The sequence below is a fragment of the Streptomyces sp. NPDC004031 genome (assembly GCF_053604375.1).
In genome coordinates this window covers 1-51,566 of record NZ_JBSGHL010000062.1, presented here as the reverse complement: position 1 = coordinate 51,566, position 51,566 = coordinate 1, and the positions used below count along the sequence as shown (strand labels likewise).

Below are 51,566 nucleotides of genomic sequence, written 5' to 3'. Positions count from 1 at the left end.
GTTCTGGGAGCTGTTGCTGCCGGTCTCGGCGAGGTTGCCGGTGCCGTTGCTGCTGCCGGTGGCCGGGGGCACGGACGGGGTGCCGGTCGGCGCGGCGGTGCTGGTCGGGCCGGTCGCGGTCGGGGAGGGCGAGGAGGTGTCACCCACGCTCGGCGACGGGCTCGGGCTGTCCGTGGTCTCGGTCGGCGAGGGGCTCGGCGAGTCCGTGGTCTCGGTCGGGGACGGGCTCGGGGAGTCCGTGGTCTCGGTGGGGGACGGCGACGGCGAGGTCTCGCACTTGTGCCCGCCGTTCCAGGCGGTGATCAGGTCGGTCGGGGTGGCCGAGTCCGGGAAGTGCGGCAGGGCGCCGTGGCCCTCACCCGTACCGCCGTCGTACTGGGTGCCGTTGCCGTAGAGGTCGACCTGGCCGAAGCAGTCCGGGGCGTGCCCGCTGACGTCCAGCGTCGCGGAGTTGTGCTTGCTGTCCAGGGTGGCGGTGTCCCAGCCGAGGAAGTCCTGGTGGCCGGAGTTCTCCCAGGCCGGGCCCTCGGCGCTGTAGGAGGCCAGCGACACCGTGTAGGAGCAGTTCTTGCCCGGGGAGGACGTCAGCTTGACGGTGATCTTCCCCGGCGCGGTGTCCCCGCCGATCCGCCCGGCCGTCGTCCAGCGGCCGCCGTCCACCTTGTACGTCACGCCGAGCGGGGCGCAGTTGCTGTGCCCGCCGCCGTTGTTCCCGCCGTTGTTGCCGCCGCCGTTGTGGCCGCCGTTGGCGGAGGCGGTACCGATCCCGCCGACCGTCAGGGCGATCGTCGCCCCGGCGACAGCGGCAACGGCTCGTCTGGATATGGCATGCACTGTGAGGATGCTCCCTGAATGCTGGTCGGGCAGCCAGGTGCAGGCAGACAGGGGCCGCTGCTCGACACCGGAACGGCGGGAGACGAACCCGATGGCCTGCGAGGCGTCTCGCCGCCGAAAGTCTTCTGATCTGTAGCCAGTTGGCTCAGGCGGCCGATTATGCCCCGCAAACCCGCTTTCTGTACAGTCGCAAAAGTCCACTGTGCACGCTGTGGATGTTTACGCCGTGAATGACCTGGGCACCGCCTCATTCACCCGTAATACACGGGCCGTCAGCAAGCCCCGCCCAGCCCGCCCGCCACCTCCCCCACCAGCACGGGATTGCCCGCGGCGGCCGCCACCACATACGGATCCGGGTCCGCGAGCAGATCCACGACGACCCGCGGCGGCAGCGCGGGATGCCCGGCGGCCTCGCGCCGCGCCCGGTCGTCCCCCACGCACACGAGCAGCGCGCCCACCGGTGCCGCCGGGTGCCGGGCGACCTCTCGCAGCGCCTTGCGGGCGGCGGGCACGGCCCGCCGGACGATCTCGTCGAGCACCGCGGGGGTCGCGTCCGGGTTGGCCGCCACCTTCGCGAGGACGCGGACGTGGTGACGGCCGATCATGTCGAGCAGCCGCGCCTCGGAAAGTCCCGGATGCGGGGCGACGGCCTTGGCCACGCGCGCGTCGCCGTCGCCCGCCAGCAGGTCCCGCAGCGCGGGCGGCAGGTCACGGCGGAAGGCCACGAGCATGCGGGCCGCGGGATCGGCGGAGGTGGCCAACTCCTCGGTCTCCGCCGCCGAACACGCGGCGATCCGGGGCAGCAGGGCCGCGCCGACCCGGGCGCGCCCGGCCAGCCCCACGAGGACGCCGAGCGGTATGCGCGGATTGTCGGCGGCGGCGCGCCGCACGTACGGATCCGGGTCGTCCGCCAGGGTGCGGATCAGGTCCGCGCCGAGCGCGGGGTTGGCGGCGAGGGTGGCGCGGACTCCCGGCAGCGGGTCGCGGGCCAGCAGTGCGCACACTTCCGGTGGCAGGCCGGGCCGACCGGCGAGCAGCATGCGCAGCTCGCCCGAGGGGTGACCGGCGAAGCCCGCGGCGGCTTCCGCGGGGGTGGCGGGGTTGCCCAGCGCGCCTGCCTGCGCGCGGTGGACGGCGGACCGGTGGGTCCCGTCGCAGGCGTCACCGCCCGGCAGGCCGCCGCCGGGGTCCGGGCGCGCGGGGTCGTGGACGCAGATCCGGCAGTGCCGCGGCAGGGCCCACGCCTCCCCGTCCGGCCCCGCACCCGTGAGCAGCGCGGCGAGCACAGCGGGCGGTGTCGCCTCGTTGTGCGCCGCCGCGACGCGGACCTCGGCGTGCGGGTGCGCGGCGAGCCGGGCGGCCAGCTCCGTGGATCCGGTCCACAGGGCGAGTTCGGCGACGACCCCGGCGTCCGGGTCCGCCGCGAGCGCCGCCACCACGTCGGGCGGCAGGCCGGGGCAGGCCGCGAGCTTCTCCCGCCGCGCGCGGTCCGGGTCGGCGGCCAGCGCGCGCGCCCACGCCGGATCCCCCGCGCCCTCGTCGAGCAGCGCGAGCGCGGCGTCCGGCCATCGCGCGGGATCGACGTCCGCGGCCGCGAGCCGCCCCTGATGGGCGAGCGTCACCGCGCTGTCCGGGACGCGTCCGGCCAGCGCGACGGCCTGGGCGCGGGTGAGGTCGTCGCGGTGGGCCAGCTCGGTGGCGATGACGTCGTCCGCGACGCGGATGAGCCGGTCGACGAACTCGCCCGGCAGCGCGGGGTTTCCGGCGAGCCCGGCGAGGATGTCCTGCATCCCCTCATCGTCCCCGCCCGGCGGCCGCGGGGCCTGCGGTTTTTCACGCGCGGCGGGGCGCTGACGCCCGTACCCCGGTGGCGCCCGACCGGCGGCCGCGGCGCGCGGGACCGGCACCGTCCCGCGGGGTGTTGCCCGAGTGGTGCCGGGGGAGGTGTTGCGGGCGGCAACGGTGTTGCGGGGGGACAGGCTTGGGGGGTCGGGCCGGTCGGCGCGGCGGTCGTTGCGGTGGGGGTCGGCGCGGGTGTCTCGGGGCGCGGCCCGCTGTCGCGGGAAGAGGTCGGCAGTGCGTACTCCGTTGTTGTCCGTCAGGGCGGCGCTCGTTCTCACGCTGGCGCTGCTCACGGGGCTGGGCGCCGCGGTGGTGTCGGCGGTGGGCGGGACCGCGGCGCCGCAGTGCGTCCTGTGCGGGGCCGGGGCCTTCGGGCTGGCGGTGCCGTTCTTCGACCGGCTCATCGGCGGAAGCGGGTCCGGGTGAGTCCCGGCAGCCCCATGCTTGACCCCGGGCGCGGGCCGTACCGGCGAGCGCCCCGACCGACCGGAGGACACAGCCCGATGGGCGAATTGCGGCCGCTGGCCGACGAGTTGAACGACGACTGCCGGGCGTTCGCACAGGCGCTGCGCACCCTGTTCGCGGGGCTCGGCGTGTCGGTGCGCCGGTACGCGGCCCGGCGCTACCGGGACGCCGGGACGGTCTCCCGCTATCTCGGCGGTACCCGGGTGCCGCCGTGGGAGTTCGTCGTCGACCTCTTCGCGGACCTCGCCGCCGACCACGGAGCGGCGGCCACCCCGCTGGCCCTGGACCATGTGCGCGAGCTGCACCGCCGGGCGCTCCAGGCCGCCTCCCCCACGGCGGACGGGGTGCACCTGCTCCAGCAGCAGCTGGCCGACGCCGACCGCGAGGCGCGCCGCGCCACCGCCCAGGAGGATCTGATCGGCGACGCGCTGCTGGACCGGCAGCACCGGCTGGCCGACCTGGAAGTGCGCTTCGGCCTGCTGGAGGCCCGCTGGACGGCCGAGCGCGCCGCCACCACGGCCGCCACCACCGGTGTGCCGCCGGACGCGCCGGCCGGGGCCGGTGACCTGCTCGCCGAGCGCGGCCGGCTGGAGGACCAGGTCAAGGCGCTGGAGGCGGAGCTGGAGGAGACCCGGTTACGGGTGATGCTCGCCGAATCCCGGTGCGAGGTGCTGGAGCGGCAGCTCGCCATCGCGGAGGGCCCGCTGCCCGCCCTCCAGCCGCCCGGCCCGGAGCCGGCCGCGGGGGCGGCGCTGTGCGGTCCGGCCCGCATCCTGGCCGTCGACGACAAGCAGCCCAACCTGCTCGCGCTGACGGCGGTCCTCGCGGGCCTCGGCCACGAGGTCGTCACGGCCGACTCGGGGCAGGCCGCCCTCAAGGCGCTGCTGGACGGCACGGGTTTCGCCGTCATCCTGCTCGACGTGCAGATGCCGGACATGGACGGCTACGAGACCGCCCTGCACATCAAGCGCCGCGCCCGTACCCGCAACATCCCGATCATCTTCCTCACGGCGATGGACCACGACCCCTCCCACATGTTCCGCGGCTACACCGCGGGCGCGGTCGACTACCTGGTCAAGCCGTACGACCCGTGGATCATCCGGGCCAAGGTCGAGGCCTTCGTGCAGATGCACCTGGAGGCACGCGCCGGGCAGTGACGGTCGGACAGTGACAGCCGGGCGGTGACAGCCAGGCGGTGACAGGGGCATGACCGACATGGGGGGAGTACGCTCATGGGAGCTGCTTCGTGCTCCTTCGTCCCGTTTGCGGTCGGGCCCGGCCCCCACCGCCACCGGGGCCCCGGCGGCGGTTGGGACGCCCGCGCGCGGGCAGGAGCGCGGGCACGGATCGGAACGGCAGTCACCCGCGTCGGTGGCGCGACGGAGGTGACGTCAAGCGTGCGAGTCAGCGACCGCGCCCGCACGTGGCTGCGCCGCGCCCGCCGGGCGCTGGTGGCCGTCGTCGCGCTCGTCCTCCTCAGCGGTGTGTCGATCTGGCTCGCCGTCCAGCTCACCCCCATGCAGTCGGTGTCGGCGGCCGGGCAGACGGTGTCGGTGGGCGCCGCGCAGCCGGGCCGGAGCATGTCGGGGCCGGGGGAGCTGGATCTGTTCGGCGAGGCCATCGCCACCCGGCCCCACTTCGACGGGCCGATCCGGCCGCGCCTGAAGCTCACCCACATCGACCTCGGCTCGGAGGTCGGCGACGCGGGCACGCTGCTGCCCGACCTGAGCCGCGAGCTGGGCTCGGGGTGGCTGCGGTACTGCCTGTGGGAGTCGCTCGTCGCCGCCGGGTGCGCCGCGGTCATCGCGGTGGCCGTCGCGGGGGTCCGGCGGGCGTCGCGGCGGACCATGCTCACGATGGTGGCGGCGGGCGTGGTGTCCGTGTGCGCGGTCAACGCGGTGGGGATCTACCTGCTGGCGTCCGGCACGCCCCGCGTGCTGCGCGAGGTCCGCTCGCTGGACGACCTGGTGGGCCGTACGCCCGCGCAGCCGGTGCCCGCGGCCAAGGGCCCCGCGCTGCCGGACGTCAACGCCGTCGTGCTCGGCGACTCCACGGCGGCGGGCATCGGCAACCGGCTGGTCGACAACCCCAGCGCCGCCGACAAGGCGTGCGGCCGCAGCGCCGACTCCTTCGCCGCCGACCTCGCCTCCGCCAACGGCTGGAACGTGCTCAACCTCGCCTGCCAGGGCGCCACCGTCACCGACGGCGTCCTCGGCGTGCAGACCCGCGGCGACGTCGTCGTCCCGCCCCAGCTCGCCGTCGCCCAGCGGGCCACCAGCGCGTCCACCGTCATCGTCAGCATCGGCGCCAACGACATGAACTGGTCCGCGCTGACCGCGCTGTGCGCCAAGTCACCGGTGTGCGACGACAAGGCCTCCACCGCGTACTTCACCGAGCGGCTCGCCGCCTTCACGCAGAACTACCTCGACCTGCTCCAGCAGCTCGCCGCCCTGCCGCACCACCCGCACGTGCTGATCAACGCGTACTACGACCCCTTCGGGCCCGACACCACATGCCTGGAGAAGGACGGCCTGACCGCGCAGAAGATCCAGGTCCTGGACTCCCGCCTGGCCGACATCAACGACGTGCTGGAGAGCGGCGCGCAGACCCTGCACTTCACCAGCGTGCGCCCGGACTTCTCCGGCCACACGCTGTGCACCGACCAGCCCTTCGTCCAGGGCACCGCGGACAAGGCCCCGCTGCACCCGACGGCGGCCGGCGAGCTGGCCGTCGCGCTCGCCGACCAGCAGGCCCTGACCACGCTCCAGCGCGCGACCCCGACCCCCTGACGGGCGCCGGTCAGGCCTGCCCGCGCATCACCGCGGCGATCTTGGCGGCCAGGTCCGGGCCCAGTTCGCCCCAGCCGTCCTTGTAGCCGTAGACCCCGGCCAGGGTGCGGGCGTCGTAGTCGCCGTTCATGATCTCGATGTCGGTGGCGGAGATGAGGCCCGGGTGCGCGACGCCGAGCGCCCCGGAGATCTTCGTCAGCTCCTTGCGCAGGGTGCGCAGGTACGCGGCCGCGCGCTCCGCCTTCGAGGCGGGGTCCACACCGCGCGACAGCCACGGGTTCTGGGTGGCGATACCGGTGGGGCAGCGGTCGGTGTGGCACTTCTGCGACTGGATGCAGCCGATCGACAGCATCGCCTCACGCGCCACGTTGACCATGTCCGCGCCGAGCGCGAAGGCCACCGCGGCGTTCTCCGGCAGGCCCAGCTTGCCGGAGCCGATGAAGGTCAGCTCGTCGGTCAGACCCTGCTCGGCGAAGGTGCCGTAGACCCGGGAGAAGCCCATCCGGAAGGGCAGCGACACCGAGTCGGTGAAGGTCAGCGGCGCCGCGCCGGTGCCGCCCTCGCCGCCGTCCACGGTCACGAAGTCGACCCCGCGGTCGCCGCGCGCCATGAGCGCGGCCAGCTCCTGCCAGAAGTCCCGCTCGCCCACCGCGCTCTTGATGCCGACCGGCAGACCGGTCTCGGCGGCGACCAGTTCGACGAAGTCCAGCATCGAGTCGACGTCCCCGAAGGCGCTGTGCCGGGAGGGCGAGGCGCAGTCCCGGCCGACCGGGATACCGCGGATCTCCGCGATCTCCGGGGTCACCTTGGCGCCCGGCAGCATCCCGCCCAGCCCCGGCTTCGCGCCCTGCGAGAGCTTGATCTCGATCGCCCGGACCGGTCCGGAGGCGACGACGTCCTTGAGCCGGGCGAGGTCGAAGCGGCCCTCGGCGTCGCGGCAGCCGAAGTAGGCGGTGCCGATCTGGAGCACGAGGTCACCGCCGCCGCGGTGGTAGGGGGAGAGGCCGCCCTCGCCCGTGTTGTGCATCGCGCCCGCGAGCGCGGCGCCCTTGTTGAGCGCGGTGACGGCCGCGCCGGACAGCGACCCGAAGCTCATCGCCGATATGTTCACCACGCTCGCCGGGCGGAAGGCCTTCGCCCGTCCGCGCGGCCCGCCCAGCACCTTGGCCGAGGGCAGCGGCGCCTGCGGGTCCTGCGAGGTGGGCAGGCCGGGGGCGAAGGTGCGCTGCTTGAGGTAGGCGTGTCCCTGCATGTGCTCGACGTCGGCGTCGGTGCCGAAGCCGAAGTAGTTGTTCTCGCCCTTCGACGAGGCGTAGACCCAGGTGCGCTGGTCGCGCGTGAAGGGCCGCTCCTCCTCGTTGGAGGTCACGATGTACTGCCGCAGCTCCGGCCCGAGCCGCTCCAGCAGATACCGCGCGTGCCCGACCACCGGGTAGTTCCGCAGCAGGGCGTGCTTCTTCTGCACGAGGTCTCGCGCGGCCACCAGCGCCAGTGCTGCTGCGGTGGCCGCGCCGGCTGTCCGGGCGCGCATGAACGTTCCTCTCCTCGCGGGCCGGCTCCGTCGCGGGCCCGGGTCCGACCCTAGAGGACGGCCCCCCGCGCCCGGCCCGCCCCCCGCGGCGCCGTCGCGGGCGGTGCGGTCACGGCAGTACGGGCGCGGCGGCGCTGTTCGGCGGCCCGGGACCGTCGTCGTCGAGGAAGCCGCCCGACTGGTGGTGCCACAGCTTCGCGTAGGCGCCCTCGCGGTCCAGCAGCTCCTGGTGGGTGCCCTGCTCGACGATCCGGCCGCGGTCGAGGACGACGAGCCGGTCCATGCCGGCCACCGTGCTCAGCCGGTGCGCCACCACCAGCGCGGTGCGGCCCTCCATCAGCCGCCACAGCGCCTCCTGGACGAGGATCTCGCTCTCCGAGTCCAGCGCGCTGGTCGCCTCGTCCAGCAGCAGGATCGGGGCGTCCCGCAGGATCGCCCGAGCCAGCGCGACCCGCTGCCGCTGCCCGCCGGACAGCTTCACCCCGCGCTCGCCGACCATCGTGCCGAAGCCGTCCGGCAGCGCGTCGGCGAACTCCGTGACGTGCGCGGCCTCGGCGGCCCGCCGGATCTCCGCGTCGGTGGCGTCCGGCCGCGCAAAGGCGATGTTGTCGCGCAGCGTGCGGTGGAACATCGCCGGGTCCTGCGGCACGTACGAGATCAGGCCGCGCAGGTCGCGCTGCCCGATCCGGCTGATGTCCTGGCCGCCGACGGTGATCCGCCCGCCGTCGATGTCCGTCATCCGCAGCAGCAGCCGGGCGAGCGTCGTCTTCCCGCCGCCCGACCGTCCGACCAGCCCGACGCGCGCACCGCCGGGCACGGCCAGGTCGAGCTTCTCGAACAGCGGTGCCGCGCCCCCGCGGGGCCCGCCGTGCGTGAAGGTCACGTGCTCGAAGCGGACGGCGGCGTCGCGGTTGGCCAGCGGCTCCGGCTCGGCCGGGTCGAGCACGGTGGGGTCGGCCAGCAGCAGCTCGGTGAACTGCGCGGCCTCCGTCATCGAGCTCTCCAGCCGCCGGTAGATCTGGTTGAACTCGAACATGATCCGGGTGGCGTTGCTGAAGTACGTGAACGCCACCACGACCGCCTCCACCCCGTGCCGCCCGCCGCCGAGCGTCACGGCGAGCAGCAGGCCGAGCGCGTTGGTGAGCACCGACAGCGGCGCGACGACCGTGTCGATGCGCAGGTTGCCGTAGTCCCACGAGCGCAGCGACAGCCGCCGCGAGTACGCCACGCGTGACCGGTGCTCGGCCGCCTCGCGCTCCTCGGCGCCGAACGCCCGGACGGTGTCCATGTTCATCAGGACGTCGGAGACATGCCCCGACACCCGCGCGATGGCCGCCTCCCGCTCGTCGACGAGCCTTTGCCGGCGCCGGATGAGCGGCGTCACGGCCACCGCCGTCAGCACGATGAGCGACAGCAGCGCGACGACGAGCAGCGGCTCGTACCGCCACAGCACGACCGAGCCGAACAGCAGCGGTACGAAGCTGCCCACGACCGAGAACGTCAGCGTGTCCGCGAACTCCTCGAAGCGGGCGGCGAAACTGAGGACGCGCTTGGTCAGCGCACCGGCGAAGTTGTCGTGGAAGAAGACCGCGTCCTTCGCGAACAGCTCGTCCATGCCCGTGACGTACAGGTGCTCGATGCCGCCCGCGTCCAGCCGGTTGAGGCAGTGCACCCCGATGCGCCAGCACCCCTCCGAGGCCAGCAGCACCCCGGCGAACGCCAGCACGTACGGCACCGCGGGCCCGACCGCCCCGCCCGCGTCGGCGGAGATGTTCCCCACCAGCACGGCCACGACCAGCGGCGCCACGTAGTTGATCCCGATGTTCCCCACCGCGGGCAGCAGCATCGCCGGCACGGTCAGCCACCGCAGCCGCACCAGCTCCCGCCCGTAGTACCGCAGCGCCAGCCGCACCGAGCCCCGCCCCGGCGTGCCGTCCTCACGTGTGTCAGGCGTTTCCATGACCGCCCCGCGTCGTCGTCCTGCGCCGACCGGCCGCCCCGGCAGCCCACCTGCCCGGCCGCGGCCGCTCCTCCCGGCAGACCGCCGGAGAGCCGGACCGCCGACGGCCCGAACCGGCAGTCTGCCGAGTCCCGTTCCCCGCAGTCCAAGCGTTTTCCGCCCGCCGCACCCCCCGCCGAAAGGATCCGGACACGGCGGCCCCCGGCTCCCGCGCGGCTGCTGGCAGACTGCCGGGAGGTGTCCGTACGAGCACGGTCACGGTAAGGAAAGCCATGCGTATCGGCATCGTCGGCACCGAGAGCAGTCACGTCGACCAGTTCGTCGACCTTCTCAACATCAAGGGCGCGGGCGGGGGCGCCCGGGTGGTGGCGCTGAGCGGTGGGGCCTCGGAGCGCAACGAAGTGCTGCGTGCCAGGGGGGCGGTGGAGCACGTCGTGGGCGGGCCCGGCGAGATGGTGGGGCTGGTCGACGCGGTGGTCGTCGCCGACCGGGACGGGGGGCTGCACCGCGAGCACGCCGTGCCGTTCCTCGCGGCGGGGCTGCCGGTGCTGGTGGACAAGCCGCTGGCCCGCACGGTCGCGGACGCCGAGGCGATCGTCGCGGCCGCCCGCGCGTACGGCGCCCCGCTCACCTCGTACTCGGCCCTGCGCCTGCTGCCGGCCACCGACGCCCTCGCAGCCGAGGCGGCGGGTCTCGGCGCGGCCCAGGTCGTCGTCGCCTCGGGTCCGGCCGACCCCGAAGGCCCGTACGGCGGGGTCTTCTTCTACGGCATCCACCCGGTGGACGTGGCCCTGCGGCTGGCGCCGGGCCCGCTCGGCGACGTCCGGGTGGAGCGCTGCGCCGACACCGTCACGGCGACCGCCGTGGCGGGCGCCACCCGCGTGGTGGTCAACCTGGTGCGGCCCACCGAGACGGGCCAGATCCCCTTCCACGCCCTGGTCGTCGCCCGGGAGGGCGTCGCGCAGCGCACCCTGGATCCCGGCGCGGACTACCTCCTCCCGGCCCTCACCGCCTTCCTCGGCATGGCCCGCACCGGCCGCCCGCCCGTGCCGTACGAGGACCTGCTCCGTCCGGTGCGCCTGCTCCAGGAGATCGACGCGGCGCTGCGCGGCTGAATCCGGCCCGGCGTCTCGTCCCGCACGGCAGCCTCTTGCGCAACACGGCCACCTGGCCGCACACTTCGGGTCTGTTCCTGATGTGACATGCACACGTCAGGAACAACCGGCGGCGACGGGCCGGCGCCCGCCGGGGTCGAAACCCCCGATCGACCACTACCCAAGGAGAGTCCTATGCAACTGCGCTCCCGCGCACGGCTGCTGCGTACGGGCATCGCGGCCCTGGCGGCGATCCCGCTCACCGTCCTCGGCCCCGCCGTGGCCTCGGACGCGGCATCCGGCTCCGCCCACGCGACGGCGCGCTCGTGCGCCACCGCCGTGGCGGGGCACGCCTCGTGCCAGGCCCTCGTCCGCACCGACATGGTCGCCGCGCAGCGCGTCGCACCCGACGCCACACCGTCCGGCTTCGGCCCGTCGAGCCTCCAGTCCGCGTACAACCTGCCGTCGGCGACGGCGGGTTCCGGCCGTACCGTCGCGATCGTCGACGCGTACGACGACCCGACGGCCGAGGCCGATCTCGGCGTCTACCGCGCCCAGTTCGGGCTTCCCGCCTGCACGACGGCCAACGGCTGCTTCAAGAAGATCGACCAGAACGGCGGCACCAGCTACCCGAGCAAGGACGGCGGCTGGGCGCAGGAGATCTCGCTCGACATCGACATGGTCTCGGCCATATGTCCCAACTGCCACATCCTGCTGGTCGAGGCGAAGAGCTCCAGCTTCGCCAACCTCGGCGCCGCGGTGAACCGCGCCGCGGCCACCGCCGGTGTCGTCGCGATCAGCAACAGCTACGGCGGCTCCGACGCCTCCGACGCCAGCTACGGCTCGTACTACAACCACCCGGGCATCGCGGTGACCGCCAGCTCCGGCGACTCCGGCTACGGCGCGAGCTACCCGGCGTCCTCGCACTACGTCACCGCCGTCGGCGGCACCTCGCTGAGCACCGCGTCCAACAGCCGTGGCTGGAGCGAGACCGCGTGGAGCGGCGCCGGCAGCGGCTGCTCCGCGTACAACACCGCGCTCAGCGGCGCCGCGTCCTTCGCCACCGGCTGCTCCAAGCGGGCCGAGGCCGACGTCTCCGCGGTCGCCAACCCCTCCACCGGTGTCGCGGTCTACGACAGCACCGCCTACCAGGGCTCCTCCGGCTGGATGGTCTTCGGGGGCACCAGCGTGTCCTCCCCGATCATCGCGTCGGTCTACGGGCTGGCCGGCAACACCGGCTCGATCGACAACAACTACCCGTACGCGCACGCCTCGTCGCTGAACGACGTCACGTCCGGCAGCAACGGCAGCTGCTCCACGTCGCAGTGGTGCAAGGCCCGCACCGGCTGGGACGGCCCCACCGGGCTCGGCACGCCGAACGGCATCGGCGCCTTCTGACCGGAAAGGGCCCGCGGGCCGGGAGGGGCTCTCCCCCTCCCGGCCCGCGGGCCGCCGGGGTTACGGGCGTCCGATCGCGCCGAGCCACTCCTCGACGGTGAGGACGTCGCCCCACAGCGGGAAGAGGTTCCCGGTGAGGACGCGGTGCAGTTCCGGGTCGGTGTCGAGGCAGGCGTCCGACAGGACGGTGAGGCCGAGGTCGAGGTCGATGGCGCGGCACGCGGTGGACAGCACGACGGCGCTGGTGGCGATGCCGGCCAGGACGAGGCTGTCGATGTCGCGGGCCCGCAGTACCAGATCCAGGTCGCTGCCCGAGAACGCGCTCGCCCGGCGCTTGGCCACCACGACGTCGTCCGGTCCGGGCGCCACGTCGGGGTGGATCTCCGTACCGCGGGCCCCCTCGGCGAACAGCCCGGCCCGCAGCACGGTGGCCATCACCTTGCTGCGGCCGCTCGCCCGCGGTTCGTCCGCGGGCAGCCGCATGACCACGTAGATCACCGGGACGCCCGCCGCGCGGGCACCCTCGATCGCCCGCCGCAGCCGCCCGAGGTACCCGGATCCGTCGTCGGCGATGTCCACGACGTCCCGCTGGACGTCCATCACGAGCAGCGCGCTGCCGGCCATGTCCGAGACCCCTCCCCCGGGGAAGCCCTGAAGTCCTCGCGTCCTGCGATTCGTTGCCCAGTATGGACCGGCGCCCGCGTGCCCGCGCGGGCGTTTCGTGCCGCCTACGGGCGGACCATCGCCTGTTCCAGCAGGCCTTGCAGGGTCCGCTGCTGCTCGGGGCTGAGCCCGGCGAGCGGCGAGTCCTGGACGAGCAGGTCGAGCAGCCGCTCGCGCAGGCCGGTGCCCTCGGGGGTGAGGACCAGCAGCTTGGCGCGGCGGTCGGTGGGGTGCGGGCGGCGCTCGACCAGGCCCTGCTTCTCCAGCTTGTCGATGACGAACGTGGCGTTGGACGGCTCGCAGCTCATGCGCTCGGCGAGCTCGCGCATCGTCATCGGCCCCGTCATCTCGCGCAGCGCCGTCGCCTGGGCGGCCGTGAGGCCCAGCGGGACGGCGCGCTCGCGCACGTGCTGGGCGATCTGCTGCGCCATGCCGTTGAGCAGACCGCACAACTCCCGCTCGGCGATGGCGTGCGGCTGCGAGGACGTCGTCATGGGTCCCATCCTAGCAAGTCCATCAAGTAAGAATATTTCAAGCTTGCATGATTCTAGCTTGACTCATATTGTGGCGCCGTCGCCGCCGAACCGCGCGGCGACGGCGACCCCGGCCCGCCCGGTGACCACGAGCGGCCCGCAGGAAGGCGATGAGGACCATGGCGTACCCCACCACCGCACAGCCGCCCCGGCCGACCGGCGTGCGCTCGCTGCTGCTGGGCGACACGAAGGTGTCCTACGTACCGGACGGGGAGGTACGGCTCAGGCCGCGCGAGATGTTCCCCGACGCCACCGACGCGGCATGGGCCGCCCACCCCGGTCTCCTGGACGCCTCCGGCAGCCTGGTGGCGAGCATCGGCGGCCTGCTGGTGGAGAAGGACGGCCGCGCGCTGCTGATCGACGCGGGCTTCGGGCCGCGGTCGCTGCCGCCCGCCCCGGACGGACCCCGCGGCGCGATCCACGGCGGCGCCCTCCTCGATCACCTCGCCCGGCTCGGCCGCAGGCCCGAGGACATCGAGGCGGTGGCCATCACCCACCTGCACCCCGACCACACCGGCTGGGCCTGGCACCCGGCCCCGGGCCTCGGCCGCCCCGCGTTCGCACACGCCGACCACCTCGTGTCCGAGCCGGAATGGGCCGCGCACCGCACACAGACGGAGCCGCCCGAGGCCACGGGCCCGGAGCCGCGCGTGCGCACCGTCACCGACGGGCAGGAGGTCTTCCCCGGCGTCCGGGTGCGGGTCGCCGCCGGACACACGCTCGGGCACACCGAGTTCGTCGTCAGCGCGGGCGGCAGGCGGCTGATCGCCTTCGGTGACGCGCTGCACTCGCCGATCCAGGTCGCCCACCCGGAATGGTCCTCGGCCTTCGACCACGACCCCGTGCGGGCGGCCGCCCACCGCCGCCGTCTCGTCGCCGAACTCGCGGAGCCCGGCACGGTCGGTTTCGGCATCCACTTCGCCGACGCGGTGTTCGGCCGCGCCGTGCCCGACGGCGACCACCTCACCTGGCGCCCGACGGCCGCCTGACACCGCGGTACCGCCGGAGCGGCGGCTCCACCGACAAGGGGGAACGAACCCATGGACATTGCTTCACCCGCGCTGCCTGCGCCAGCCCCCGTATCCCGCCCCGCGCCCCGCACCGGGCGCCGCAACGCCGTGGTCCTGGTCGGCTTCACCGCCGCGACCAACCTCGCCGACGGCGTGACGAAGATGGCGCTCCCGGTCCTCGCCGCCCGGCTCACCGGCTCACCGGTCCAGGTCACCGCGGTGTCCCTGACCCTCACGCTGCCCTGGCTGCTCGTCGCCCTGCACGTCGGCGTGCTCGTCGACCGCTTCGACCGCCGGCGGCTGCTGTGGGCCGCCAACGGGGCACGGCTTCCGGCCATGGGCGTACTCACCGTCTCCGCCGCGACCGGCGGCCTCGGCCTCGGCCTGCTCTGCGCGACCGGCGCGGTCCTCGGTGTCGCCGACGTCCTCGCGTCCACCTCCGCGTCCGCCCTGGTCCCGGCCGCGGTGCCGCCCGCGGGGCGGGAGAGGGTGAACACCTGGATGGTGGGGGCCGAGACCGTGGGCCAGGAGTTCGCCGGCCCCTTCGTCGGCGGCGTGCTGCTGGCCGCCGGGACGGCGTTCGCGCTGGGCGTCGTCGGCGCCTCCTACGCGGCCGCGGCGCTCGTCCTGCTGCTGCTGATGGGCCGCTTCCGCGCCGAGCAGCCCGCGCCCGGCGCCGCGGCCGCCCCGCCCGTCTCCGTCAACAGCCGGATCGCCGAGGGAGTGCGCTTCCTCTGGCAGGAACGGGTGCTGCGGACCCTGTCGTTGGTGGTCGCCGTGCTCTCCGCCGCATGGGGCGCCTGGCTGGCCCTGATGCCGCTCTACGCCGAGCAGGTCATGCGGCTCGGGCCGCGTCGGTACGGCATCGTGCTCAGCGCCCTCGGCATCGGGGGCCTGGTCGGCGCGGTCGCCGTGACCTGGGTCAACCGCGTGCTCGGCGCGCGCCGGGCGATGCTCGCCGACCTCATCGGCACCGGAGCGATGGTGGCCCTCCCCGCCCTGACCACCAGCGTCCACGCGGTGGCGGCGGGCGCCTTCCTCGGCGGCATGGGCGGCACCCTCTGGTCGGTCAACGCCCGCACCCTCACCCAGCACCTGGTCCCGGACGAGATGCTCGGCCGCTACGGCGCCGCGGCCCGCCTGTTCACCTTCGGCGCCATGCCCCTGGGCGCGGCCCTGGTGGGCCTGCTGGCCGAACTGTGCGGCATGCGCCTCGCCTTCGCGGCGTTCGCCCTCGCCACCGCCGCGACCCCGTTCCTCTTCCTCCGCACGGTGCCCGCGTCGTCCCTGCGCCCGCCCCCCTGACACCGCCCCGGCCGGGCGGGGGCGGTACGGGGCGGCGGATGCCCTGCGACTGTCGGTGCGGGCTGTTAGCGTCGACCGCACAGAGGTTCGAAGACCTGGGGGTGGGGATCGTGAAGCTCAGACATGTGCGGCCGTGCGGCAGACCCGGAGCGCGGTTCAGGGCGTGGTCCGCCGCGGTGGCCGCGGGCCTGCTGCTCGCGGCGCTGCCGATGACGGCGGCGAGCGCGCAGGCCGCGGGGAAGCCGGACGTCCCGAAACCGACGGTGCCGACCGCGCAGGGCTTCGCGTCGTCGTCGACCCCGGCCTGCTCGACGGACAAGGCCGCGCCGACCCTGCTCGGCGACACCACACCGCAGCTCACCGCGGTGGTGCACATCGCCGCGGGGAGCACCCGGCCCGACTACCTGCGCGGGCACTTCGACATCCAGGCACGCCAGGCCCCGCGGACGTGGACGGAGGCGGCGAGCGAGTCGGCCCCCTCCGCCTCCGGCACGGTGCGGGACGGCACACCGGTGACGACGTCGGTCAAGGAACCGCTGTCCGTGGGCACCCTCTACCGCATGGCCGCCTCCACCTGGTCGTACACCGGTGACGACACCCAGTACCTCGCCTCGCCCCGCACCGCCTGGTGCTACTTCACGATCGACCCGACGGCCCCGCTCGCGCCGACGGTGACCTTCGGCGGCCCGTACACCGAGTGCCTGCCCAACGACTGCGCTGCGCACGGCGGTCCCGACGTCCCCGGCACCTTCACCTTCGCCCCCGGCGCGGGCGACACGGGCGTGGTGGCGTACGAGTACCAGCTCACCGACAGCACCTGGGCCGTCGTCCAGGGCTCGCCCGCGACCGTGACGCTCACGACGCAGCGGTCCGGCACGGCCGTGCTCACGGTACGGGCGCAGGACCGGGCGGGCCGCTGGGGCTCGGCGACCCAGGTGCTGTATAACGTCGCGCCGCCCGCCGCCTCGGTCGGCCGGTGGCACTTCGACGACGCACCGCCCGGCGACATCACGGCGCCCGCCGCCGACACGGCCACGGGCGCGGGCGACCGGCACCCGGCGGCGCTGTCCGCGACGGGCGCGGACCGGGCGGCGACGGGCCGCCGCGGCGCGGGCGACGGCGCCCTCGCCCTGGACGGCGACACCGGCTACGCCGCCACCGGCGGCCAGGTCCTCGACCCGGCCTCCTCCTTCGCCGTGTCCGCGCACGTCTTCGCCGCCGACCTGGCCCAGGACCGCACCGCCTTGTCCCAGACCGGCGCCGACGGCTCGGGCTTCGCCCTGCGGTACGACGCCGGGGACGAGGCGTGGCAGTTCTCCTACGCCTGGAACGACGGCGGCTCGCGGCACGTCGCGTACGCCGAGGCGCCCGCGGGCGCGGAACGCGTGTGGACGCAGCTCGCCGGATCCTACGACGCCGCCGCGCACACCCTGACGCTGTACGTCGACGGCCGTCAGCAGGGCGCGCCCGTCACCCTCCCCGCCACGGCGTCCGCCGCAGCCGCCTCCGGTGACCTGGAGTTCGGCCGGGACGCGGTCGCCGGCGCCCCCGGGAGCTACGGCGCCTACTGGGACGGCCTCCTGGACGAGGCGCAGGCCTGGCCGCGGAAGCTGTCGGCCGGCGACGCGGCGCTGGAAGCCGAGCTGACGGACCAGAACGGGTGGCCCGCCCTCGCGGAGGTCGCCGCGTGGAACGCGTCCGGCGCGAGCGGCACAGCCCTGACCGACACCACGACCGGCTACGGACGCACCCTCACCACCGAGAACGGCGCCCAGCTGGACGGCACCGCGCTCGTCCTCGACGGCGTCGACGACGCGGCCACCACGCCCGGCCCCGTCGTCGACGAGAACGGGTCCTTCACCGTCAGCGCGGTGGTCCAGCCCGACATGTCGGTGATCAGCGGCAAGCCCGCCGGGTGGACGGGCCAGGTCGTCGGGAGGCGCGCGGCGGACGGCTCGGCGTGGGGCATCGCGTACACCCTCGTCGGGTACGACGAGATCCCCGACCCGGACTCCGACGGCTATCTCCCCGTGCCCGTCACCCAGTGGACCTTCGGGCGCTTCGCCGCCGACGGGACGTTCAGCGGCGTGGCCGCCGCGGACATCACGGAGTGGCTGCCCGGGACCGCGAACGACCCCGTCCGGGTGACCGGTGTCGTCGACGCGCAGAGCGGCACCGCCACGCTCTTCCTCGGCTCGACCGAGGAGGGGACCGCCCCCTTCACCCCCGCTTCCGGCGCCGGTGAGCTGACAATCGGCAGGGCCTGGGCCGACGGTGGGTGGACCGACTGCTTCCCGGGCCGCGTCACCTCGCTGAGCGTGTGGGCGGGCGCCGTGATCGGACCCCAGCTCGGCACCGTGACCGCAGGCTGACCGACCGCACCGGCACGGGCGGCCCGGAGCACCGGGCCGCCCGTCACCCGCGGCGGGCGGCCCCGTCAGCCCGTGCTCACCGTGATCCGCACGGCGTAGGCGCGTTCGCCCGTCAGGACGAGGGTGCCGTCGTGGTAGCCGATCGCCGTGGGGAGCGGGCAGGGGAAGTGCGTGGCGTCAGTCGGCGCCGTGGCCTTGCAGCCCGTGGGGCCGGAGTCCTCCTCGGTCGCGCCGGAGGCGATCAGTTCGGCTTTTCCGCCGTGCAGGTGGAGGACGTAGTCGCCGACCGGTGAGCCGGGGGTCACGCGCAGCGCGTGCACGTAGACGCCTCCCGTGTTGTCGGACACCGTCCACGCGGGGGACAGGGTGGCCAACGGGCCCGTCACGCCGGGCAGTGTCGCCGGGAGGCTCAGCGTCGTCGCGCTGCCCGACGGCGACACCACCTGGACGTGGGCCAGGTCGAAGCCCGTGCTGCCGCTGGGGGGCAGCAGGTACACCGTGCCGTCCGGCGCCACCGCCGCCCCGGCGGCGGAGATGATGGCCTGCCGTCCTGCGGCGGCGGCCGGGCGCTGGAAGAGCCGGGTCAGCCGGCCCGCGGACAGCGACCACAGCGTCCGGCCGTCCGCGATCACCACCGCGCCCGCGCGGGTCACCCCGACCGGTCCCGCCTGCTGCGTCAGCCGCGCGGTGGCGGCGGGCTCGGCGGGGTCGGTGGGCGCGCCGTCCGCGCGTCCGGCGCCGCCGCGTCCCGCCACGACCACCGTTCCGCGCCGGTCGTCGTAGCGCTTGATCGCGCCGTCGTGGCCCCAGTACACCGAGCCGTCCGGACCCACGGCGAGGCCGGTGGGTTCGGCACCCTCGAAGTCGGCCGCGGCGGCGGCGATCTCCGAGACCTTCCCCGCGGTCGTCACCCGGGCCAGCGTGGGGTGTTCGAGCACGTAGCCGGAGCCGTCGGGTCCGGTCGCGAAGCCCACGGGTCCGCCGACGCCCTCGCGCAGTGCCCGCTGCGCCGGGGCGCCGCCGGTGAAGTCGCCGAAGGCGGCGGCCTGTCCGGCCTTGGGGGCGGCCGGTGCCCCGTGGCCGCCGCACGCGGCCGGCGCGGCCAGCGCGAGCAGCACGCAGCAGGCCGCCCACCCGCGCCGGTGCCCGCGTCCGCGTCCTCGTCCGCGTCCTCGCCCGCCCCCGGGTCCGTGTCCTGCGGTCATGTCCGACCAGCCCTTCGCCTCTGCTCGCCTCCGGGCGTCGCCGACGGCGTCCCGCGGTCCGGTGTCATTCGACGGCGGCCGTGCTCGGCGTCCGCCACATGGTCCCGTCGTCGTAGCCCGCGCTCGAATCGGAGGTGAGGTTCCGCAGGAGGGAGCGCTGCTGGTCGGTGAGGGTGCTCTTGGTCCACATGTCGAACTGGGTCCAGTCCTCGCTGGTCCGCAGGGTCACCTTGCCGTCGTGGTACCAGGAGTAGCCTTCCGGCTTCTCCTTGATCTGCCCGGACGCCAGCAGCCCGTTGACCACGGGCACCGACAGGTACTTGTCCTCGGCGAGGTCCCGCTTCTGCGTCGCGTCCGCGACGTCCGAGGCGTGGGTGGTCGAGAACTGGTACGAGAGCCAGGCGCTGCCACCTCCGTTGACCACGCTGAGGCCCTTGTAGACGCCCGCCACCAGGGCCCCCGCCCCGTCCGGTGCGGCGATGAACGGACTCATCACGCCGCCCGCGATCCACGCGTACATGGCGTCGTGGTTGGCCTGCTCGTCGGCCTTCTGCGCCGGCTTGTACTTCAGGTCGCTCGTGGTGTTGTCGATGGCGCCGTCGAGCCAGCCGAGGTTCGTCAGATAGGCCTTGGCCCGGGGGTCGTCGACGGCGTCGGGCCCGGCGCCGTGGTAGATGCGCACGACGTTGGTCATGTTGGCGTGGACGGCCGCCTTGAAGCTGCCCGCCGCCTCGGGGTTGTCGTTCATGAAGCTGTGGAAGAGCAGGTTCATCGCCGACGGGTCGGTCTCGATCTCCGGCTGCCCGTCGTGGTTGACGAAGACGTTGAACCCCGGGTCGGTCGTCGTCGAGCCGTTGGGGGCCGAGTCCGCGAAATCCGGCACATAGGCGCCGGCGACGTCGGCGAGGGCGACCCCGAGCGTCTTCGGCAGCGGCTTCTTGCCGTGCGCGTACTCGTTGGCACCCGCCTGGAAGACGTTCGACGCGGCTGTCGCGGCGGCCGTGTCGACGGCCTTGTCGCCGCTGCCGCGCTGGGTGGCCTGCAAGATGACCCGGCTGGGGAACATCGAGTCGTCGCCGATGCCGGGCGTCGTCCAGTTGCTGTTGACGAGCTGCTCGGCGACGAACCGGTTCTCCTTCGCGTCCGGGCCGGCGAGCAGGTCGCGGCTGGCCTGCTGGTTGTCCGCGAGCCTGGACAGCACCGCGAGGCTGGGGTCGTTGGCGGCGATGCCCTGCGCGATGGCCGTCTGCTGGTCGATGTTCTGGTTGGCGTTGTGCTCGCTCAGGCCGAGTTCCCCGTACCAGGGGTCCTTCGGGTCGACCCAGCTGTCGACGAGGCCGAGGCTCATGTCCCCCGAGGAGAAGCCCGGCCGCAGGTTGTCCTTCTGCCCGGCCCGCCAGTGCAGGGCGGCGTCGCCCATGGACGTCAGGAACGTGTGGTCCCACTGGCTGCCGGGCGGGCCGTACTTGAGGAGCATGCTCGCCGCCCACATGTCCTGGGGGGAGGTGAAGGCGGTGGCGCCGAACTGCGGGAGGTCGCCCTTGGCGTTGAGGGTGGTCGCCGCCGCGAGGTTGTCGCCGAACTTGCCGAGGATCCTGGTGGAGTCGGGGCTGAGGACGGTGCCGCCGTGGGTGCCGTCCATGGCGTGCAGCTCCAGGGCGAGCTGCGCTTCGAGGTCGGCGCCGCCGTTGCCGTAGTAGCCCTGCATGAAGCCGGTGTCGTTCTTGCCCGCCTCGGCCTGGTCGGCGACGGAGGCGATGGCGGGGCGGGTGGCGGGCCACGAGGGGTCGGCGTTCTCGGCGAGCCGCAGCAGCGAGGCGGCCTGGTCGCCGGTCTGCTGCGGGGTGGCGCCGGCGGGGGCGCCGAAGGTGGTGAAGGTGGTGGTGATGAAGTCCTGGTAGTCGCTCTGCTTGGCGTGGGTGCCGGTGAGGGCGCTGATCGCGGCGGTGGCGAAGGTGGTCTCGGCGCCGGTGTGCAGGACGGGGGCGTAGTACGAGCCGTAGGGGCCCTGCGTGGAGCGGTTGCCCGCACCGGCGTTGAGGGTGGTCTGGAAGGCGGCGGTCAGCCGCGGGTCGTGCCGGTCGGCGGCGTAGCCGGCCAGGGACTTGAGGTTGCCGTTCAGGTCGGTCTTGCCGGGGCCCTGGCCCATGGTCGCGAAGGCCTGCTGGGTGGCGTCCTCGTTGGAGCCCAGCGCCTGGAGGTCGAGGGTCACGGTGTCCTGCGGCAGTCCGAGGGCCTGGGCGGTGAAGGAGTCGCCGAGCGGCGGCCGCTGCGGGTTCTCGGCGAAGCGGTCGAGGCCGTTGGCCTTGGTCGCCTTGGCCAGGAAGTCCGACGGGAAGGTGCCGTACTGGAGCATCGCGGCCCGGTTCCAGGCGGCGCCGTCGGGGGCGTTCGGCTGGGGCTCGGTGTAGTACGAGACAACCTTGTCGAAGCCCGGCGCGGGGTAGGTGGCGTCGGTCGCGGTGGCGAGCGCGTGGCTGAAGACCACCAGGTCGCTGCCCGCGGTGCTGCTGTTGGTCACGGCGAGCAGCGAGGGGAGCGTCGAGGCCTCGGACGGGGTGAGGTTGGCGTAGAAGGCCGAGCAGAAGTCCGGGTCGTCCTGGTGCGCCAGCAACTCCTGGGCGAGGGCGTGGTACTGGTCGCCCGCCTTGCTGTCGCCGCCGTGGTTCGCGTTGAACTCCAGGGCCAGCTTCTTGCCGTCCGCCTGGGCCTGCGCGGACGTCTCGGCGACCGGTTCGGGGATCTGCACCATGTGCGTCCCCGGCCCTGCCCCGGCGTCCATCGCGGCCGCCAGGTTCTCCCGCCGCTTGAGCTTGGGCGACTCGTCGTCCAGCCACCCGCAGATGCCCAGCAGTTCGCCGAACGGCTGGGTGTCCATCCCCCACTGGGCGAACTGCCCCTTCCAGTACGAGACGCGGTCCCGTAAATGCGTCCGGTCGCCGTCGAAGGAGGCGATCATCTTCTTCAGCGCGGCCGGGTCGATACCCGAGAAATCCCCCATGACGTCCCCCCGAACCTCCTCGGCCGCCGGTCGGCGCCCCCGCCCACTCTTGCGCCCACCCCCCTCGAGCACCCGTTTCATGGGCGAAGCTTGACGTCTTCTGTACGCTCCCCGGCCTGCGGGACTGGGGTCTTTCCACGGTTCGAGCGGGCGGGTCCCGGTGGTGTGCTGCTGGACGTGCGTCCGCCGCGTCCGCTCCCGAGAAAGGCCCGCCGCCATGACCAGCCCGACCCCCGTCCTCTTCGTCCACGGCCTGTGGCTGCACAGCACCTCCTGGCAGCCGTGGATCGACCTCTTCCGCGCTGAGGGCTACGACCCGTCCGCGCCCGGCTGGCCCGGCGACCCCGACACCGTGGAGGAGGCGCGGCAGAACCCGGAGAGCATCGCCGACCACGGCATCGACGACGTCGTCGAGCACTACGCGGCGATCATCCGCGGCATGCGGACGCCGCCGGTCCTCGTCGGCCACTCCTTCGGCGGCATGATCGCCCAGAAGCTCCTGGGCCAGGACCTGGGCGCGGCGGCCGTGGCGATCGACGCTGCCCAGATCAAGGGGGTGCTGCCGCTGCCGCTGTCCGCGCTGCGCTCGACGCTCCCGGTGTTCAGGAACCCGGCGAACCGGCACCGGGCGGTGTCGCTGACCGCCGAGCAGTTCCGCTTCGCGTTCGGCAACGCCCTGACCGAGGAGGAGTCCGACGCGCTGTACGAGCGGTGGACCATCCCCGCGCCGGGCAAGCCGCTGTTCGAGGCCGCGGCGGCGAACTTCAACCCCCACTCGCCCGCGAAGGTCGACACCGCGAACTCCGGGCGCGGCCCGATGCTGCTGATGTCCGGCGGCAAGGACCACACCGTCCCCGAGGCCGTCACCCTCGCCACGCTCAAGCAGTACCGGCACTCCGAGGCCGTCACCGACTTCCTGTCCTTCCCCGGGCGCGGGCACTCGCTGACGATCGACGGCGGCTGGCGCGAGGTCGCGGACGAGGCACTGGCCTGGCTGCGGCGGCAGGACCTCGGGGCGTCGCAGTGACCGGGCCCGTCTTCGACCACGGCCTGGCCGGTCAGCGGGCCGTGGTCACCGGCGCCGGCCGGGGTATCGGCCTGGCGGTCACCGAAGCCCTGCTGGCACAGGGCGCGCGTGTCGTGGCCGGGACCAGGAGCCGTACCGGCGCACTGGACGGCCTGGCCGCGCGGTGCCCCGAACTGACCGTCGTCGAGGTCGATCTGGCCACCGCCGACGGACCCGGCGCGCTCGTGACCGCGGCGGTCGAGGCGCACGGCGGGCTCGACGTCCTGGTCAACAACGTCGGCGCCGTACGGCCGAGGACCGACGGCTTCCTGGCGGTGACCGACGCGGACTGGGAGTGGACGCTCACGGCCAACCTCATGGCCGCCGTCCGGGCCACCCGCAGCGCGCTGCCCCATCTGATCGCCGCCGGTGACGGCCGGATCGTCACCGTCTCCTCGGTCAACGCCCGGCTCCCCGATCCGCTGGTCATCGACTACGGCGCCGCCAAGGCGGCCCTGTCCAACTTCTGCAAGGCGCTGTCCAAGCAGGTGGGTCCGCAGGGTGTGCGCGTCAACTGCGTGAGCCCCGGCCCGGTCGAGACCCCGCTGTGGAGGGGCCCGGACGGGGTCGCCGCGACCGTCGGCGCGAGCCTGGGCGTCGAGCCGGGAGCCGTCGCCGAGTCCGCGGCGGCGCAGGCGGCCACCGGCCGCTTCACCCTGCCCTCCGAAGTGGCCGACCTGGTCGTCTTCCTGGCCGGCCGGCGTTCGGGCAACGTCACGGGCGCCGACTTCCTCATCGACGGCGGCATGACCGACACCCTCTGCCCCCGGGCGCCCGGCCCCCGGGCGCCCCCGGGTTCGACCGGCGTCCCGTCACCCCCTCCCCCCTCCCCGTCCTGGAGACCCCAGTGAGACTTCCCCTGCCCGGAAACCGCCGCCTCCTCGGCGCGGCCCTCGCGGTGGCCGTCGCCGTGGGCGCGACCACGCTCACGGCCGCCGCGGCCCCCGCGCCCGGCACGTCGGCCTCGCCCGCCTCGTCGCCCTCGTCCGCCGGCGAGCGGATGCCCGCCGGATTCAGCGAGCACAAGACCCGCGCCGCCGGTATCGGCCTGCACTACGTGATCGGCGGCCACGGACCGACGCTGCTGCTCATCCACGGCTATCCGCAGACCTGGTACGAGTGGCACGGCATCATGCCGGCCCTCGCCGCCCACTACACGGTCATCGCCCCCGACCTACCCGGCGCCGGACAGAGCGACGCCCCGCCGTCCGGGTACGACAAGAAGACGATGGCCGTCGAACTGCACGGCCTGCTGTCGTCCCTCGGCAAGGACCACGACGTGCGGATCGTCGGCCACGACATCGGCACGATGGTCGCCTACGCCTACGCCGCCCAGTACCCGGCCACCGTCACCAAGCTGGTCCTGAGCGAGGCGCCCATCCCCGACATGGGCATCTACGAGATCCCCGCGCTGAACCGGCAGGGTCCCGGCGTGTGGAACTTCGGGTTCTTCAACCTGACCGACGGCCTGCCCGAGGACATGATCAGGGGCCGCGAGGTCGCCTGGACCGCGGGCTTCATCGGCGGGTTCGAGGGCGTGCCGGGCGCGGTCGGCCCGGCCGACATCCGGGTGTTCGCCCACTACCTGCGCGACCCCGCCCATCTGGCGGCCAGCCTCGCCTGGTTCCGGGTGTTCCCGCAGGACATCCACGACAACGAGCAGTTCGCGAAGACCCCGCTGCCGATGCCGGTGCTGGCCATCGGCGCCTCGGGCAGCCTCGGCACGAGCGAGGGCGACCAGGTGCGGAAGTACGCCTCGCACGTCACCGGCGTGGTCGTCCCGAACTCCGGCCACTGGATCTACGAGGAGCACCCCGAGGAGCTGACCGCCATGCTGCTGCGCTTCCTCGGCCGCCCCTGAGACCCCGGTGGCCCGCGCGGGAGCCGTCGCCGGTCCGGGCGACGGCGACGCGCGCGGGCCACCGCCCGGCCACCGGGCCGCCCCCCGCGGGGTGTTCAGGCCTCGGCGCTCAGCACCGAGCGCAACTGCCGCCGGGAGGTGAGGTCCAGCTTCCGGAAGATCTTGTTGAGGTGGTACTCGACGGTCGAGCGGGTGATGAACAGCCCGGCCGCGATCTCGGCGTTCGTCGCGCCGTCGGCGGCCAGCCGGGCGATCCGCCGTTCCTGCGGCGTCAGATCGTGCTCGGTGGAGACGGTCCGCTTCCGCACGCGCTCGCCGGTGGCCAGCAGCTCGAGCCGTGCGCGTTCGGCGAAGGCGGCCGCCCCCATCCCCGCGAACATCTCGTGCGCGGTACGCAGTTGGGCCGCGGCGTCGGCCCGGCGCCGGCACCGGCGCAGCCACTCCCCGTAGAGCAGGTGCGTCCGCGCCAGATCCGTCCGCACCCGCGTGCGGCCGAGCAGGGCGACCGACTCGGCGAAGCAGGCCTCCGCCCGGCCGGGGCCAGCCGTCAGCGCGCGGCAGCGGGCCAGCAGCCCCAGCGCCCACGGCGTTCCGGCCAGCGGCGCCCGCTCCTCCAGGCGGCGCAGCGCCTCCTTCGCCGTGCCGTGGTCGCCGCAGCGCACCGAGGCCTCCACCAGGTCCGGCAGCACCCGGGCGACGGCTCCGGGGTTGTCGTCGGCGAAGGCCGGCCGCGCGCAGGCGGCGGCCTGCGCGTAGCGGCCGAGGCTGAGTTCCAGCACCGCCAGGCAGTTGCGCGCCCAGTCGCCGAGGCCGCCGTGCGCGTGCCGGGTCGCCAGGTCGCGGACCAGGACGTCCGCGGCCTCCCGGGCCCGCGCCTCCTGGCCGCTCCACGCCAGCAGTTCGACCCGGAAGGGCGGGCCCGCCGGCTGCCCGATGACGGCCGCGAGGTTCTCGGCCTCGTCCAGGCAGGCCGTGGCCTCGGTGAACCGCCCGGCCCGTATGTCCCAGGTGGACCGGACCACCAGCGTCGAGGGCAGCGCCCCCAGCGCGCCGATACGGCGTTCGTGCGCCTCGACGAGCCGGGCGGCCTCAGCGCCGCGGACGTCGTCCCAGACCTCGTCGGCGGCGTAGAGGGCGAGCGTCGCCCGGCGCACGCCGTGCTCGAACGTCTCCCCGTCCCGGTGCACGGCCGCGAGCGCCGCCCGCAGCACGGGCACCGCCGCCACGTGGTCGCCGCCCATCCGCAGGGCGAAGCCGCGCAGGAAGAGGTCGGCGCAGGCCGGCCGCACCGACCGCACGGCGGGGGAGGCCAGGACCGCCGCGCCGAACTCCTGGCGTGGCACGCTGCCGCCGCCGCAGAACAGTGCCGCGACGAGTCCTTCCTCCAGCATCGACCGGGCCAGGGCCGGATCCGTTCCCGCGACCGTGCCGGCGGCGCCCAGCAACTGCTTGAGCACCCCGCCGAACCGCTCGAAGTAGATGTCGGTCGTCGCCCTGGTGTGCAGGGCGCGGGCCCGCAGCACCGGGTCGCCGGAGGCGAGCAGCGGCTCGGCCTGCTCCAGCATGGCCCGGGTCGTGGCCGGGTCCCCGAGGACCAGATGCGCCCTGGCCGCCTCGACGAGCCGGACCGCCCGCCCGGTCACCGACAGTTGCGCCGCACGTGCCAGGAACGCGGCCTGCGCGGCGTAGCCGCCCCGCGCCCCGGCCAGTTCCGAGGCCGCCTCGACCTCGTCGGCCACCTCGTCGTCGAGCCCGACGGTCGCCTCCGCGCGGTGCCAGGCCCGGCGTTCGAGGTGGTGGACCGGATCGCTGACGGCGGCGAGCGCCGCGTGCGCCCGGCGCCGCTGCGCCGCATCGGCGCCGCGGTACACCGCCGAGCGGATGAGCGGGTGCCGGAACGCGAAGCCGTGGCCGGGGGTGAGCACGCCCGCCGCCACCGCCGCGTCCGCCGCCGTGGCGGGCATCCCCAGTTCCCCGGCGGCGCGCCACAGGAGCAGCGCGTCCTCCGGCGGCGCGGCCGACAGCAGCACCAGGAAGGCGCGCGTCTCGTCGGGCAGGCCCCGGACCAGCTGCCCGAAGTGGTTCTCCAGCCGCGCCCCGACCGGGAGCGGCTCGCGCAGCAGGGCGGTCCCCGCCAGCTGGGCCGGGCTGAGCGCGTCGGCGCTCTCGATCAGTGCCAGGGGATTCCCGCCGGTACCGGCGACGATGCGCGCCGCCACCCCCGCGTTGAGCCGTCCGGTGACGTTCTGCCCGAGCAGCGTGTGCGCGTCGGCGTCGGCCAGGCCGCGGACCGGCAGCGCGGCGAACCCGTCGTCGAACCCACCGGATCCGGCGAGTTCGTCGCGGGCGGCGGCGACGAGACCGACGGCCTCGGCGCCGAGCCGGCGGCCGACGAACGCCAGGGCGTCGCGCGACTCGCGGTCCAGCCACTGCACATCGTCGATCAGGCACAGCAGCGGCCGCTCCGTGGCGGCGTCGGCCAGCAGCGACAGGGCCGCCATGCCGACGAGGTACCGGTCGGCGGGCGGCCCGGCGAGCAGGCCGAACGCCGAGGCGAGGGCCAGGTGCTGCGGTGCCGGCAGCGCGTCGAGCCGGCCCAGCAGTGGGCGCAGCAGGCGGTGCAGGGCGGCGAAGCCGAGCCGGGACTCCGCCTCGGCCCCGGCGGTGCGGACGACCCGCAGGTCCGCCGACGTCTCGGCCAGGTGGTCGAGCAGCCTGGTCTTGCCGATCCCGGCCTCGCCGACGAGGACCAGCGCCGCGCTCATGCCGTCGCGGACCCCGGCCGTCAGGTCGCCGAGGACCCGCAGCTCTTCGTGCCGCCCGGTGAGCGGGATCCGGCGGGTGCCGGTTCCGCCGGGGGAAGACGGGGAGGTCCGGGGATGCGCGGAGGCCGGGGGGTGCGGGGAGTGCGGTGGGTGTGAGGAGACCGCGGGGTACGGGGGGTGTGCCGCCATCTCCCCAGGCAAACACCCGTGCGCCCGGGGGTCCCTGGGGTCGGACCCTAGTCCCTGACCGGCGCGGCTACGGCTGCCGGTCCCCCAGCGCCCCCCTCAGCCGGCGGCGCGACGATATGCCCAGCTTGGCGTAGATGTTCGACAGGTGGTATTCCACGGTCTTCTGGGTGACGTAGAGCTCCGCCGCCGCCTCCCTGTTCGTCCGGCCGCCCGCGATGAGGTGCGCCACCGACAGCTCCCGTTCGGTGAGGTCCAGCACCCGGCTGCGGGCCCGCGCGGGAGCGGTGAGCCCGATCGCCGCCAGGTCGGCGTCGCAGCGCTCCACGAACGGTACGGCCCGCAGCGCGCCGAACCGGTCGTGGGCCGACTTGAACCACCGCGCGGCCTCGCGCCGGGAGCCGGAACTCGTCGCGACGAGGAGCCTGCCGTAGCCGTGCTCCAGCATCGCGCGGAACAGCGGCGCGGCGTCGGCGCCCTCGTCCGGCAGTTCCGCGACCGCCCGCGCGTAGATCGCCAGTGCGTCGCGCGGACGGCCCTGGGCCTGGGCGAGTTGCGCGTCGAGCCGGGCCAGGACGACCCGCAGGTAGCCCGTCCCGTCGTACTCCCGCCGGAAGTCGGCCAGCGCGAGGGCGGCGGCCGCCGGCTGCCCGGTCCCGGTCAGCGCCTCCACCAGCAGCGACTGCTGCCACAGCCAGAAGGGCTTGAACCGCAGGCGGATCCGCCCGTCACCGCTGCCGCCCGCGCGGTCGATCAGCGGCTCCAGCGACCGCAGCACACCGGCGTGGTCGGCGCGGGCGTGCGCCAGCATCGCCTGGGCCAGCGCCGCGTAGACGGTCTCGGTCGGCGGCGACCCCAGCGCCTCGGTGATCCGCAGCATGCCGTCGATGTGCTCCTGGGCGGTGTCCCACTGCCCCCGCCCGGCGTTCACGCACACCGCCGCGAACCAGGCGGCGGCGTCGCCGAGCACATGGTCCTGGGCCGCGGCGATCGCCAGCGCCCGGTCCGTCGCCGACTCCCCGGCGTTCCAGTCGCCCGACAGGTATTCCGCGATCGCCAGCAGCGAGAGCGACTGGTGGCTGAGCTTCGACCCGGCGCCCTGCTGGTCGCGACGCGCCACCGTCGCCAGATCGGCGTGCGCCGCGGGGAGCCTGCCCAGGAACAGGTGCAGCACCCCGCGCGTGGCCAGCGTCGCGAGCTGGTGGTCGGCCGCCGCGTCGGCCTCGGCGGGAAGGTGCGCCACGTCCGGCAGCGCGGCCCGCGGCCCCTGGTCCCACATCCGGCCGGTCGCCAGCATCGCGCGGGTGAGATCGGACGTGGCGGGGTCGAGATCGCCCGCGGCCAGCGTCTTCCCGGCGACGTCCACCGCCTCCGCGCCACGGGAGTGCCGGATCATGATGACGGCCAGGAACGTCCCCGCCAGGACCGCGACCCAGCCCGCCTCCGGGTCGTGCAGGGCCTCCTGCCAGGCCTCGCGGAGCCGGGCCTCGGCCGCGGCGAACCGGCCGTCCAGCAGGTCCATGACGCCGAGGACACAACTGCGCGGGGTGCTCGGCGCGCAGTCCTCGACCTGCGCCCGCAGCCTCACGGCCGCGACCGGTTGCAGGGTGAGCAGCGACTGGGCGCAGGCCGCCACCAGGCGCCGCTCCCTGTCCGCGCGGCCGTCGGACAGCGACGAGGCCCACAGCAGACGCGTGGCCGCCAGCGCGTTGCGGCCCGCGGCCGCCTCGGCGTGCGCGGACCGCTCCAGCTCGGCGGCCAGCGCGGGATCGGCGCCCGCGGCCGCGGCGACCCGGTGCGCCCAGGCCGCGCCCGTCCCGGCCACACCCGCGGCGGCGGCATGCAGGGCGCGGCGGCGTTCGGGGTCCATCGCGTCGTGGACGGCGTCCCGCTGGAGGCCGTGCACCAGGGCGACCGGGGTCTGGGACTCGGCCGGCCACCACCGCGCCAGGCCCGCCGCCAGCGCCGGTCTGAGCGCGAGGGCCGGGTCGGGCAGCGCGGCGACCTGCGCGACGGTCGCGAGCGGAAGCCGGGCGTCCAGCACCGCCATCGCCTCGACCAGGGCCACGGAATCCGGCGGCAGCCGGTCCAGCAGGGCCGTGATCCCCACCCGGAGCGTGCGCGGCACCGGCCACCGCTCCGCCGTCTCGTCCCGCAGCGTCCGGGCCGGCACCTCGGCCAGGACCGTCCGCAGGTAGAGCGGGTGGCCCTTCGTGTAGCCGTGCAGCCGCCCGACCAGGCCCGGCGTCGGACCCGCACCGAGCATCCGGCGGACCATCCGCTCCACGTCGTCCTCGCCGAGTCCGCCGAGGCCGATCCGCACCGCCCGGTCCAGGGACCGGACCAGCCGGTCGAGCGTCCCGACGGTGTCCTCCGCGTCCCGCCGGGTCAGCAGCACGGTCAGCACCCGGTCCGCCCAGAGCCTGCGCAGGACGAACCCCAGCACCTGCAAGGACAGCGGATCGGCCCAGTGGACGTCGTCCACGACGACCGCCACCGGACCACGGGACTCCTGCAACGCGCCGAGCAGCAGCAGCAACTGACCGCCGAGGGCGTGGGCCGACACCCCGGGCGCGCTCGCCCCGGCCAGCAGCGGGAACTGCGACGCCGCCTCAGGCCCCGCCCGCCGCAGGAGTTGGCCGAGAACACCGCCGGGAAGGTCGGTCTCCGACGGATCGCCCGTCGCCCACAGCACCGTGAAGTCCCCCAGCGGGGCCACCACGTGGCGTACGAGAGCGGTCTTGCCGATCCCCGCCTCGCCCTCGACGACCGCCAGCCACGCCTCGCCCCCGCGCACCTCGGCCACGCACGCCGCGAGCCGCCCCGACTCCCCGCCGCGCCCGACGAACAGCCCGTCCGCCGCCCGGTCCGCCGCGCTGCCTGCCACGCTCATGGTCGAGTCTCCCGGTACGGCGTATCGATGCAGGTGGCGCCCGGTGCGAGCACGCCAACTCTACTGGCGACCGCCCCCACCGGACCGCGCTGACGGCGCGTGGGCGGCCGCGCGGAGCGGAACCGCCGCGTCCGCCGCCGGGGTGTACGGTCACCGGCCCTCCCGGTGTCCTGTTGCAGGGCCGGGGCGGCGAGTGGAGGCTGTCGGACTATGGACACAGCACGTGGGGCGCTGCACGGCCGGACCGCGATCGTGACCGGGGCGAGCAAGGGCATCGGGCTCGCCGTCACCACCGCCCTGGCGGGGGCCGGGGCGCGGGTGGTGGCCGGGTCGCGTACCCGGACGGCCGAGCTGGGCGCGCTGGTCGAGACGGGCGGCGTGACCTGGGTGGAGGCCGACCTCGGCAGGCCGCAGGACGCGGTGCGGCTCGCCGAGGCGGCGGGCGACGAGGTGTACGCCCTGGTCAACAACGTGGGGGTGGCGCCGGTACGCACCGGGGGCTTCCTGTCCGTGACGGACGAGGACTGGCAGCGCTCGCTCGACCTCAACCTGCTGAGCGCCGTACGGGTCACCCGGGCGGTGCTGCCCGCGATGCTGCGGGCGGGCGACGGGGCCGTCGTCACCGTGGCGTCCGTCAACGCGCGGCTCCCCGACCCGCTGGTCATCGACTACAGCGCGGGCAAGGCCGCGCTCGCCGCCTTCAGCAAGGCGCTCTCCAAGGAGGTCGGCCCGCGCGGCGTCCGGGTGAACACGGTGAGCCCGGGACCGGTGGAGACCGACCTGTGGCTGGGCAAGGGCGGTGTCGCCGCCACCGTCTCGCACACCGCCGGCGGCTCGCCCGACGACGTGGTCGCCGAGGCCACCGCGGCGATCCCCTCGGGCCGCTTCACCCGCCCGGAGGAGGTCGCCGCCCTGGTGCTCCACCTGCTCGGGGACCAGGCGCGGAACATCACCGGCAGCGACCTCACGATCGACGGCGGCTTCGTCCCCACCTGGTGACCGGCGGGCGGTGACCCGCGAACCCGCGACCGGAGGGGCCCGGCACCCGGACACCCCTTTCCGGAACGGATTCGTGCGGGGCGATGCATGGCATGTGCAAAGCAGGGAAGCCGGTTCCTTGGAGGTTGATAATCATGGGACCGTTGCTCGTTGTTCTTCTGCTGGCGCTTCTTCTGTTCGGTGGGGGATTCGCCCTGCATCTTCTGTGGTGGGTCGCGGTGGTCGTCCTCGTCGTGTGGGCGCTCGGTTTCGTCATGCGGGGCACGCACTCCGGCGGAGGCCGGAACCGCTGGTACCGCTGGTAGGCGAAGCAGCAGGTCGCACTACGGGCGCGGGCGCCATCCGATGACGGATGGCGCCCGCCCGCGTGCGTGCCCGAGCCCGTCCGGTGTAGTGAAACCGGTCCGGCCGAAGAGGGATGACGGGGCATTTCCGGGACAGGAGTTCACTGCCGGGAGGTTTCCTCCCGGCGATCGGAATCACCAGCTGTTTCCGCGGAATCCGGCCGCTTTTCCGCACGGTCGGCCCCCGGAAACGGCCGGAGAATCGAATCGAGTCAAGGAGCCTTCGATGGACGCCGGCGACAAGTTCGAAGCCAGGACCGACCAGGCCAAGGGTGAGGTCAAGGAGACCGTCGGCAGGGCGGTCGGCAACGAGAGCCTGGAAGCCGAAGGCCGTGGTGACCAGGCCAAGGGTGACGCGCGTGAGGGCGTGGAGAAGATCAAGGACGCCGTGAAGGACGTCTTCCACCGCAAGCACTGACTGCGGCACCGTGGGGCCGTGCGGCCAGGTGGCCGCGGGGCCGTGTGGCCGCGGGGCCCGGGACCGCACGGTCCCGGGCCCCGCACCCTCGGGCGGCGGGGCCGCCGCCCGGGTGCGACGTGCGGGAGACGGGGAGGCGGAGGACACGGTGAAGATCGGATTCGCACTGCCGCAGTTCCACCGGCAGGCCTTCGAGGTCGCGCGGGTGGCGCAGTTCGCGCGGGAGATCGAGTCGAGGGGCGGCGCCAGCCTGTGGGTGGGCGACCGCAACCTCGCCGCGGTCCACCCGCGGATCGGCTACGGGGGCCGGGGGAACACCATTCCCGCGGAGCTGAACCCGGCGGCCGACCCCTTCGTGCTGCTGGGCGTGGCGGCGAGCGCCACCCGCCATGTCGCCCTCGGCACGCATGTGCTGGTGGCTCCGCTCTACCCGCCGGTCCAGCTGGCCCGTTCGCTGACGACGGTCGACCTGATCAGCGGCGGCCGCCTGCTGCCGGGCTTCGGCGTGGGCTGGTCACCGGAGGAGTACGAGGCCGCCGGCCTGGACTTCACCCGGCGCGGCGCCCGGCTCGACGAACTCCTCGACGCCCTCGAAGCGATCTGGACGAAGGACCCCGCCGCCTACGAGGGAACCCTGCTGTCCGTCCCCCTGCACCATGCGCCGCTCAAGCCCGCCCGCGCGCCCCGCCCGCCCCTCTACCTGGGCGGCAGTTCGGAGCGTGCGCTGCGGCGCGTCGGCGAACGCGCCGACGGATGGCTGCCGTTCTGCGTCGTCCCGAGCCGGCTCGACATCGACGGCCTCAACCGTCAGCGGGCCGTCGTCGACGCAGCGGCACGCGAGGCGGGGCGCGCCCCCGCGGCCGTGGACAGCATCCTGCGCGTCAACATCGCCGCCGGCACGTCCTCGGACGAGGTGTCCACGGCCATCAAGAGCGTGCGGGAGGGCACCGGCATCGACCACGTGATGGTCGACACGACCTACAGCGACGAGAGCGTGGACCAGGCGCTCCGGCGCGCGTCCGAGATCCTCGACAGCTTCCACGAGAGCTGACGGCCGTGGTGACGGCGACGGCCACGGCCACGGCCACGTCTGCGCCCACGGCCATGACCAGAGCTTGACGCAGCGGGCGGGCGTGCGGACGCGTTCCGCGGACAGGCGCCTGAGGTGACGAGATTCGGTGCGGTGGTCCTGACCCTTCTCCTGGCTGCGACGGCGGTCGTCGCGGCCCTGGGCACCTCGGCCTGGTGGTGGGCGGCCGCGGTGCCGCTCGCCCTCCTCGGGCTGCTGGGCACGTACGACCTGCTCCAACGGCGCCACTCGGTGCTGCGCAACTACCCGGTGATCGGCCACGCCCGCTTCCTGCTGGAGAAGATCCGTCCGGAGCTTCAGCAGTACTTCGTGGAGCGCAACTTCGACGGCCGGCCGTTCGACCGCGACACCCGGAGCATCGTCTACGAGCGCGCCAAGGGCACCGACGCCGAGGAGCCCTACGGCACCGAACGCGACGTCTACCGTCCGGGCCACGAGTTCCTCGTCCCGTCGATGGCGCCGCGGCCGGTGCCCGACACGCCGCCGCGGGTGCGCATCGGCGGCGCGGAGTGCACCCAGCCGTACGACATGGCGCTGCTCAACGTGTCCGCGATGAGCTTCGGCTCGCTGTCCGCGCAGGCGGTCCTGGCCCTGAACAAGGGCGCCGCGGGTGGCGGCTTCGCGCACGACACCGGGGAGGGCGGCCTGTCGGAGTACCACCTGCGGCACGGCGGCGACATCGTCTGGGAGATCGGCACCGGCTACTTCGGCTGCCGTACCGGCGACGGGGACTTCGACCCCGGCGAGTTCGCGGACAAGGCCGCGCACGACAGCGTCAAATGCGTCTCGCTGAAGCTGTCGCAGGGCGCCAAGCCCGGTATCGGCGGGGTGCTGCCCGGCCCGAAGGTGAACGCGGAGATCGCCCGCGTACGGGACGTCCCGCAGGGGCGGACCGTCGTGTCGCCGCCCTACCACCGGGTGTTCGGCACACCCCGCGAACTGGTGCGCTTCATCGCCCGGATGCGGGAGCTGGCGGGCGGGAAGCCGGCCGGCTTCAAGCTGTGCGTCGGCTCGCGCAGCCAGTTCCTGGCGGTCTGCAAGGCGATGATCGAGGAGGACACCACACCCGACTTCATCATCGTCGACGGCGCCGAGGGCGGTACGGGCGCGGCGCCGCTGGAGTTCGCCGACCATGTCGGCACGCCCCTCACCGAGGGCCTGATCACCGTGCACAACGCCCTCGTCGGCGCGGGTCTGCGCGACCGCGTCCGGATCGGCGCGAGCGGCAAGATCGCCACCGGCAGCGACCTCGTCAAGCGCATGGTCCAGGGCGCGGACTACGGGAACGCCGCGCGCGCGATGATGTTCGCCGTCGGCTGCATCCAGGCGCAGCGGTGCCACACCAACACGTGCCCGACCGGCGTCACCACCCAGGATCCGCGCCGCGCCCGAGCCCTCGACGTCGGCGACAAGTCCGCCCGCGTGCAGCGGCTCCAGGAGGCGACGGTGGCCAGCGCCCTCCAGATCATGGCGTCCATGGGTGTGACCGACCCGGCGCAGTTGCGCCCGCACATGCTGCGGCGGCGGATCGACCCGTACACGGTCCGCTCCTACGACGAACTGTACGAGTGGCTGTCGCCGGGCCAGTTGCGGGCCGAGCCGCCCGCCTCGTGGGCGGCCGACTGGTCCGCCGCCGATCCCGACCGCTTCACCGTCTAGCCCGCCTGAGCCCGCTGAGATCGCTGAGACCCGTACGTCCTGCCCCTGAGCTGGAGGAACCGTGACCCGTACCGTTGCCCGTGTCATCGTGGACGCCCTGGCCGAACTCGGCGTCGGCCAGGTCTTCGGGGTGGTCGGCGACGCCCTGAACCCGCTGACCGACGCGATCCGCACCACCGACGGCGTGGAGTGGGTGGGCTGCCGGCACGAGGAGGCGGCGGCGTTCGCCGCGAGCGCGCAGTCCCAGCTCACCGGGGGACTCGGGGTCTGCATGGGGACGGTCGGTCCCGGCTCGGTGCACCTGCTCAACGGCCTCTACGACGCGGCCAAGAGCCGCACTCCGGTGCTGGCCATCGCGGGCCAGGTGCCGCTGCCCGAGCTGGGCAGCGACTACTTCCAGGAGGTCGACAACGACGCCCTGTTCGCCGACGTCGCCGTCTTCCGCGCCACCGTGACCTCCCCGGAGCAGCTGCCGCAACTGCTGGAGACCGCGGTCCGCACCGCGCTCGGGCGCAAGGGCGTCGCCGTGCTCTCCGTCCCCGGCGACCTCGGGGACAAGGAACTGGAGGCGGACCGGCGGACCCGGTTCTCGCTCACCACGCCCACGACCCGCCCCGACGCCGACGCCGTCCGCGCCGCGGCCGCCCTGCTCGACCGGTCCGAGCGCGTCACCCTGCTCGTCGGCCGCGGCGCCCGGGACGCCCGCGACCAGGTCCTGGCCCTCGCCGAACGGCTCGCGGCGCCCATGGTCCTCACCCTGAAGGCCAAGGAGGGCTTCGAGGGCGACAACCCCTTCCAGATCGGCCAGACCGGCCTGATCGGCAACCCCGCCGCCGCGGCCGGCCTCCAGGAGGCCGACACCCTGCTGCTGCTCGGCACCGACTTCCCCTACCGCGACTGGTACCCCGAGGACACGACCGTCGTCCAGGTGGACACCGAACCGACCCACATCGGCCGCCGGGTCCCCGTCGAGATCGGCCTGGTCGGAGACGTCGGCGCGACCGTCCGGGATCTGCTGGCCGAGCTGTCCGCGACGCCGCCCGGTGACGGGCAGGGCCGTGACCGCGGGCACCTGGAGAAGGCGGTCGCGCACTTCGCGTCCTGGCGCGAGGGGCAGGCCAGACTGGCCGCCCCCGACCACGACAAGGGCCTCATCGGCCGGGTCCGCTCCGCGCTGGACAACCACGAGCACGGCATCCGCCCCGAGGCCCTGGCCGCCGCGGTCGACCGGCACGCCGCCGAGGACGCCGTCTTCACCTCCGACACCGGCATGGCGACCGTCTGGCTGTCCCGCTTCGTCGAGATGCGCGGCACCCGCCGGCTACTCGGCTCGTACAACCTCGGCTCCATGGCCAACGCCATGCCGCACGCCCTGGGCGCGCAGATGCTGGACCGTGACCGCCAGGTCGTGGCCTTCTGCGGCGACGGTGGCCTGAGCATGCTGCTCGGTGACCTGATGACGCTCAGGACGTACGACCTGCCGGTCACGCTGGTCGTCTTCGACAACCGCAGGCTGGGCATGGTCAAGCTGGAACAGGAGCAGTCGGGCCTCCCGGAGTTCGGCACCGTGCTGGACAACCCCGACTTCGCCGCCGTCGCGACAGCCCTCGGCCTCACCGGCATCCGCGTCACCGACCCCGCCGACCTCGACGACGCCGTCCGCACCGCCCTGACCACCCCCGGCCCCGTCCTCCTCGACGTCCTCACCAACCCCGACGAGATCGCCGTCCCCGCCAAGCCCACCGTCCAGCAGGGCTGGGGCTTCGCCGTCGCCAAGCTGAAGGAGATCGTCCGCAGCCACGGCGACGACTCCTCACCGGCCTGAGCCCCCGCCCCCCGAGACGGCCCCGCCTTGCCGCGGGGCCGTCGTCGTACGCCGCGGGAACCGCGTCACCTCGCACCGCTCCCGGGCGCACGGGGCGATCAGTGCAGCGCCCCCACCGGCTGACGCTCCCGCACGGGCGGTCTCCGGGACTCCCACCACGTACGCAGCCGTCGCTCCATCGGGCGTTCCACGCCGTAGTGCAGCGCCGCGGCACCGGCCAGCGAGACGACGAGAAGGACCGGGTACCACGTCAGGTTGGACCAACTCACCGCCTTCCTCCCGAACGTGTCACAGGCGATGTAGACGAAGGTCGCGTGGACGAGGTAGAACGCGTACGACCACTCGCCGAGGAGGACGAGAGGACGCCGGCGCAGCGACGAGCGCTTGCCCGCGAGATCGCGCCAGGCGATCGTGGCGATCATCGCGGCGCAGAAGAAGATGATCCACTCGTCCTTCGTGACCCGCACGAAGGCGGCAAGGGTGTTTCCGGCCGGCCGGTCCGCGGTGGTGACCAGCCAGCCGACGAACGCGGCGGCGCCCAGGAAAACCCAGACAGGGGCCACGCGCACACGCCAGCCGGAGAGCATCGCCCGCGCGATCGCGATCCCGATGACGAACTCACTGAGCCGTACCATCGGCAGCGGCACCTCCGCCGCCCAGGAATGCGGGTGGAACCACACGTAGACGCGGTAAAGGAAAGCCGCCGCGAAAGCGAGGGACATCGCCACCAGCGCCCCGCGCACCCTCAGCCGTGCGAACACGCGATGCACGACCGGGAACAGAGCGTAGAAGAAGAATTCGCAGGTCAGCGTCCAGGCTGCCGGATTCCCCGAATACATCAGGACCGGATCGCGCCACCAGCCCTGAATGAGCGGGACGGACAGCAGAAGGGTCCCGACGCTGACGGGCTTGACCCAGGCCTGGGCCGGGTCGGGGCTGTAGCTGTAGAAGACGGGGATCGCGAACAGCAGGGCCACGAAATGCGCGGGGTAGATCCGGGCGAAACGCCGCCAGTAGAAGGTGGGCGCGGTGACGCCCGGCCGCGCCGACCAGGTCAGGACGAATCCGGAGAGCACGAAGAAGAGCGTCACCCCGTACTTGCCGTAACCGACCACGTCATAGACCGGCAGCGGCGCCAGATTGGTCATGTGGTGGGCGAAGACGGCGAAGGCCGCCCACCACCGCAGTCCGGTGAGCGAGTCGAGGCGACCGACCCGGGCGCGCGGGGCAGCAGCCGTCGGCTGATTCATGACATCGGTCACTCTCGTCGGACTGATCGCGTGCGTCGCGGTCTCGCGAGAGTGTAACGGTGCACCCCGCCCCGCTCGCGGGCCCCTTCGCCCCCGCGTTCGAGCCCCGCGCACCTTATGAGGCTTTTGTTCCCGCACTTCTCCTGGAAGCACAGCAACGCCCGATCCTCATATCGGCAGCAGACCCTGCCGGTGGCGGCAGGGCCGCGCCTGCTCTCCGACCGGACAGCCCGACCGGGATCGGCGATGTTCGGCCAGCGGCCAGCGGCCATCGGGTCCCGGGCCGACCGGCCCGGGGCCCGATGCCTCCTGCGACGCCCCTCAGAACAGCCGGATATTGTGCGGCTGTGGTCCCGCGGCGGTCGCGACCAGGTCGTATTCCACACGTGCTTCGTCGTACAAAACAGTTCCGAACGCGATCATCGCGGCCACGAAGTGGACGGCCGGCGTCCCGTCGGTCGGCGCGATTGTCCCGGTCTGCGCCACCGCATTGTAATTCTCGACGATCCCTGTCGGCATGACGTCCCCCCACTGTGTGGTCAAAGCCCACCACGCCCGTGGTGGGCGCGGCAGCGAATTCCTGCCCAGCGGCACGCCTTCCGAACCCCGTATGTCGTGACTTGGGCGGACGGACCGCGCCACTCTCGGCAGAGACGATCATTTCCGGCCGGGCCCTCGACGTGCACCGGGCCGGTCCTGTCCTCGTCCTGCGGGGGCAGTCGCACACGGCCTCGTGTCCGCGCCCGCCCGGCGAAGGAGCACCCCCAGAGCCGTCGGCGCCCGCGCTGTCGGTGGCCGGGCCTACGCTTCCCGCAGTTGGCGCTGGGCGCCCGTACGAGAAGCGTGACGCAGGGAGCGCAAGTGAGCGTTGAGTACTACTGGCGGCGGCTCTCCAGCCGGTCGGTGGATGCAGCGACAGCGAGTCAGCTGGCCGAGATGGTGCCGCACCGGGGCCATCCGAATTTCGATCCTCTGCGCAGTGCCGGTCTGATCATGGGGGTTTCGGGCACCGCTGACATGATCGACTTCGTGCTGACGGCCGGCCGTACCACCGAAGGCATCGGCCACCTGCCCGTCTACGGTGGGCAGGTGCGTCAGGAAGGGTACGACGATCCCGAGTACGGCTTCACAGGGACGCTTGTGACCGTGCATGACCCGAGCGAAGTACTCGCTGTCGCGCGATTCCTCAGGGACGTAGACATCGACAAGCGCATGCGGGACATGGACGAAGCCCTTGTCCAGATGATGGATGCGCGTGGATTGAGTCCGTGGGATGCCGGCTGGGCTCATGAGGTGAGCACGGACCTGGCGAGGCTCCGACAGTTCTACGCCGGTGCCGCGGACGCCGGCGACGCGATGGTCAAGTGGCAGTCGGCATGACCTCCATGCCGCGGATCAGTTCGCACTGCTGATCCGCGCTGGGGAGCGATGGCGGTCCGGTCACGGCCGAGTCCCTCCGCCGGCTGTGCCGCGGGGCCGTCACTTCCCGCCGTCACGTCTGCCGAGTCACCGCCGCCCACCGCTCCCCGCTGCTTATCTGACCGCGACCGACAGCCCGGACGGTCGTCGTCGACGCCACGAACCTCCCGGCCGCCCACGCCCCCACGCCCCCCGGCGACGCCTACGGAGGACGGAGACGTCCGAGGAGTGCGCGCAGCGCGAGTTGCGCGAGGAATCCTGCATCAGCGCCGGGGCGTGACGACCACTCGGTTCGCACGCCCCCTGGCGCGCGACTGGGGAATTGGTCGGGACAACAATAAAAGGCCCAGGTCTTCGACCTGAGCCTTTTCTCTGGAGCGGATGACGGGAATCGAACCCGCGCTCTGAGCTTGGGAATCACAGGGGGCTTGTCGGAATCCGGGCTGGCCGGCTGCACGCTCGGATCCCGAAACGTCCATGTGTCCACCGCCATTGATGTCCGTGGCGGACCGCACGGTACTGCCGTACATGGTGCGGATGTGGTGCGACGGCGGTGCCTTACCGGTCGTGCAAGACGGTGGGCCGGGTGACGGGGACGACGGTGAGCAGGCTGTCGAGGCCCTTGTAGTCGTCGGGGTTGGTGGTGAAGAGGGGCAGCTCTTCGGCGATGGCGATGGCGGCGATCATGAGGTCGGCGACCCGGCGCCGTGGTTTGCGGCCGGTGCCGATGACGGCTGCGCAGACCCGGCCGTAGATCCGAGCGGCGTCGGCGTCGAACGGGATGGGGTCGAACGCGCTCTCGGCGCGTTGCAGGATGTCCAGGCGCCGCCCGCGTTCGGCGTGCTCGTCGTAGTCGCTCTGCTCTTCGTTCCGGCGCACCTCGTGGAGGCCTGCGGACAACTCGGCGAGAGTGATGGCGCTGATCGCCACCTCCTCCGGAAGCTCGGCCGGGTCGAGCCATTTGCGCAGGATGACGATGTTGGTGTCGAGCAGGCCCTGCGCGTACTCAGCGGGCATAGGGGTCGTCCGTTTCCTGCTCGGCCGTGGCGGCCTGGTCGGCCCTGAACGCCTCCAGTGAAACGTCCGAAGCGGTGCGGGACATGGCGGCGAATTCGGAACGCGGAACGAACCGCCGACGGCGGCGCAGCGGGACCAGCTCCCCGATCTGGTGTCCGTCCCGGGTGACGGTGAACGACTGTCCGCTCTGGACGGCATCCATGATCTCTTTGGATCGGCTGCGCAGATCGCGCTGTGTGATCTCCGGTTGCGCTGACATTGGCCCAGGGTAGCACCTGGTGGCACCATGTGCTCCTGCCGCTCGCGGCGGCCCTGTCGGACCCCTCGGCCAGACTCTTCCGCATGAGCGTCAGATCAGACGTCACCTTGGATGTGCATCTCGGGCGTGTGCTGGATGCGGCCGTGCATCCGGACGTGAAAGCGGCTCTCGTGTCAGCGAGGCGGCATATGAACAGCGGAAGTAGGAGTCACCGCAGGGGCGGAAAGACTCTTGTCCAGATGCTGGAGGCAGTCCGCCGACACGCAGCGGACGTCGGCGAATGGCAGGTCGTCCGACTGGTTCAAGACTCCTTGGAGTACGCCGAGGGACCGACTGTTCCAGGACGGCGTGCGCAACACAAACCTGCAAAAGGGTGTCGGAAACTTGCTGCGGACCGGATTCGGGTTTGCCGCAGAGGCGAGCCGCGAGTACGCGGACGCGAACCCTCAGGCGGGAGTACACGATCTGATCGCATACTTCAGCTCGCTCGCGGAGGACGCGCGGTTCCTTGAGGCGCCGGAGGACCGGCCTGGGCGGTATCGCCTTCTCCGGGGAAGGGCCGAGATCGCCGTGTGGCTGGAACGTGTCCTCCGCGAACGGGTGGACATCGAGGACCTGGAAGAGGCCGCCCGCCGTATCGTCACCTCGCCTGAAGCAATCGCTCTTCTGGCTGCCGACGCGCAGGGGCAGACGGTCTTCAGGGCAGCGGAGTTGCAGCGACGGGCTGCCGGCCTGGAGGTCTTGCGCAAGGTTGTCGATGACACCACGGTCACCGAGCACGCGCTTCAGCGAGCCCTGGAGGGGCAGCACTGGATCTTCGGTGGGCGCTTTGTGGGGGAGGCGGCCCACCGCCGGCTGGTGTCCGGGGACGAGGTCGACATTCCTCTGATCCGCGGCGACGGAGCGCTGCACGTAGTCGAGTTGAAACGCGCCGCGAGCCTGGGCGGCCCACTGGTGAAGAAGTACCGCGGATCATGGGTGCCCACCGCGCAGGTGCACAACGCCGTTGGTCAGGCGGTGAATTACCTGGTCGGCCTGGACGAGAATCGTCACCGCCTGCGCGAGGAACTCGGCATCGAAACACGCCGGGCAAGTGCGATGGTGCTGATCGGACACCCTTTGGTCCAACCCTCAGTGCCGGAGGAGTCGATCAACGAAGCACTTCGCACCTTGAACACCCACGTAAATCGCGTCGAGGTGCTCACTTACAAGGAGCTGGTCGACAACGCCGAGCGTTCGCTGGGTACCCCCGATTCGGCCTAGTCTCCGCCCTCTGGCGGAACCGTATTCGGACGGTGAATTTCGAAAAGCAAAAGCCCCAAGTCTATGACCTGGGGCTTAATTAAAGAGCGGATGACGGGAATCGAACCCGCGCTCTGAGCTTGGGAATCACGGGGGTTCTGTCGAGGTACCTGCTGTTCAGCGGCTCGCGGTCTGTCCGGGGCCTCGCGTCCGCGTGCCCGTGTCGGGCCGTGGCTGTCCGCGGCGTGCCGCTGGAGCTGGTGCGGAAGTGGTGCGGGTAGCGCCAGCGTGAGCGCTGTGGCCATCTGGGCGGTCGTCACCTGGCGTTCCATGTGGCGGCCGTACTGTGTTCGTTGGGGACGTGGGTGATGATGCCGCGGACGGAATGTCCTTTTTGTCGCTTTCTCTGAAGTTGGTTCCATGCGGGTCCACCCGGTAGCAAACTCGCAGGTCAGTCAGACTGCTCCCCGCGCCCGCGGGGATGGACCAAACTCATCGTCCCTAGGTAGCCCGCTGGTTGCCTGCTCCCCGCGCCCGCGGGGATGGACCCAGCGCGACCGTGCCCGCGGTCACCGGTCTGTCCTGCTCCCCGCGCCCGCGGGGATGGACCCCTCAGGGCTCCGTGGCGGAGCCCGGCAACCGACTGCTCCCCGCGCCCGCGGGGATGGACCCGCCAGCCGCTGGCGTAGAACCTGGCTTCGGCCCTGCTCCCCGCGCCCGCGGGGATGGACCCGTCGGCGCCTTCACCGACCTCGCCGCTCTCGCCTGCTCCCCGCGCCCGCGGGGATGGACCCAGCACGGGTACGAGGTCCGCGCGTACCAGCATCTGCTCCCCGCGCCCGCGGGGATGGACCCTGATCATCCAGCTCCGCGGGCTGGGCATGTCCCTGCTCCCCGCGCCCGCGGGGATGGACCCGGGCCATGCTCGCCGAAGACGGCTTCGTCGTCCTGCTCCCCGCGCCCGCGGGGATGGACCCCGGGGAGGCATCCTATGAGCATGGCGATTGGGGACTGCTCCCCGCGCCCGCGGGGATGGACCCTCGAACAACGCCTACGCGCTGGACATGACGCTCTGCTCCCCGCGCCCGCGGGGATGGACCCGCGTCCAGCACCAGGTACGGGTCGGCGCCGGGCTGCTCCCCGCGCCCGCGGGGATGGACCCGGCATCGAGCCGCCCGGCGGTCGGAAGTGCGCCTGCTCCCCGCGCCCGCGGGGATGGACCCGGGGTGCTGACGACGACGGCGCCGAGGAACGCCTGCTCCCCGCGCCCGCGGGGATGGACCCTGCACGTCATCGAGGAGCTGCGATCCCAGATGCTGCTCCCCGCGCCCATGGGACGAACCCGGTACCAGGCACGGCAGAAATGCCCGAGGACTGCTCCTCGCGACCGCGGTAAAAGGCCCATGGCGATTCGGCTGCCGGGCGCCAACGCACGAGGGACGCGAACTTGACTGCTCGCGCGCAGTCAGAGGAGAGCGGTGCGGCCTGGTCGGCGATCGTTCGAGCGGGGAAGTCCCGATCGGTGCCAGACGCCTTCGGCGCACAGACAGGTTCAGCCCGCAAGACAGTCCAACCGCACTGGTCCCGTTGACTCCGGGCCGGTAGCGGAGGGGTGACGAAACGGTCCGCTATGGCACGGCAGTGGCACGGCCCGTCGACCTGGGGGTCGGTGGGCGGTGCGCCCGCTCTCACCCGGGACTTTGGTATCGCTTCAGGGGGACGTATAAGGGTAAATGGGGATAGAGTTCGCAATTATCTGTGACGCACCTCACTGGAAATGCGTCTCGTTATTCGAGAGAGCCTCGGTGTCCGGCGGTCAGTCGCGGTCATCCGGCGCATTCAAGTCGCGCAATTCGCCGCTCAATGGCACGGATATGGCACGCGACCCTCGAATTGGTCTGGACAACAAACAAGCCCCAAGTCCGTGACCTGGGGCTTAACAATGGAGCGGATGACGGGAATCGAACCCGCGCTCTGAGCTTGGGAATCACAGGGGCCTCGTCGGCATCTGTACTGGTCAGCGGCACGTGATGTCCTGAAGTGCCCACCGTGCCGACGCCGATGATGACCGTGGTTGCCCGCGTTGTACCGCTGTGCGTGGTGCGGATGTGGTGTGGCTTCGTCTCGAGGAGCTTTGACCGACTGCTTCCATCGGCGTGGGGCGGCTGCCGCTACTACGGTTCAGAGGGGCTCGGAGGCCGCTGGAAAGCCCAGCGCGTCCAGCAGGTTGAAGAGGAGTTCCTCCGCGAAGAGCTCCTTCGAACGCAGGACCTCATCGATTCGCTTCTGCCGGACCGGCACCGCAGCACCGGCTGAAGCGGCCCAGGCGATGGCGCCCGCAGCTACCTTCGGCACCTCCGCGTCGAGCTCCGAGCGTATGCGCCGCTGCGCCTCAGCAAACTCAGGCTGCTTGACCACACGCTCATGTCGTCCATAACCTCCGGATCTTCGACCATGAGCGCGGCATCCGCGTCCGAGTGGAGCACGGCTTCCCACTCACGGCCGTCGGTTCCGATCCCGCTCAGCGGGCCATGTCGCCGTCGTGGATCCATGTACAGGCTGGTGCGCCGGTCCACGCCACCCAGGGGCTGGCGGCGGGCCTTCTCGTAGCCATCGCTGTTGAGCTTGAGCGTATGCCAGGTCACCAGCGGCTTGCCCTCATGCACGAACCGGGGGAGGCACGGTCAGGGGCTTTCGAGAACCCCCTGGTTGACGTACCAGGTACTCTCGGCCAGTCCGTAGCGCAGAGCTGTGTCCCACACATTGAGGCCGTGGGTGCGGGCGTGTTGCTCGGCGTCCTCTCGTAGGTGCGCAGTCAGGGCTGGCACACCGCTCTCGCGGCGGATCTTCTGGTGCAGCCACTGGTTCCCGGTCACCACAGATACGCAAAACTCGGCATAACGCTGTGCCAGCTTGAACGTGTGGAAGTGGTACTCGACGCGCGCACGCAGTTCAGCGTCCCAATCGGGCAGGGCGTGGATGCGGAACCGCGCGGGCCAGCCCGTTATGTCGGCGAAAAGAAAGCGTCCGTTATCGCCAGGGCGGTCGTAGTAGGGATGGAGGGTGCGCTGGCCGGCGGTGGCACCGATCCTGTCGCCTTTCATCACGTTGCACTTGCCGCATGCCGGCACCAGATTGACAGGACAGATCGTGTAGAGCGGGAGCGAGTCTTTGGGCAGGTGATGGTCAAGCGAGCCGATCTCACTGTTGCCGCACAGCAGGCAGCGCCCGAACGGCGCACGGGCCTTGAGTTCGTCGTACTTCAGCCTGCCGTCCTTACGCCCGACGAGCCCCGTACTGTAGAGAGTCCTCAGGTGTTCCCCATCGCGGTCTGGCAGTAGACGCTCTGCTTTTTGCGCGGTGGTGGCGATCGTGTAGAGGTCGTTGTTCTCGGCAGCGTCAATATAGATATTCTCGGCTGCGGACAAGTCTCTTTCGCGGGCCAGGAGCCGTATCTTCAAAACGGAGTTCTGCAGCTTCATGCACGCAGCGGTCAGGGTCTCTTTGACAGTCATCGCGGGAGGATCGAGCGGAATCACGAGGCTCTCCCGTCCCGCCGGGAGGTGAGGACACGCAGCAGGCCGCGAGCTTCGCTTCCTAAGGATTCGAAGTCTGTCAGGATCTCCTGGTAACTGCGTCCCTCGTCGACCTCCTTAGCCAGGGCCGCGTAGAAACCGGTGGCGGTGGACTCCAGGCCGAAGACCTCGTGAGTGAGAGCACTGACGTTCTCACCGTAGGTTTCCGTCAGCGGCCGCTCGGCCGTCAAGACGCTGCCATAGCGACGCAGCTTGTAAACGCACGACTTCGGAACCTCCTGGAGGACAACCGGTGAGTGTGTGGCTACGACCGCCATCCCGTTGACGTCGGACAGGAAGGCGGACAGCGCACGGATGAATGCCGACAACAGGGGTGGCTGCAGGTGTGCTTCAGGTTCGTCCATGAAGACGACCGTGCGCTCGGTCACCTCCTGAGCCAGACGCGTCAAGGCCAACAACGCGATCTTGTGGCCAGAGCTCAGCGGAGCAAAGAGCCGTACCGCTTCGGCTTTGAACCGGCGGTCCGATCCCTCGGACAACAGATCTTGGATATCGCCTGCGTAGTCATCCAAGAAACCGGACTCAGGATAACTGAGCGTGGCCAGAGCCTGCTCCCACCGGTGACGGCGGGAGCCGATTCGGGCCGTGGCGAGACTATCGGCGAATTCTGCTGACAGGTCTTCGCTCGTCTTCAGACGCTGCGGCTCCTCACCGTCCCGAAGCCCGATGTAGGCAAACCCCTGGGGAGCGTCTGGGCGGTGGAGTAGCTCATCGAAGGCACTGAAAGAAACGAGCACCACGTTCGGTGTGACCTGGGCTGTCCGGGCGGCGAACTGAGTGACCTCGATACTCCCCGACGCCACCCCGTCAGCCATCACACGCATCATGCTGGTCTTGCCCACACCGTTGCGGCCGATCAAAGCATGCACATTGCTCGGTGGCAGCGAACCGGGACTGGCACGGAACGTCAGCGTGGGTGGTTCATGCCCTGAACCCTCAATCATGGGAGGCACGTACTCCCACTGGAAGTCAACGACCCGATCGCGACCGCGAGCAATAAGGTGTAGGCGCTCCAGCTCCGCGCCTGGATGGCGGACGTCGCGCATCAGAGAGTCCGTGAAGACTCGCAGGCCCCTGACGCGTTCCACAAAATCCGGGCTGTAGTCGTAAGCCATATCCCGCAGCGCCGTCAGAATACTGATTCTGTCATGAGTACTCAGCGTGCTCAGCGACTCGTAGTATGTGTCATCAAGGCCTAGAGTGAAGTAGTTCTCGTCGAGCGAATCGAACCGTCGCGGCAGACGCTCTTCAGTACGAAAAAATTCGTCATGCCGGCCTGACCCCATCTCGAGATGACCGATTCGGACACCACCGATGGACTTCGAACCTCTCCCGGGATGCTTAATGCTCAGCTTGTACAGCGTCACGAAACCATAGTCATTCCAGTTATCCGGAACCAGGTAGGCTCCGCTGTAGCCAGCAGGCAGTTCCTGCAGCCGCTCCACCACGATAAACCGCATGATGCCCCCAAGACCCACGAGCTGGAGTCCTCTCGGTAACGATTACCAGATTGTAGTCGTCGCTCCACGCTCGTCTCACGGATACCTCTACATGAGGTCCGGGCGACAGATGGGGCCAGAGGGACGTGAGGGTTAGACGTGTCCAACTAGTCTTGATCCCGCACCAGACCATTTGGCCCAAGGCATCGTTGCGGAGGTGCGGGAGCCGCGCAAATTTGGCTGACTCAACCGTCATCCCAGTGCGGCAGGAGAATTGGCTCAGGGCACGTAAGAGGTAGTGGTTTGGAGCCGGCGTGCCCCGGCTCAAACCACGAGGCTGCCGGCCTGCGCCGTCCCAGTCGGTAATCAATCAGGGAGGGCGCGAATCCGGTCCATGAGATCCAAGTAGCCATCACTGCCTAGTTGTTCGGCCACAGCGAGTGCTCTCCTTGCGAGGTACTCCTGGCTGGACTCCAAGGCGGGCTTGAGGATGGCTGGCGCGTGTTCGAGCAGGTCATGGTTACGGAAAGGCTGTTGACCAGCGGCTCGGAGCGTCACGAAGATGTCCAGCACGGACTGCGCATGGTCAGGAGCAGCCAGGGCGAGAGGCTTGCCGATCATGGACCTCGGCATGAACTCAGGGTCACGGGCTACGATTGCCAACTGCGGCAGCCACCAAGTGGCATCGAAATGCCCGGAGGCCACCCACCAGTGAAAGTCTAGAAGCTCCAGTTGGTCGGCCCTCCCGGTCGACACCTCATGGGAACGCAAATCCCAGAGCGCCCGGAAGCGTGCCAGCACAGTCTCAGGAGGCTTCTCCACCGTGTGGTACAGCTGGAATCCCAAATGCCCTAGAGCATCGCGTAGAAGAATACTGTCGCCCGAGGCGAATAGATCAATAAGTGTTTCGTTCTGCAGGCTGCCGTCAAGCTGGCCCGTCACGTAGAGCATGAGTATGTGGTCGGCCAGGCTCTGCCGTGATGACCTTGCGCCGGCTACTGCAACTGAGGTGATTTCGGTCGACTCAGAGGTTAGCCGTTTGACCTGTGCGCTAAACCATGGCTTGAGAGGATCGTAAAGCCCGCGCGACGGACGGTATCCGATAAGCATAACGGCCCAGGCGGTAGCAAACCACCGCTGCTGTGTCGGGTTTTCGCCGAGGTCATTCGGTTGACCAAGAATGCGTTCGAGCCGCATCTTTGTCCACACGGGTGCCGAATTCAGTAGATTTCCCAAACCTTCCCCGAACACAGCGGCCACAGTGATGCTCATGTCGGATGCTGGTCCGGCATGTTCGTCCAACGCCGCCAGGATCCGTGCCGGTGTTGGAGAGGAACTAGTGCTACTTTCTGGATCCTTTGATAGCCTGAAATACGCCGAGAGAAGACGAATTGCTGCGCGAAGCGCGATAGGTCGAGTTGCGTTAAGTGACAAGGTTAGAGCATCATCGGCGGCTGCTTCGTACCTCTCTTCGTGCCGTGCGCTTGGGTATGCGCTACGAGTCATGGGTTCCAAAGAATTCCACGCCATTTCGTACAGCGCGGGAGGAATGGCCAGCACACTCTCCGCCTCGATTCCAATTTGGATGAGGCGTGCAGCCTGCCGCTGAACATTTCGCCACAGCGTGCCATCCGTAAAATCATCGGAGTAGTCGCAGGGTTCATCAGGTTGTGTGGCTGCGTAAGAAATGAGAGAGAGTACTGGTTGCCAGGGAAACCGGTGCTTGTGAGTAATCGCCTGCTCGAAGCCCGCCAAGACAGCGCCGATGTAAGTGCTCCGCAAGCTAGTAAATTCACTGGCGTGATGTGCATACTCCCGAGATTTTGCGGCAACGGCGTTTGCCACGCTTCGAGCCAGTCCCTCGGCCGATGGGGGGAATCCGAATTGTAGTCGATTCGCTGGGTCCGGTTCCCATGACTGCAAATAAGCCAAAAGATCCGGAGGATCCAGGGCCACTACGTCAGCGTCACTCAGGGGACTGGTTGGCCCGATGAAGAATCCATTATGATCTGGAAGTTCGTTCGGACTCTGCGGCTCACCATGATCGGTGATCAGATCGTCAAGCAGTTGGTGCAACTGGGGAGGAAGTGTTTCGCGGCCGATCCCGGTCAGCAGCCTGTACTGCCAATGCTTAACGTGACGGGAGATCTCTCCTGTAGTGACCTCACCAGCCGAGCGCCCTTGCATCCGCCCGACCAGCTCGGCGGTCATATGCGGCGGGTTGGCAACCAAGTGCTCCCACTGCATAATTTGCGACGTTGAAATAAGTGGTAGGATGGATTGGGCCAGCGAAATATATTCCGTTCGGTAGTCTCCTGCGAGCAGCTCAGGGGTGATGAGGCGCTTGCAGGCCAGTTCCAGCACTGCAGCGTCCACGGCGGGCCGACCGCTGACCCCCATTCCAGCGTTGCGATCGCCTATCGTGCTGCGTAGCGAACGGGCGATAGTGTTCAGCGACAGACGCAGAAAGAGCGCCTCACGGCTTCTCTCGAGCTGTTCGGTGATTTCAATTACTGACTCTCCTGCAGCCATTCTCTGATGTGCGAGATCGCGTACCGCATCGGTAAGCGCATGTCCCACAGAGTCTGTATGGTGGGCTCGTTCTTGCATGTCGATTGACGGACGCCAAAAAGACGTGAGTGAACCCTTTTGGGGACTGAGCTTGAGCCAGATATCTAGCCAGACCGCTACGGTGGCCAGCATCTTTGGAGCATTTTCTAGAGCCTTCACCACAAGAGGAAGGCTCTCTGAGTACCAGTATGCGTCCAGTGCAGTGGCCGCATTAGATTGAGATGATGGGCTCGCTACCGATCGTGGTCGGTACATGGCGTTAGCCAGCTTCTTGGCTCGCTTGAAATTACCGTCTTCTGCAAGTTTTTGAACGATGGTCACCAAATGTTTTGCGTCGAGCCACTCTCGGTACGGTTCGTCAAGGTAGCGGCACAATGTGGGCACAAAGGTAGCAGCGTCATCTGCAGACATGCGACTGGCAGCTTCGAGCACGTGGCGTTGGACCACCGGACTACTGCTGTTGAGTGCGGGTTGCAGAGCAAGTTTTACAGCACCTGACATGATAGGAGCCACCCGAGCCAGATACTCTCCTTGGGGCCACGGGGTAAAAAGTACCCGACCTTGGCTGTCCACCGAAGCGTCTGGTACGTCGATGAACGCCCCTCTGCCGGTTAGAGGAAGGACCCAATTTGGGTTTTCAAGCCTAGAGTAGAAGACTTGGCGATGCTGGAGATTTCCCAGGCGAGCCAATGCGCGATCTACTAGTGTGGAGTCAGGAATAGTATAGGTTGCTACCGGGTTAGCTGATTGGCTTGCTGTCATTTTGTGTCCGCATTCCGCTGGGGAGGTGTCTCGCTGTCGGGGACCTTCGCGTTAGCAACATTGATTATTTCAGTGAGCTCGTCAATTATTTCGAAGAAGCCGCCGAGGCGTGCGGATACTACGGCTTCGAAATTCGCGAACTGATTTTGCAAATGATGCTCTGTGGGTAGGTCGTGGCCGTTAGCTCGATCGAGATGCGCGTAGCCCATGAAGAAGTCGTAAGTAGTGCCAAACAGTGTTGCTGTCGGATCATGCGGTGGCGTAGCCGTACCGATGGCGATGAATGCTTGGCGTTGCCGTGCGTTCCCAGTGGCACTGGAATGAGCTGCAATGGCCATCTCTATGGCCTGATAGATTCCCTTGGTGATCCTCAATGATGATGTCTCCCGAATAGTTTCATCGTGGCCTTCGGAAAGCTCGGTCGTGCTGTGAGCGCGATGACTTTTTGATGAATTTCCAGAAGAAGGCCCCTCGTCCGTCCATAGTTTTGTCAGTGCGCCCATCGGAGTAGCGGTGTCCACTGAAGGCGGGAATGAAAATCCTTCTGCTACTCCGAGTTGGTGGGCCAAATTATTTACGATTTCTCGCACTGCATGTGCCAACAATACGAGCGCACCCTTGTTGCTGGCGGCGGTTGCCAGGAGGGAAACGGACAACCGATATAGCTCTGCCAGGTCACGGTGCAATTCTCCGAGTCGCTTTTCAAGAGCTTCTTGATCCGCATGCAATCGCGTTGGCTGATGGTTCCCTGTCACCTCAGTTCAAACTCCCGTCATCTGAACCCCCACGCCCCTCATCCTTGTCGCGAGCGCTTTCCAGCGTTATCGGCGTCGGCGGGTCTCATGAGGGGCCTGTCATGTTCGCACTATATGCGTTTCACCCCTGGGGTCGACGCAAAATCGA

General features: G+C 71.2%; 37 protein-coding genes, 1 pseudogene and 1 CRISPR repeat array. Of the genes and pseudogenes, 19 read left to right on the top strand and 19 right to left on the bottom strand.

The genetic code is table 11. The annotated features are described in order from the left end of the window. Positions 1-834 (bottom strand): LAETG motif-containing sortase-dependent surface protein (locus ACWERV_RS30245; protein ID WP_452939084.1); only part of this gene is annotated, 834 nt, incomplete at its 3' end. A 272-nt stretch (positions 835-1,106) separates the two neighbouring features. Next, complete coding sequence (locus ACWERV_RS30240) at positions 1,107-2,624, bottom strand: hypothetical protein (protein ID WP_452939081.1); 1,518 nt, start codon at positions 2,622-2,624, stop codon at positions 1,107-1,109. A 301-nt stretch (positions 2,625-2,925) separates the two neighbouring features. Here ACWERV_RS30240 and ACWERV_RS30235 point away from each other — a divergent pair, with 301 nt between their 5' ends. The 3 genes from ACWERV_RS30235 to ACWERV_RS30225 all read left to right on the top strand — a co-directional run bounded on the left by ACWERV_RS30235 (position 2,926) and on the right by ACWERV_RS30225 (position 5,930). Further along, the gene (locus ACWERV_RS30235) at positions 2,926-3,102 is read left to right on the top strand and encodes a hypothetical protein (protein ID WP_398174021.1); all 177 of its coding nucleotides are present in this window, start codon (positions 2,926-2,928) and stop codon (positions 3,100-3,102) included. A 77-nt stretch (positions 3,103-3,179) separates the two neighbouring features. Then, positions 3,180-4,298 (top strand): response regulator, encoded by a 1,119-nt coding sequence (locus ACWERV_RS30230; protein ID WP_452939079.1) that lies wholly within the window; start codon positions 3,180-3,182, stop codon positions 4,296-4,298. A gap of 240 nt (positions 4,299-4,538) precedes the next feature. Beyond that, positions 4,539-5,930, top strand: coding sequence for a GDSL-type esterase/lipase family protein (locus ACWERV_RS30225; protein ID WP_398174015.1), 1,392 nt, complete (start codon positions 4,539-4,541; stop codon positions 5,928-5,930). Between the two features lie 10 nt (positions 5,931-5,940). Here the strand turns inward: ACWERV_RS30225 and ACWERV_RS30220 are convergent, their stop codons facing one another. Next, complete coding sequence (locus tag ACWERV_RS30220) at positions 5,941-7,461, bottom strand: FMN-binding glutamate synthase family protein (RefSeq protein WP_452939075.1); 1,521 nt, start codon at positions 7,459-7,461, stop codon at positions 5,941-5,943. Positions 7,462-7,570: 109 nt separating this feature from the next. Then, complete coding sequence (locus tag ACWERV_RS30215) at positions 7,571-9,421, bottom strand: ABC transporter ATP-binding protein (RefSeq protein WP_452939073.1); 1,851 nt, start codon at positions 9,419-9,421, stop codon at positions 7,571-7,573. A 272-nt stretch (positions 9,422-9,693) separates the two neighbouring features. On the opposite strand from ACWERV_RS30215, the gene ACWERV_RS30210 reads away from it, so the two are divergent. Both ACWERV_RS30210 and ACWERV_RS30205 read left to right on the top strand, forming a co-directional pair. Continuing rightward, positions 9,694-10,536 carry a Gfo/Idh/MocA family oxidoreductase gene (locus tag ACWERV_RS30210; protein WP_452939070.1) on the top strand — a complete coding sequence of 281 codons (843 nt, stop codon included), beginning with the start codon at positions 9,694-9,696 and terminating at the stop codon, positions 10,534-10,536. Positions 10,537-10,710: 174 nt separating this feature from the next. Next, positions 10,711-11,913, top strand: a complete 1,203-nt coding sequence (locus tag ACWERV_RS30205) for a S53 family peptidase (protein ID WP_452939067.1) — start codon at positions 10,711-10,713, stop codon at positions 11,911-11,913. 60 nt (positions 11,914-11,973) lie between these two features. Here ACWERV_RS30205 and ACWERV_RS30200 read toward each other — a convergent pair whose 3' ends face one another. Next, positions 11,974-12,537: a cysteine hydrolase family protein gene (locus ACWERV_RS30200; RefSeq protein ID WP_452939064.1), complete on the bottom strand. Its 564-nt coding sequence runs from the start codon at positions 12,535-12,537 to the stop codon at positions 11,974-11,976. Positions 12,538-12,641: 104 nt separating this feature from the next. Then, complete coding sequence (locus ACWERV_RS30195; RefSeq protein ID WP_398173997.1) at positions 12,642-13,070, bottom strand: MarR family winged helix-turn-helix transcriptional regulator; 429 nt, start codon at positions 13,068-13,070, stop codon at positions 12,642-12,644. A 158-nt stretch (positions 13,071-13,228) separates the two neighbouring features. Here ACWERV_RS30195 and ACWERV_RS30190 point away from each other — a divergent pair, with 158 nt between their 5' ends. The 3 genes from ACWERV_RS30190 to ACWERV_RS30180 all read left to right on the top strand — a co-directional run bounded on the left by ACWERV_RS30190 (position 13,229) and on the right by ACWERV_RS30180 (position 17,796). After that, entirely contained in the window at positions 13,229-14,098 is an 870-nt protein-coding gene (locus ACWERV_RS30190; RefSeq protein ID WP_452939061.1) for an MBL fold metallo-hydrolase, read from the top strand. 51 nt (positions 14,099-14,149) lie between these two features. Then, positions 14,150-15,424: an MFS transporter gene (locus tag ACWERV_RS30185; RefSeq protein WP_452939058.1), complete on the top strand. Its 1,275-nt coding sequence runs from the start codon at positions 14,150-14,152 to the stop codon at positions 15,422-15,424. Positions 15,425-15,534: 110 nt separating this feature from the next. Beyond that, complete coding sequence (locus ACWERV_RS30180; RefSeq protein WP_452939056.1) at positions 15,535-17,796, top strand: LamG domain-containing protein; 2,262 nt, start codon at positions 15,535-15,537, stop codon at positions 17,794-17,796. 65 nt (positions 17,797-17,861) lie between these two features. On the opposite strand, the gene ACWERV_RS30175 is transcribed toward ACWERV_RS30180, so the two are convergent. Next, positions 17,862-18,914, bottom strand: coding sequence for a hypothetical protein (locus ACWERV_RS30175; RefSeq protein ID WP_452939053.1), 1,053 nt, complete (start codon positions 18,912-18,914; stop codon positions 17,862-17,864). Positions 18,915-19,065: 151 nt separating this feature from the next. Then, positions 19,066-22,002: a hypothetical protein gene (locus ACWERV_RS30170; RefSeq protein ID WP_452939051.1), complete on the bottom strand. Its 2,937-nt coding sequence runs from the start codon at positions 22,000-22,002 to the stop codon at positions 19,066-19,068. A 217-nt stretch (positions 22,003-22,219) separates the two neighbouring features. Between ACWERV_RS30170 and ACWERV_RS30165 the strand changes: the two genes are divergently transcribed. The 3 genes from ACWERV_RS30165 to ACWERV_RS30155 are packed head-to-tail and all read left to right on the top strand — an operon-like array spanning position 22,220 to position 24,929. Next, a complete protein-coding gene (locus ACWERV_RS30165) occupies positions 22,220-23,029 on the top strand; it encodes an alpha/beta hydrolase (protein ID WP_452939049.1) in 810 nt (269 codons plus the stop codon). Then, a complete protein-coding gene (locus tag ACWERV_RS30160) occupies positions 23,026-23,919 on the top strand; it encodes an SDR family NAD(P)-dependent oxidoreductase (protein ID WP_452939046.1) in 894 nt (297 codons plus the stop codon). The genes ACWERV_RS30165 and ACWERV_RS30160 overlap by 4 nt, the downstream gene beginning before the upstream one ends. After that, positions 23,916-24,929 (top strand): alpha/beta fold hydrolase, encoded by a 1,014-nt coding sequence (locus ACWERV_RS30155; protein ID WP_452939044.1) that lies wholly within the window; start codon positions 23,916-23,918, stop codon positions 24,927-24,929. The genes ACWERV_RS30160 and ACWERV_RS30155 overlap by 4 nt, the downstream gene beginning before the upstream one ends. Positions 24,930-25,024: 95 nt before the next feature. Here ACWERV_RS30155 and ACWERV_RS30150 read toward each other — a convergent pair whose 3' ends face one another. Then, a complete protein-coding gene (locus ACWERV_RS30150) occupies positions 25,025-27,883 on the bottom strand; it encodes an AAA family ATPase (protein ID WP_452939042.1) in 2,859 nt (952 codons plus the stop codon). A gap of 67 nt (positions 27,884-27,950) precedes the next feature. Continuing rightward, positions 27,951-30,773 (bottom strand): AAA family ATPase, encoded by a 2,823-nt coding sequence (locus ACWERV_RS30145; protein ID WP_452939040.1) that lies wholly within the window; start codon positions 30,771-30,773, stop codon positions 27,951-27,953. A gap of 210 nt (positions 30,774-30,983) precedes the next feature. Between ACWERV_RS30145 and ACWERV_RS30140 the strand changes: the two genes are divergently transcribed. From ACWERV_RS30140 to ACWERV_RS30115, 6 genes are all read left to right on the top strand, one after another. After that, positions 30,984-31,772 (top strand): SDR family NAD(P)-dependent oxidoreductase, encoded by a 789-nt coding sequence (locus ACWERV_RS30140; RefSeq protein ID WP_452939037.1) that lies wholly within the window; start codon positions 30,984-30,986, stop codon positions 31,770-31,772. A gap of 134 nt (positions 31,773-31,906) precedes the next feature. After that, positions 31,907-32,077 carry a hydrophobic protein gene (locus tag ACWERV_RS30135; RefSeq protein WP_398173976.1) on the top strand — a complete coding sequence of 57 codons (171 nt, stop codon included), beginning with the start codon at positions 31,907-31,909 and terminating at the stop codon, positions 32,075-32,077. A gap of 265 nt (positions 32,078-32,342) precedes the next feature. Continuing rightward, on the top strand, positions 32,343-32,534 hold the full coding sequence (locus tag ACWERV_RS30130) for a CsbD family protein (RefSeq protein ID WP_398173973.1): 192 nt from the start codon (positions 32,343-32,345) through the stop codon (positions 32,532-32,534). Between the two features lie 148 nt (positions 32,535-32,682). Further along, positions 32,683-33,585, top strand: a complete 903-nt coding sequence (locus ACWERV_RS30125; RefSeq protein ID WP_452939033.1) for a TIGR03619 family F420-dependent LLM class oxidoreductase — start codon at positions 32,683-32,685, stop codon at positions 33,583-33,585. Positions 33,586-33,699: 114 nt separating this feature from the next. Further along, the gene (locus tag ACWERV_RS30120) at positions 33,700-35,283 is read left to right on the top strand and encodes an FMN-binding glutamate synthase family protein (protein WP_452939031.1); all 1,584 of its coding nucleotides are present in this window, start codon (positions 33,700-33,702) and stop codon (positions 35,281-35,283) included. Between the two features lie 61 nt (positions 35,284-35,344). After that, positions 35,345-37,108, top strand: coding sequence for a thiamine pyrophosphate-dependent enzyme (locus ACWERV_RS30115; protein ID WP_452939028.1), 1,764 nt, complete (start codon positions 35,345-35,347; stop codon positions 37,106-37,108). 206 nt (positions 37,109-37,314) lie between these two features. On the opposite strand, the pseudogene ACWERV_RS30110 reads toward ACWERV_RS30115, so the two are convergent. Together ACWERV_RS30110 and ACWERV_RS30105 are read right to left on the bottom strand one after the other, a co-directional pair. Further along, positions 37,315-38,256 (bottom strand): annotated as a pseudogene (locus ACWERV_RS30110) (acyltransferase family protein); the annotation flags it as partial. A 423-nt stretch (positions 38,257-38,679) separates the two neighbouring features. After that, the gene (locus ACWERV_RS30105; RefSeq protein WP_452939025.1) at positions 38,680-38,877 is read right to left on the bottom strand and encodes a cold-shock protein; all 198 of its coding nucleotides are present in this window, start codon (positions 38,875-38,877) and stop codon (positions 38,680-38,682) included. A 342-nt stretch (positions 38,878-39,219) separates the two neighbouring features. Between ACWERV_RS30105 and ACWERV_RS30100 the strand changes: the two genes are divergently transcribed. After that, positions 39,220-39,738 carry a hypothetical protein gene (locus ACWERV_RS30100; RefSeq protein WP_452939022.1) on the top strand — a complete coding sequence of 173 codons (519 nt, stop codon included), beginning with the start codon at positions 39,220-39,222 and terminating at the stop codon, positions 39,736-39,738. Between the two features lie 597 nt (positions 39,739-40,335). On the opposite strand, the gene ACWERV_RS30095 is transcribed toward ACWERV_RS30100, so the two are convergent. Both ACWERV_RS30095 and ACWERV_RS30090 read right to left on the bottom strand, forming a co-directional pair. Beyond that, complete coding sequence (locus tag ACWERV_RS30095; RefSeq protein ID WP_452939019.1) at positions 40,336-40,794, bottom strand: PIN domain-containing protein; 459 nt, start codon at positions 40,792-40,794, stop codon at positions 40,336-40,338. Then, on the bottom strand, positions 40,784-41,053 hold the full coding sequence (locus ACWERV_RS30090) for a type II toxin-antitoxin system prevent-host-death family antitoxin (RefSeq protein WP_452939018.1): 270 nt from the start codon (positions 41,051-41,053) through the stop codon (positions 40,784-40,786). Before ACWERV_RS30090 ends, ACWERV_RS30095 begins: the two co-directional genes overlap by 11 nt. Before the next feature lie 348 nt (positions 41,054-41,401). On the opposite strand from ACWERV_RS30090, the gene ACWERV_RS30085 reads away from it, so the two are divergent. Then, positions 41,402-42,316, top strand: a complete 915-nt coding sequence (locus tag ACWERV_RS30085) for a Shedu anti-phage system protein SduA domain-containing protein (protein ID WP_452939015.1) — start codon at positions 41,402-41,404, stop codon at positions 42,314-42,316. 439 nt (positions 42,317-42,755) lie between these two features. Further along, positions 42,756-43,579: direct repeats of the CRISPR family, unit length 29 nt; unit sequence CTGCTCCCCGCGCCCGCGGGGATGGACCC. A gap of 897 nt (positions 43,580-44,476) precedes the next feature. On the opposite strand, the gene ACWERV_RS30080 is transcribed toward ACWERV_RS30085, so the two are convergent. The 5 genes from ACWERV_RS30080 to ACWERV_RS30060 form a co-directional block, all read right to left on the bottom strand. Beyond that, positions 44,477-44,713, bottom strand: a complete 237-nt coding sequence (locus tag ACWERV_RS30080; protein WP_452939012.1) for a hypothetical protein — start codon at positions 44,711-44,713, stop codon at positions 44,477-44,479. Positions 44,714-44,979: 266 nt separating this feature from the next. Beyond that, positions 44,980-45,834 carry a hypothetical protein gene (locus tag ACWERV_RS30075; RefSeq protein WP_452939010.1) on the bottom strand — a complete coding sequence of 285 codons (855 nt, stop codon included), beginning with the start codon at positions 45,832-45,834 and terminating at the stop codon, positions 44,980-44,982. Then, positions 45,831-47,339 (bottom strand): AAA family ATPase, encoded by a 1,509-nt coding sequence (locus tag ACWERV_RS30070; RefSeq protein WP_452939007.1) that lies wholly within the window; start codon positions 47,337-47,339, stop codon positions 45,831-45,833. Before ACWERV_RS30070 ends, ACWERV_RS30075 begins: the two co-directional genes overlap by 4 nt. 357 nt (positions 47,340-47,696) lie before the next feature. Then, positions 47,697-50,312 carry a hypothetical protein gene (locus ACWERV_RS30065; RefSeq protein ID WP_452939004.1) on the bottom strand — a complete coding sequence of 872 codons (2,616 nt, stop codon included), beginning with the start codon at positions 50,310-50,312 and terminating at the stop codon, positions 47,697-47,699. A 347-nt stretch (positions 50,313-50,659) separates the two neighbouring features. Further along, positions 50,660-51,418, bottom strand: a complete 759-nt coding sequence (locus ACWERV_RS30060) for a hypothetical protein (protein ID WP_452939001.1) — start codon at positions 51,416-51,418, stop codon at positions 50,660-50,662. Positions 51,419-51,566 lie beyond the last annotated feature (148 nt).

What these genes read in the sequence shown, in the direction of transcription:
- ACWERV_RS30200 (WP_452939064.1), bottom strand. Translation starts at nt 12,537, where the DNA reads ATGGCCGGCAGCGCGCTGCTCGTGATGGACGTCCAGCGGGACGTCGTG.
- ACWERV_RS30095 (WP_452939019.1), bottom strand. Translation starts at nt 40,794, where the DNA reads ATGCCCGCTGAGTACGCGCAGGGCCTGCTCGACACCAACATCGTCATC.
- ACWERV_RS30185 (WP_452939058.1), top strand. Translation starts at nt 14,150, where the DNA reads ATGGACATTGCTTCACCCGCGCTGCCTGCGCCAGCCCCCGTATCCCGC.
- ACWERV_RS30065 (WP_452939004.1), bottom strand. Translation starts at nt 50,312, where the DNA reads ATGTCTGCAGATGACGCTGCTACCTTTGTGCCCACATTGTGCCGCTAC.
- ACWERV_RS30230 (WP_452939079.1), top strand. Translation starts at nt 3,180, where the DNA reads ATGGGCGAATTGCGGCCGCTGGCCGACGAGTTGAACGACGACTGCCGG.
- ACWERV_RS30220 (WP_452939075.1), bottom strand. Translation starts at nt 7,461, where the DNA reads ATGCGCGCCCGGACAGCCGGCGCGGCCACCGCAGCAGCACTGGCGCTG.
- ACWERV_RS30150 (WP_452939042.1), bottom strand. Translation starts at nt 27,883, where the DNA reads ATGGCGGCACACCCCCCGTACCCCGCGGTCTCCTCACACCCACCGCAC.
- ACWERV_RS30190 (WP_452939061.1), top strand. Translation starts at nt 13,229, where the DNA reads ATGGCGTACCCCACCACCGCACAGCCGCCCCGGCCGACCGGCGTGCGC.
- ACWERV_RS30215 (WP_452939073.1), bottom strand. Translation starts at nt 9,421, where the DNA reads ATGGAAACGCCTGACACACGTGAGGACGGCACGCCGGGGCGGGGCTCG.
- ACWERV_RS30130 (WP_398173973.1), top strand. Translation starts at nt 32,343, where the DNA reads ATGGACGCCGGCGACAAGTTCGAAGCCAGGACCGACCAGGCCAAGGGT.
- ACWERV_RS30205 (WP_452939067.1), top strand. Translation starts at nt 10,711, where the DNA reads ATGCAACTGCGCTCCCGCGCACGGCTGCTGCGTACGGGCATCGCGGCC.
- ACWERV_RS30210 (WP_452939070.1), top strand. Translation starts at nt 9,694, where the DNA reads ATGCGTATCGGCATCGTCGGCACCGAGAGCAGTCACGTCGACCAGTTC.
- ACWERV_RS30135 (WP_398173976.1), top strand. Translation starts at nt 31,907, where the DNA reads ATGGGACCGTTGCTCGTTGTTCTTCTGCTGGCGCTTCTTCTGTTCGGT.
- ACWERV_RS30170 (WP_452939051.1), bottom strand. Translation starts at nt 22,002, where the DNA reads ATGGGGGATTTCTCGGGTATCGACCCGGCCGCGCTGAAGAAGATGATC.
- ACWERV_RS30140 (WP_452939037.1), top strand. Translation starts at nt 30,984, where the DNA reads ATGGACACAGCACGTGGGGCGCTGCACGGCCGGACCGCGATCGTGACC.
- ACWERV_RS30105 (WP_452939025.1), bottom strand. Translation starts at nt 38,877, where the DNA reads ATGCCGACAGGGATCGTCGAGAATTACAATGCGGTGGCGCAGACCGGG.
- ACWERV_RS30240 (WP_452939081.1), bottom strand. Translation starts at nt 2,624, where the DNA reads ATGCAGGACATCCTCGCCGGGCTCGCCGGAAACCCCGCGCTGCCGGGC.
- ACWERV_RS30165 (WP_452939049.1), top strand. Translation starts at nt 22,220, where the DNA reads ATGACCAGCCCGACCCCCGTCCTCTTCGTCCACGGCCTGTGGCTGCAC.
- ACWERV_RS30090 (WP_452939018.1), bottom strand. Translation starts at nt 41,053, where the DNA reads ATGTCAGCGCAACCGGAGATCACACAGCGCGATCTGCGCAGCCGATCC.
- ACWERV_RS30195 (WP_398173997.1), bottom strand. Translation starts at nt 13,070, where the DNA reads ATGACGACGTCCTCGCAGCCGCACGCCATCGCCGAGCGGGAGTTGTGC.
- ACWERV_RS30145 (WP_452939040.1), bottom strand. Translation starts at nt 30,773, where the DNA reads ATGAGCGTGGCAGGCAGCGCGGCGGACCGGGCGGCGGACGGGCTGTTC.